Origin of the sequence: Rhizobium zaerense, assembly GCF_051810725.1 — a bacterium.
Classification (GTDB): Bacteria; Pseudomonadota; Alphaproteobacteria; order Rhizobiales; family Rhizobiaceae; genus Rhizobium; species Rhizobium leguminosarum_I.
In genome coordinates this window covers 2,498,526-2,554,420 of sequence record NZ_CM132690.1, presented here as the reverse complement: position 1 = coordinate 2,554,420, position 55,895 = coordinate 2,498,526, and the positions used below count along the sequence as shown (strand labels likewise).

Sequence of the window (55,895 nt, the reverse complement as noted above, 5' to 3'; positions counted from 1 at the left end):
GAGGATCGCCTGGGCGAAAACGAAGGCGAACTCGGCCTCGGCATCCATGGCGAGCCCGGCGTCGAACGCATCACGCTGCAGCCGGTCGTCGATATCGTCTCCACCATGGTGGCACGCCTGTCGCCTGCGCTGCACAAAGGGGCAAATTATGCGCTCCTCATCAACAATCTCGGCGCAGTGCCGCCGCTCGAAATGACCATCATTGCCAAGGCCGTTCTGTCCTCCGCACTTGCCGATCGCATCCGGCTGATCATCGGGCCTTCGCCGATGATGACCGCGCTCAACATGAACGGCTTCTCGCTGTCGCTGATCCGGCTGGACGCCGTGCGCGAGGCCGCTCTGACGGCAGCGGTCGAGCCGCATGCCTGGACGCCGGCCGTCGAACGCCACGAGATCGAGGTCATCGCCGCACCGAGATCATCAGGCGGACTGGACAGCGCCAACGGCACGGCCGGAGAAAATGATCGCAACCGGCGCCTGATCACGGCGCTCTGCGAGCATTTGATCTTGCAGGAAAGCGACCTCAACTGGCTGGACGGCCGCGTCGGCGATGGCGATACCGGCTCGACGGTGGCGACGGGCGCCCGCAGCGTGCTGGCCCGCCTCGACACGCTGCCGCTCGACCGGCCGGCGGCAACGCTTGCCTCGCTCGGCGATATCCTCGGCACCAGCATGGGCGGATCGAGCGGCGTGCTGCTGTCGATCTTCTTCACCGCCGCAGCAAAGGCGATGGCTGACAAGGCCGATATATCAGCCGCTCTTCTTGCCGGGCTCGACAGGATGACGTTCTATGGCGGAGCCGCGGTCGGCGACCGGACGATGGTCGACGCGCTGTCACCTGCCCTGCAGGCGCTTGCATCCGGCGATGTCGTCGCAGCGGCAAAGGCAGCGGCAGCCGGTGCCGAGTCGACGAAGACGATGATGAAGGCGAGAGCCGGCCGCGCCTCCTATGTCGGCGAAAGGGATCTGGCGGGCGTTGCAGATCCCGGTGCCGTCGCGGTTGCCGGCGCGTTCGGCGTGGTGGCAAGCCTCGCCTGACCGGAGTAAAGTTTGAGAGCCTGCGGGGCGCGCGGTGACAGGGAGGATGACAGTGCAGGCGGAACCGGTGCTTGTGGCAGGGTTGATCGAGGTGTGCCGCGCGACGATCGCGGCAAACACCGATCACCTCTGCGCGCTCGATCGCGCCATCGGCGATGGCGATCACGGAACCAATATGCGGCGCGGCTGCGAGGCGGTGAGCGCCGAAGGCGAAACCCTGTCCGGCCTGCCCTTGCCCGACGCCATGGAAAAGATCGGCCTGACCCTAGTAATGAATGTCGGCGGTGCGGCCGGGCCGCTCTACGGCACGTTGCTGATGGAGATCGGCCGCGAGCTTCGCAAAAACGACGAGAAGGCCGATTTCTCGCAGGTGCTGAAACAGGCGATCGATGCCGTCGCAAGACGCGGTCGGTCGCATGCCGGCGACAAAACCCTGCTCGACGTGCTCTATCCCGTGCATGCGGCACTCGCCAGCCGCTCGCCGCTCGGCGCAATCGCCCGCAGGGCCGAGCGTTCCGCCAACCGCACCGCTGACATGAAGGCGATGCGCGGGCGCGCCGCCTATCTCGGCGACCGCTCGATCGGTCATGTCGATCCCGGCGCGTCGAGCTGCGCGCTGCTGACCACGGCGATCTGCCGCTATCTCGGGGAGCATCGTCCGCAATGAATGGAAAGACCGCAAATGTGGGCATCGTGATCGTCTCCCACTCGCCGCTGGTGGCACAGGGGATCGCCGATATGGTGCGGCAAATGGTGGGCGACAGCGTGCCGCTCGCCTGGTCGGGCGGCAATGTCCATGGTGAACTCGGCACCGATGCCGGCGGCATCCTGAGGGCAATCGAAGCCGCTTGGTCCGATGCCGGCGTCGCCGTCTTCGTCGATCTCGGCGGCGCCGAAACCAACAGCGAGATGGCGATCGAAATGCTGGGCTTTCCCCGCGCGGCCCTCGTCTCCATCTGCAACGCGCCGCTGGTCGAAGGCGCCGTCATCGCCGCCGCCGAGGCGTCGGGGGGCGCGTCGCTGGCCAAGGTCGTCGCCACAGCCGAGGAACTGTCCCCCTGATGACCAGCGGATTGCGTAGTGAAAAACAGGAGCCCGAGCCATTGCCCGAGCCATTCAAGGTGAATTGCCAGACGGAGATAGAAGTCAAGCACGGCGTCGGGCTGCATGCCCGCCCCTCCGTTACCTTCACGCGGCTTGCCAAGTCCTTCCCCTGTTCGATCGAGATCGCCGTCAACGGCAGCGACGTCTGGCTGAACGGCAAGAGCATCATCAAGATCATGGGCGCGAAAATCCGAAAAGGATCGATTCTCCGGATCCGCGCCGACGGCATTCTCGCCGAAGAGGCGATCCGCGCGCTGAAGGAACTCATCGAGCGCAACTTCGATGAGGAAAAGAAACATGGCCGCACCGCTTAGGCTGACAGCAAAGAGTGCATCCCCGGGCATCGCATCCGGCCCGGCCTTTCTGGCCGAGCGGCCGGACGCCCCCGCGCCCAGCACGGCCGGCGGATACGGCGCGCTCGAGAAGGCAATCGACATCTCGATCGGCGAACTCGAGCGCCTTGCCGACGGAGCCGATGCCGAAAGCCGGGATATCATCGATTTCCAGATCGAGGTGCTGCGCGATCCGACCATCGCGGAAGCGACCGGCGCGCGCATGGAAGCCGACGAGAACGTCGTCTTTGCCTGGGTCGCCACCCTCGACGCCTATATCGGCGAACTCGAAGCGGCCGACGAAGAGCAGATGCGGGCACGCGCCGTCGATATTCTCGACATCAAGAACCGTGTGCTTGGGGCGCTCGCCGGCACCCCGATCGCCGATTTTCCGCCCGGTTCGATCTTCGTTGGCAAGGATATGGAGCCGAGCCGCTTTCTCGCCCATGACTGGTCGAAAGGCGGCGGCATCGCGCTGTTTTCAGGCAGCACCGCCGGCCATGTCGCCCTGCTCGCCCGGGCCAAATCGGTACCGATGGTGATCGGCACCGGCCGCTTTTCGGCAGCGGACGGAGATCCGGTCAGAGTGGATGGCGATGCCGGCGCGGTCGTCCTCAAGGCCGGCGGCATACTGATCCCATCGCCGATGCCCGCACGAACTTCTGCCGCCGACGCGCAAACCGAATACGGCGAACTGCGCACGGCGGACGGCGTGCCGATCCTGCTCTCCATCAACATCAACGACCCCGCAGAGATCGACGCGCTCGATCCGGCGACGGCAGGCGTCGGCCTGATGCGCTCTGAATTTTCAGTCGCCTCGATCGCCGAGGCCGCCAATGAGGAACGGCAGCTGGCGATCTATCGCCGCGTGCTGGAACAGGCGGGCGACAGGCCGGTGACCATAAGAATGCTGGATATCGGGGGCGACAAGCCGCTCGCCGGGTTCGAAGACCTGCCTAGTCTCTCGGCCTCTGGCCTGCGCGGCATCCGACTGCTGCTTGCCCGGCCGGAAATCGCCCGCGTGCAGGCCCGCGCCCTGCTGCGCGCCGCCATCTTCGGCAAGCTTTCGGTGATGCTGCCGATGGTGACCTTTCCCGACGAGATCGACAGGATGCGCGAATTGTTCCGCGAGGAAGCCGAAAAGCTCGGCCGCCGATCCCTGCTCCACCGGATGCCGCCGATCGGCATGATGGTGGAGGTGCCGGCCGCAGCGTTGATGCTCGATACTTTCGGGTCAGCAGCATTCTTTTCGTTCGGCACCAATGATCTTACCCAGTATCTCGCCGCCTCCTCTCGCGACGATATCGATGCCGATACCGGCAAGGCCGCACCCGCCGTGCTCCGGCTGCTTACCCAGGCGGTGAAGCTGACTTCCGGCAAGCCACTCAGCATCTGCGGCGACATGGCCGGCAATCCGCACCATCTGCCCGGGCTGCTCGCCGCCGGCCTCCGGCATTTTTCCGTGGCGCCGGCCCGGCGTCCCGCGATAAGATCGGCGATCATCGGGCTCAACGCCGATGGCACAAGGGCAGCCGGAGAGTAGAATGGCGCGCGAAGACACCGAAGACGCCATTATCGCCTACAAGTCCATTCTGGCGCAGATTATCGACAACAGGCCATCCGGCACGCGCCAGCGCCTGGCGACGGCGCTTGGAAAACATCGCAGCTTCGTCACCCAGATCACCAGCCCGACCTATGCGACACCGCTGCCGGCGCGCCATCTCGCGACCATCGTCCGGGTCTGCCATTTCAGTGCCACTGAGGAGGAACGTTTCCTCGAAGCCTATCAGGCCGCCCATCCCGGCAAGCTGCCGGACCTCGGCCATTCCGAGAAATTGCGGCACCTTTCGCTAATGGTGCCCGACTTCGGCGACGACAGGAAAAACCGCCTATTGGAAGAGGCGATCTCCGATCTGGTGCAGAAGATCGTCGCGATATCGGGTGCTGAATGACGAGTGCGCTGGTTGACGTAGCGTAATACTTTTGGCCTTGGGAGGGGCTTGATGAAGAAGTTCATGAACACTGCGGAAACCATGGTCGCCGAAAGCGTCGAAGGCTTCGTGCGCGCCCATGAGGCCTTGGTGGTGTTCGGGCCTGAGCGCAGATGCATCCGCCGCCGCCATCTCACCGCTGGCAAGGTGGCGCTTATATCAGGCGGCGGTGCCGGCCATGAGCCGATGCATATCGGCTTCGTCGGCCAAGGCATGCTGGATGCCGCCTGCGTCGGCCATATCTTCACCTCTCCGACACCGAGCCAGATCATCGCCGCGATCGAAGAGGCCGATACCGGCGCCGGCTGCCTGCTCGTCGTCAAGAACTATGACGGCGATCTGATGAATTTCGAAATGGCGATCGAGATGGCCGGCGACCGCCACAACCTCGACATGGTCGTCGTCAGCGACGATATCGAGACATCAAGGTCCGGCGAAGGTAATGGCCGGCGCGGTGTTGCCGGAACGCTGATCGTCGAAAAACTCCTGGGTGCTGCGGCCGAACGCGGCATGTCGCTGGCCGAATTGAAGCAGCTTGGCGAGGGATTGAACACACGCATCCGCTCGATGGGTGTCGCGCTGAACGGCGTGACGGTGCCGCAGACCGAGCGCACGACATTTTCGCTGGGGCCCGGCGAGATGGAAATGGGCGTCGGCATCCATGGGGAACCCGGCCATGCCAGGCAGCTCTTCGCCGCCGCCGACGCGATCATCGGCCATCTCTGCGAGACCATCGCCGGCGACATCGCAGTGACGCCGGGTACCCGCGCACTGCTCTTCGTCAACGGCCTCGGCGGCACGCCGCCGGCCGAACTCTACCTCGCCTATGCCGGCGCCCGCCGCTTCATCGAGGAACGAGGCATCCCGATCGAGCGCTCGCTTGTGGGAACCTATGTCACTTCGCTCGATATGCAGGGACTGTCCGTCACCCTTGCTTTGTTGATCAACGAGGAGATCGCACTCTGGGACGCGCCGGTGGCGACGGCGGCGCTGCGTTGGCCATGACCAGTAAGCCGGGCGGCGCAAGACTCTGCCTCTGCCAGCCGGCAAAAGCGTACCATCGCCCGACGCCGTCACTCGCCCCGCAGAGCCATTGTCTCCTCGCCTCTGTCGGCCGCGCGCCGCGCCCGGATGGCGGCGGCGATGAAGACGCGCGAGAGGCCGTGATAGAGGGGCTCGCGGGACAGCACGCGCGAGGTGATATAGCCGATCATCGAGACGGCCATGATCGGAATGACGGCCTCATGGTCGCCGGTCATCTCCAGAATGATCACGAAGGCGGTCATCGGCGCCTGCACCACGCCGGCGAAATATCCAGCCATCCCCAATATCGCCGCCAGCGCAATGCTCGTTCCCATCAACGTGCCGACGGTGCTGCCGAAACCGGCGCCGACGGCGAGCGAGGGTGCGAAGATCCCGCCCGGAATGCCTGAAATCATCGACAGGAAACTGGCAGCGAGTTTCTCGACAAAGAAAAGCAATGGCAGGGCGTGACCCTCGACGGCGCCCCTCGCCTGCTCGTAACCGGTGCCGAAGGTCGCGCCGCCGGATGCAACGCCAATCACCGCAACGGCAAGACCACAGAGCCCGGCAAGCGCCAGCATGCGCCTCAGCGGCTGCGGCTGCGCCCAGCGCCGGATACGCTGCCCGAAATGCAACGCGAAACCGCTGAAGGCGGCGCCAAGCGCGCCGCCGCCGACGCCGCAGACGAGAACCAGTCCCCAATCGCGCGCGACGGTCGGCGCGGCCGAAGCAAAGCCGAAATAATTGTAGCTGCCGGAGAGCCCGAGAGCCGCGAGCCCGGAAAGGATGACGGCCGTCAGCACCAGCCCGTTGGCGCGCGATTCATAGGTGCGGCTCATCTCCTCGATCGCAAAGACGATACCGGCAAGCGGCGTGTTGAACGCCGCCGCGATGCCGGCGGCCGATCCGGCAAGGATCAGCCCACGCGCCTGCGCCACGCCACCGAAGCGGGCGACGGCGAGCATGATCGATGCACCCACCTGCACGGTCGGCCCCTCGCGGCCGATCGAGGCGCCGGAAAACAGCCCAAGCACTGTGAGCACGATCTTGCCGAAGGCGATCCGCAGCGACAGCAGCCGCGTGCGGTCGGCCTCATCCCTCAGGTGCCTGGCGGCGATCGCCTGCGGAATGCCGCTGCCTTGCGAATTGGGAAAGAGGGTTGCCGCAAGATAGGCCGCCACAACGAAGCCGAGCGGCGTCAGCATCAGCGGCAGAACGAATGCCCATTCCCCCGAGGCAGTCAGGCTGCCGAAGGCCTTCTGCGCGAGATCGGCGAGTTTTGCGAAACCGACGCTGATCACCCCGATCGCCAACGCCCCGCACCAGAACACCAGCCGCGGTCGCCAAAGGGAAAACGAGCCCCAGAAAACACGGGAGCGGCGCAGAAGCTTGGATTTCCTGATGAGAGAGGGCAAGGAACGTCTCTATTCCAGTTGCGGCATTACAAGCAAGCGATGATATATACTAGGTCTCATTGCCCACGGATGGCGGCAAGGCGAGCGCAGGCCCGCTATGTCGCCGAAGAATACCTGATTCCTTAGCGCGCGTAAGGGCACCGATGGACGCAGCACTTGCGGCGAGCAGACCCATCGGCGGCGGCTCCCTTGGCGCCACGCTCACGGATTCCAGCCGCCGCTGCCATAGGGACGCGTGATGATTTCAAGCAGATGGCCGTTCGGATCTTCGAAATAGACACCGCGCCCACCGTCGTGGTCATTGGTCTCATCGGGCTTCCGCTGACCGGGGTCAGCCCAGTAGCTCAGGTTCCGCTCGCGAATTCGGTTGAATATCGCCTCGAATTCAGCGTCGCCGACGAGGAAAGCGTAGTGTTGGCGAGCGATCTGACCTTCCGTTTCCATGTAGTCGAGATTGGCGTCGTTGTCGGTTGTGACCATGTGGAACGGCCCCCAGCGCCGCGGCGCCGGCAACCCTAACATATCGGCCAGGAAATCTGCCGAGGCCTTGCTGTCGTGAGCCGACAGGATGGTATGATTGAAGTGGATGGCCATAGTGGTTTCTCGCAAATGAGGAGCTGCAAACTCGATGGAAGCTTTGCCGGTTAACACCCGCGGCCGCCTCTTGTTCCGAACTTCGACCGCGCCTCTCCGCCTTCAAATCTCTTTCGAAACGAGGTAAACTCCATCGGTGGAGGAGCCGCGACAAATGGCACGAAACACGCTCCCCATGCGCTGGTATTCCGGGGACCACGAGATCGGATGGGTGGCGGCATGAACGAGGCGAACGGCAATTTGCGCGACACTTCAGGCGCCGCGGTGCGGCCGCCGATCGCTTGGGCGCTGACGGTCATCGCCGGGCTCGCGCTTAACTGGCTCTACGCGCTGCCGTTCATGCCGGCGGCCGTGCCGGCTGGCGTGCTCGGCGGCATCGTGTTCCTTGCCGGCCTAGCGCTACTGATCTGGGCGGCAGCAACCTTCCGCCGGGCGGGGACACAGGTCCAGCTCAGCCGGCCGACGACGACGATCGTCGACGAAGGCCCCTATCGCTTCACGCGCAACCCGATCTACATCGGTATGTTCCTCGGCCTCATCGGCCTCGCCGTCGCCTTCGACAGCCTGTGGCTCATCCTCCTGCTGGTGCCGTTCTACCTTGTCATCCGCTATGGCGTGGTTGCTCGCGAGGAGGCCTATCTCGAGCGGAAATTCGGTGACGGCTATCTCGCCTACAGGGCTCGCATCAGGCGGTGGCTGTAGCGAGACGAAGAAGCGTCGACCTGCTGAAACCCGAATGACGGAAACGGGTCGAGATACGACCCTCGCGGCATCATGGCCATCGCCAAGCAAGCCGGCGATCGGCATCGCCGCTTCACCGGCCGCTGAGATCAGTTCGTGTTCTACCCCGCCGCCTCGATGATCAGCCGGGCGATCTCGTCAGGGTGGGAGATCAGCGACAAATGGCTGGCCTTCACCTCGATCGTCTTCGCCCCCATGCGCTTGGCCATGAAGCGTTCGAGATCGGGATTTATCGTCCGATCCTCGGTCGAAACGGCATACCAACTCGGCTTCGAACGCCAGGCCGCCTGTATCGTCTTGCCGGTCAGCAGCGCCTTTTGGAATGGCTGCTGCACGGCATAGAGAATTTTCGCCTTCGCCTCCGGCAAGTCGCCTGCGAAATCGCGCAAGAAGGCTTCCTCGCTCAGCCGACCTTCGTCGCCGTCGAAGACGATGCCGGCCGAAGCCGGCGGCGTCGGAAAGGTCTTGGCGAGAGCAGTATAATCCTCACCTGCATCCGGCGCCCGCGCCGCCACATAGATGAGCGCCGAAACATCAGGGTGCACACCGGCCTCGGTGACCATCATGCCGGAAAACGAATGCCCGACCAGAACCGTCGGCCCATCCTGCCGGTCGAGCACCCGCTTCACGGCAGCGACGGCCTCGGGCAGCGTCGTCAGCGGGTTCTGCACCGCCGTGGCATTGAGCCCAGCCGCCTGCAGGCGCGCGATCACCTCGGCCCAGCAAGAGCCGTCGGCAAACAATCCGTGCGCCAGCACAACGTTGTGCGCCTTAACGGGAGCGGATGTCGCGGCGATGCCGCGGGTAGCAAGCAGAGAAGTAGCGGCGCCAGCAATAAGGGCAGCCGAGAAGGTCCGTCTGTTCATCATCATGATCTGGTTCCTTGTGCGTCCGGTGGCTTGCTGAAACCGTTGCCGACAGGGTGGCGATAAGAAGGCCCGACATCAAATCTCCAAAGCTCGCGATGGCCGAGCTTTGATCGGGAAAGTATCGGAAATTAGCTCCAAACGCGTCATCTCTTTTTGCTGCAACCAAAAACCAGTTCGCCGCCCCGACACTGGCCGCCGCTCCGGAAGCTGGGGGCGACGGCCGGATAGGCTGTCCAAAAACAGCAGTCGAGTCAATTGCGATTTAATCGGATACGATATATATAAGTCCTAGCATTCAGAACCTAGTAGGATAAACCCATGCCCGCATCTAAAACCGCAAGACAGACTGGCAGTCCCGCGCCCGCCTCCCCGCCAGCGGGCAAGGAAGGCCGAAAACTTTCGAATTTCCTGTGCTTCGCGGTCTATTCGGCAAATCTCGCCTTCGGCCGCGCCTATAAGCCGATCCTGGACGAGCTTGGCCTGACCTATACCCAATATATCACCATGGTGGCTCTCTCCGAAGAGGATGACCAGACCGTCGGCGCATTGGGGGAAAAGATGTTCCTCGAATCCAACACGCTGACCCCCATCCTCAAGAAGCTGGAGTCGAATGGTTATATCACCCGTCACCGCGATCCCGCCGACGAGCGGCAGGTGCGGGTCAGCCTGACGCCGGCGGGGCGCCAACTCGTTGAAACCGATCCCGGCGACGCGCTGATTGGCGCCATCGGTCTCGGCGACGACTTTCCCGTCGTGCAGAAATCGGTGACGACGCTGCGCGACAACCTGCTGCGGTCAACGCAGGGCGAACCGGGGAAATCGTGATCGCGGCATCAGTCGCCTGATCCCGCTTGGCTCTATTGCCGCAGCGGCCGGAACGCCGTCCTAAGCTCGGCAGTGAAAGCCATCGGCTGTTCCCAGGCGGCGAAGTGACCGCCCTTCGGCAGCCGGTTATAGTGGATGAGCTTCGGATAGGCCCTCTCCGCCCAGCTCTGCGGCGCCTGGTAGATCTCATCGGGAAAAGCACTGACCGCCACCGGGATCTTGATGCCCCTGGGGTCGAAGAACCCGCCCGACGGATGGTGCGCATTGTCCCAATAGAGGCGTGCAGAGGAGATTGCTGTGTTCGTCAGCCAGTAAAGCGTGACGTTGTCGAGGATATCGTCCTTCGTCAGCCCCTCGGGCTCTCCGTCGAAAACGCGGGCGATCATCCGGTAACTGCGGATGTCGTGATCTAGCATCCACGAAGCAAGCCCGATCGGCGAGTCGACGATCCCGTAGAGTGTCTGCGGTCGGTTGTTCATCTCGATGGCATAACCCAGCCCATTCTTGTAGAAGTCGTCGAGCTGATCGAAGGCGCGCCTTTCGTCCGGCGAAAGGTCGGCTGGCGGCATGCCGCCGGCGGCAAGAACCTTGGCGATGTCAGCCGGAACCGTGGCCGCCATGTTCGTATGGATGCCGAGCAATCCGGGCGGCTCCTGCACCGCCATCAGTTCGGTGACCGCGTTGCCCCAGTCGCCACCCTGCGCCACGAACTTCGTATAGCCGAGACGTTGCATCAGCGTCACCCAGGCGTGCGCGATGCGTGGCGGGTTCCAGTTCCCCGACCCCGTCGGTTTCCCGGAAAAGCCGTAGCCCGGCAAAGACGGGATCACCACGTCAAATGCGTCCGCTTCGCTCCCGCCATGCGCTGTCGGATCGGTGAGCGGTTCGATGATCTTCAACTGCTCGATGATGGAGCCAGGCCATCCATGTGTGACGATCAGCGGCAGCGCATTTTTATGCTGGGAGCGCACGTGAATGAAGTGAATATCCAGCCCGTCGATCTCGGTGATGAACTGCGGCAGCGCATTGAGCCGCGCCTCCATCTTGCGCCAGTCGTAATCCGTCGCCCAATGCTTCGCGAGTTTCTGGATCGTCGCGAGCTGCACGCCCTGCGTATCATCCGCGACGGTCTCCTTGTCAGGCCAACGGGTGGCCGCGACGCGCCGGCGCAGATCGTCAAGCTGATCCTCGGGGAAATTGACGCTGAAGGGGCTAAGCCCGTCGCCGTTTGCCTGAGCGCTACGCGTCCCGGCAAGCATGCTCATGGCTCCGGCGGCGGCCGTGGCGGCAAGCAGCTCGCGCCGTGTGGGCGTTGATAGGGATGTGGGTGGCATGACGCTCTCCTCTCCGTTTGATCTGTTCGGAAACGGACGAAGATCGACTGACCGACCTCGTTCGCATCAGCAGGTCATTCGCGTCTGTCCGGGGACTATGCTCCCAGGCAATGTCGGGGGTCAACCTACCCGGTCAGGCTATGCCTCGACTGTCTCGATGGACGACTGGTCATTGCAAAGAGCCGTGGTTGCGGGCAGCATCGGCGCGAGATCGATGAGGAAAGGAGAATGCATGCCCGACATCGCGATGGGCGTTTTGAGCCGGAACGGAACCGTTCTTCTGGCCAGGCGCAGTTCCGAGCGCAAGGTGCACCCGGATCGCTGGAGCCTCCCGGGCGGCCATATCGAAGAGGGCGAAGACGCTGAGACGGCGATGTGCCGGGAATTGATGGAAGAAATAGGCGTGACGCCGGAGCTCTGGCAGTTTGCAGGACGGTTCACCTCGGAAGACCAGCCCGAAGCATCCGCGACATTCCATGTCTATCACGTCGATAAATGGCAGGGCCAGCCGCGACTTATCGGTGACGAACACACCGAGCTCAGATGGTTCACCGCCATCGCGACAGAAAAAGAAGCCAAATTAGCGCCGCCTCAGCTCACTGAGATTCTCGCAAACCTCGCCGTACGGGAAACAGGCACTCCCGCTTAGGTTTGTTGGCGGTCACCACGTCTCGCCGGTTGAACGGGTCAGCGCGCATGATGCTGGACGTTGGAAAGCGCACCGGCCTCCATAATCTCGGCCGCCTTGGCATAACCGCCGCCCATTCCGTCGAGGAAATGCAGGTGCAGATCCGGGCTACCTGATGGCACGAGACAAGTCATCAGCGCATGCGACTGGCGGTGCAGTCCGAAATTGATCTCGCCGCGCGCCCTTGCCGGAGCGAGGATCGCTTCGACCCTGTCGATCTGTTCGGGCGTGCAGTCCAGCGTCAGGCGCAAACCGTCATCGAATTTGCGGAAATCCGAATTGGCGGTAACCTCCGACCAGCGTTTCGCATCGACACGCTTGCCGCTGCCTTTGGGCATGGCAACATCCCTGGCGATAGCCATATCCACGGGAACCGGATGACACCGGTGCGACTGCGCATCGAAGACGGCAAGCACGCGCTTTGCCAGCGCCGCAAAAACCTCCGGGCTCGTATCGTCATTCGGCTCCACCAGCAGCGACAGGATCTCGCCCCGCTGGCTCGGGAATGGCGTCCAGTCGCAGCTCAGCCCGGTCAGATCCGGCTTCGTCGCGTAGCGTCCCGGCTTGACCAGATACCGGCCGCTCTTGATCTGCTGCTCCGCCCATTTGAGCCCTCCTCCTGCAAACATCGCATAGGTCGCGTTTTCCGAAGCCGCATAGCGCGCAACTCTTACGTCGCGCCCACTATTGCGGATTTCGCGCACGGTGAGCAGCCCGATACGAAGGGTGAGATCGAGATCGCTTCTTGCAAAGCTCGCGACCTGCCGCAACGCCGAGGTCGCGGCCATGATGCCGTGCGGCGGCAAGGCGAATGCCGCCCCGTCTCCACGAAACACGAAGGGGAAATCGAACGAACCCCAGGCATTGCCGAGAGCGGCGATAACAGATGCACCTGCGAAGTTGACATCTTCATAGCGTCCCGACTTGATCGCCGGCGTCGAGTTGACGACGTCGGTGATGCCGATCAGCCAATCCTCGGGCAGCGGCTCATAGGCGGCTGGGTCGAGCACGAGCGAAAACTCGTCATAGGCCTGGTGTGGCTGGGCATGGCTATTGATCATGGCATGTTCTCCAGATCGGCAAGGTTCCGGTGCCTGCTACCTCAGGAAGGGGTCTGCCGGCCGATCGGCAGGCCCTCCCTATCAAATCCTCGGGCGGTGAGGTCCGCCCTTCCCCGCTCAGACAAGCGTGGTTTCGACGTCGATATTGCCGTGTGTCGCCTTGGAATAAGGGCAGATGCCATGGGCCGCCTCGATCAATTGCTGCGCAATGTCGCGATCGATGCCGGAGAGGCTGACATTGAGGCGCGCCCTGAGGAAAAAGGAGCCGTTGTCGGCGTTGAGAGTAATCTCCGCATCGACCTCAGGGCTGGCGGGCAGCGTGATCTTTCTCTGGGCGGCGGCAAGTTCGATGGCGCCGATATAGCAGGCCGACCAGGCGATGCCGAACAGGTTTTCGGCAGCCGGATGCGGTTGCGGCAGCTTGATGTCGATCGTGCCGTCGCTGCTGCGTGCGGAGCCGTTGCGGCCGCCGGAGATGTGGGTTCTGCCGGTAAAGAGAAGCTTCTCGGTCATGGTGATATCCTTTCGGTTCGATTTACTACGCATCCGATTAAATCGGATGCGCTCTAATACGCCGCACCAAAACCGATGTCAACACTATTCCGATTTAATCGGATGCGATTTATTTCTCAGGCCAAACTCATCACATCAAGGTAATCCTCAACGGCAGCTGTGCGAGCAGGCCGACCCGCTGCGCAAAGTCACGTCTTGCCTGGGAACAGAGCCCTCTATAGGCTCTGCCGGCAAGCGCGAGGTGGCTCTCATGAAAAAGCCCGGAGAGATGCCATGTCCTCCATAACGGCAGACAATGCGGGACAGTATGGCGACAGCCGGAAGCTCGCCGCGCGGGCTCGACTGCATAGCCAATACACCATCGCCGAGACGGCCTGGTTTCCATGGGTTGCCGCGCAATTGTCCCTGAAGCCAGGCGATCGTGTCCTCGATGTCGGCTGTGGGCCAGCCTTGGTTCTGGGCGGCAACGGCAGGTCTGCTGCCGGCGGACCTTCACCTGACGCTCGCCGACCTTTCAGCCGGTATGGTCGACGAGGCAATGGCGCGTTGCAGCGCACTGCCATTCGGCTCCGTCCGCGGCTTGCCAGGCCGACGCCGCCGCGCTCCCCTTCGAAGATGACGCTTTCGATGCCGTGGTCGCGATGCATATGCTCTATCATCTGCCCGACCCGGCCGCGGGCATCGCGGATATGTCAAGAGTGCTCAGGCCGGGTGGCCTGCTCGCGGTCACAACCAACGGCGCCGGCAATATGCGCGAGATCTACGCGCTGACGACCGTATTCGGCAGTGCCCCATCCGATCCGGCTGCCGAAGCCTTCGGATATGACGCTGCCGAACGATCGATGCGGTCGCAGTTTGGAAACGTGACCACGTCGCAGCATCCGGCAAGCCTGAAGATCACTGAGCCCGAGGATGTATTCCTGGCGCTCACCTCCTACCCGCCGGGCGATGGCGCCCGCGAGCTCCAGCTTACCAAATTCCGTCAAGCCATTGCCGATGCCTTCAGCCAACGCAACGGCGTGCTTGAGGTCCGCAGGGAGACCGCGCTGTTCCTCAGCAGAAAGGCGGCCTGATCCGTATCGCGGTGTCTGCTGCGCCCTTACGACCGCGGCCGGCCGTCGTCGAACAGCGCGGCAAGCCACTGGTAGTATCGTGGCTGCTTCTCCCGCATCTGGTTGCGCGAATAAGGTGGCCGATCGATGTCGCCGAACAGGTAGACGCTGGCCGTGACCGCGAAGAATTCGTGACCATTGCTCATCATGTAGGAATCGCCCGGCCAGACCCGCTTGCCGATATCGAAGAATTGCGCGACATCGGTATTGCCGAATCCGCCCGGAAGCATCCGGTCGTGATAGGCATGCAGAAGTTCATGCAGGATGATCGGCTTGTCGGGCGCAAGACTTTTGACGCGCAGGTCGATGCCGGTCTTGCTGCTGTAGTGGCCGGGCCCCGCTTTTGCGGCGGCGGGGTTGGCCCAGATCCTGATCGTGCGCATGAAGGTGAGGACATCGGGTTTCAGATTGACATGCTCGACGATATCGAGCTGCCGCTTGACCGTCGCGGCCATCTCCCGATCGGGCTCCGCGCCCTTGGCGTTGGTGAGATCGACCTGCCATCCGTGATAGGTGAAAACCAGCGGATCGGCCCCCGCCGTTCCCGTGGCCGCGATCATGAAGATGATGGCGGCGCAGAGCGCCAGGATTTTCGAAATCGGTCTCATGGCCGCTCCTCAACATGTCCCACGCGGACTGTTGCACAGGCAAACTGAAGGCACAATCACATCATGTCGGCCAACCTGCAGTTAACTAACCGCCACTATCCGTTCACGCCTCCACGCCCGAACGCATGCTCTGGAAGAAATCGACAAGCGGCCGCGGCGCCTGGTCGTTGAAGCACATGTCGAGGCCGGCGGCCAATTGTGCGGCCGCATCTTCGCTGCGGGGAAGCATCGCCGCTTCGTAGGAGGCGAGTGCTGCCTCGATATCATCCCGTCAGCAATGATCGCCTGCGCCGGTTCCGCGCCGTCGAGCATCGCCAGATTGGCGCCTTCGCCGGCAAAGGGCGACATCAGATGCGCGGCATCGCCGATCAGCGTGAGGCCTGGCCGGCGCTGCCAGCGGTGGCCGAAAGGCAAGGCATAAAGCGGCCTTGCGATCAACGGCGCCTCGCTTCTGGCGATGAGGTCGACGAGCGAGGGATGCCAATCGTTGAAACGCGCCAGCACGTCCTCGCGCAGGCCAAGATGGGTTGTGCCGAAGCCGCCGTGCAGCCGCTGCTTCGGATGTATCGGTCAGCAATGGCGGGTCGCCGGGAGATCCCGGTGCAACAGCGCTCAGACCTTCTCTTTCTTCCTGATTTTTTCCTTCGGTTCGACTGGCGCATCGGGCGTCGGGGCCAGAAGCTTGCGCAGCGATCCGATCTTGTCCTTCACCAGTGGCCGGAAACGCGTCGCGCGATAGGGCATGTCGGCCGCCCCATAACCTTCCGGCCCGTCGTCATTGCCGCGATGAATTTCCGCGAGCTTCACCCCGATGAAGGTGCCGTCGATATAATGGGTATATTCGCCCACCCAGCGGATCGTATAGATCTCGCCTTTGCGGATGAGCTGGTCGATGCTCACATGCTTGAAGGTATCGTTGATGCAGACGACCTTCTGGCCGACATGGAAATCATAACTCATGGATCAAACTCTCGAAACGGCAATCCGCTTGGCCGATCTATAGCGTGCCCTGCGGCGGGGATGAACCGTTTTCTCGCAGCCAGGCCCCGATTGCTGCGGCACCAGCCGCAGCCATGCCGCACACTTTAAGGCGGCATGCATCAGTCGCAATAGGCCTTGCCGCTCTTGCGGGAGCGAAGATCGAAGTGGAAGTGGTTCCAGTGCTCCGGGTTGCTGCCCGGCCCGAGCACGGTGTTGAAATAGCGGCAGCTGTCGCTGCGCACCGCCTTCAGCAGCCGCCCCTCGCGCAGCGAGAACAGCCCCTTCTTGCGCACGTCGATTTCGTGGCCGTTCTTCAGCACGAACTTGCCGACGTCGATGGCGTTGCCGCGGGCGTGTTCCGACATCGGATTGTATTTCTGCCGGCTGTTGTTCATGCGCCGGCAGGAATAGCCGCCGAGCGGCTGGATCGTCTTGATGCCGCTCCAGTAGCGATAGCGGGCGGACGGTGCCAGCTCGTTCTTCACCCATTTGGCGAAAGCGAGCGTCACCTGGCAGTTCAGCGTCACGGCCGGGCGCACGCCGATATTGCCGGAAAGCCCCTTCAGCGACACCGGATAAGGCACCTGGCAGGCCGGCCCGTTCGAAATCGGCGGCTTGTCGTCGAAGAGCACGCCCATGCGCTTCAGCTCGCGCCGGCAGGCAAGCTCGGAGGACGGCATGACGCTGGGATCGACGGGCGCTGCCGGCTCACTCATCATCGGATTGTTCGGCCGCAGCATCGCGACCTCTTCGCTCTCGTCCTCTTCGGGAACACGGGTCGGCGCCACCACAGGGCTGCCGTCGTTCCAGGCAGGCGCCCGGCTCATCTGTGCCTCGGCCGCCGGCTGCGGCATTGCCTGCTGCGGGGGCTGGCGCATGGGCTGGTTGAGCTGCGTTGGACTATCGGTGCCGATGCCGTCGACAACCGGCTCGGTGGCGTTGCCCTCGGCGATCTGCTGCTGTTGTTCCTGCGCCAGCCCGACAACCGGCTCGGCCCCGAGATCGTCATCCATGTTGACGCCGCCGGACGGGATCGCAAGCACCTGCGTGCCGCCCCGGTTCTGGTTCTGCTGCGCTAAGGCCTCGTCGCTGTCGATCATCGGCAGCTTGCCCCGCCGCGCCTGTGGTGCGGCTTGGGCGGCATGGCCGGTGCCGGCAAGGTTTGGCGTATCGAGATAATCGACCGAGCCCTGGCTATTGCCGACGGGCGCGCTGGAAACCGGATAGGTGGCCTGGCTCTCCACCGGCGCCATGCGCACGGCAGGTGCCATGCGCGCTGCCCCCCGCGACGGCGAGATCGAGCTGACCCTAGTGCCATTGTCGACATTGGCCGGCGGCACCAGTCCGTCGCTGATCGAACAGGTCGTCAGCGCCGCCGAGAGGATAACGGGCAAAAGGGTTCGCCGAGGAAAGGAAACAAACGCCATACTCTTATCGCTTCCGCAGGCTGGCTGGGCAGTGACCGAAAAAACTCACTCCAAATTTAATAAAAAACGGTGAACGAAAGCTTACCCGCGCAATCTGAAGGCGATGAACGCGAAAAAGGCCGCTCTCGCGGCCTTTTCAAGGTTGAGTCACGAGGCCCAGCGCAGTTTCGCGCTGCGCGAGATCGGCTACCTGTTCGTGAAATTGATCAGATCGGCCATGGTGAAATGACCCGCCACAGCGCTCGGCAATGTCGGCCGCCACTTCGGCCATTGCGCCAGGAACGAGTGGCGATCCTCGCGGATGAGGCCGGCGAGGACCTCGGCAATGATCGTGCCGCCGACCGGTCCGAGATGCTGGCTATTCCCTGCTATCTCCGCCTCGCGCAGGATGTAGAACCACAGCGGCGCGTTGCCATTGAAGATGCCGGGATGATCGATCAGCAATTTGCCACGCGCCTCCTTCCTCTCGGCATCCTCGCTGTCGAACAGTTGTTCGTCCGACAGCGCCTCCATTTCCATGTGGCGGGCGACTGCTTGGCCGGAAGGCAGTCCGAGGCGCCAGCCGCGCAAAAGGTTCAAGGCGGCGAGCGCCCTGTGGGCCTTGATCGGCTCCTTCTGATGATCCGGCAGGCTGGTCAGCGGATCGACCAGCAGCGTATCGAGCTTGTAGGAGGGCTGCGGCAGAATGGCGCCCGGGGGCGGCGCTCCATCCGGAGCGACCCCGTCGAAGAAGAAGGCCCAATCGATCGACCAGAAGTCGGGAAGCTCACGGAACCCGTTCAAATTCGCCAGCGGCTCCTGCGCCACGTCGGTCAAGGAGAATATCGGAATGCGGTTGAACTTTGCCATTTTTCCATTGAATGGCTGCTCGTCGGGCCTGGCCTTCGTCACGATCCTGTTGAGGGAATAGCTCGGCCTCACCATCGTATGGCCATATCGGTAAGCCGCGACCGAGAATTCGACCGGGATAAAGGCATACCGGCCCTGCGGATTGTAGAAGCGAATGACAGGCTTTTCGCCTCGTCCGACGATGACGCGCTCATAAGTCTCCTGACCGATTATCCTGGGCAGGAAATCATGCAGGACGATCCACTGGTAATGCCAGCGGACCGTCTGCTGACAGAGCTCGAAATCGCTGGTGCCGAGCGTATCCACCACCTTGTTGTGAAATCTGAGGAAGGTGGTGTGGAGCTGCGAGACGATCAGGTTTTCGTCATTGCGCTTGTCGCCGAGCAGCGCGCGGCGGATCGGGGCACTGTTCCTCGGCAGATCGGGGCGGTTGTTTCGCGCCTTGTCGAAATCCTTGTCCGTCCCGAGCAGCATGTGAAGCTCGTCGTCCTCATAAAGGAAAGGCTGGTCCGATGGCCCCGAGCCATAGACCGAATCCAGATCGAGACGCGGCGTGCGGAAGTCCTGCAGGGCATCGGGATCGTTGAAGCGATCGAGCGACGAGGCCGGATCGAAGGTGATATCATGATCGAGAAACTGCCCGAAATAGGTGAAACCGGCAGGGATCGCCGGATTTTCGTCTTCAGGCTCCCTCTCGTTGAGCGCAACATCGACGGGCTCGTGATCCTTGATCTTCTCCGCGAACTCCCCCTGGAACATCGTTTTCGCGAGATCGACGAGCGCCGCTTCGGTAAATGCGGCGGACGGCAGGTTGCGGAACATCCTCCCGAACCTCTGATCGCGAACGCTCGATTGCGCGACGTTATCCATACCTCTCACAGGCGAACCATGCTTGCTCTGAGCCATTTCGGGCCTCCCTCGGTTGCAAAGCTGGAATGCGATTACGGAAAACCCTGGAGGTTTCCGGCAGCGGAGTGATTGAGGGCAGCGGCATTCGATGCGGACGACTGCAGGCGGCAAAAGGTCGGTTTCATCGATCCCCGATGCAGGGGAACAGGCAGCGGCCATGCCAAAGCCGCCGGAACTGTGGTCTCGGATATTTAGAGAAATTGGAGAATTGTGTTGGCTTCCGTTACGGTAGCTATCGCTAGCTTCGAAATGCCCCGTCCCTCAAGTACAACCTGAATGAAGCATGTCAGCAGAATAATTGCAACGACATTCGCTTACTGATTGAATATGCTTCTTTTTACCAAGAACTTCCGCAACGTATAGTTCTCTGAAAAGCTTGGAATTGCCGCCAAGGTCGATCGTCAATAGTCGGGAGCGAGTATAGAGGAGAGCTGCAACGACTATGAATGCTGACAAAGTCCGCCTACCTCTTCTCCGTCATCCTCGGCCTTTGTTGTACGGCCTTGATACATAGCTGACAGATGCTCGGGACAAGCCCGAGCATGACGAAAGAGGAGTAACCGGCTCAACGAAAAAGAGCCGTCGCGACGGCTCTTTTCCTATGCGGTTTATTGAAGTGCGGGCCGTTCGACATCGCCGACAGGCCGTCAGTACGTCTCACGCAGCCCGCGTGTAACGCTGGGCCTGAGGTTCGCCGCCGCGCAGGCGGAAATTCGCGAGTAGCGTTTTCAGCTGGGTGCTTTCGTCGGCAAGCGTGCGGCTTGCCGCCGTCGTTTCCTCGACCATCGCGGCGTTCTGCTGTGTCATCTGGTCCATATGGTTGACGGAGCTATTGATCTCGTTCAGCCCGGTCGACTGCTCGCGCGCCGCCGTGGCGATCGACGCGACGTGATCGTTGACCCGATTGACCAGCGCCTCGATCTCCAGCAGCGCATCACCGGTCGAGCGCACCAGCGCCACGCCGCCCTCGACTTCGGCCGCCGAGCGGCTGATAAGCGCCTTGATCTCCTTGGCTGCATTGGCGGAACGCTGGGCAAGTTCGCGCACTTCCTGGGCGACGACGGCAAAGCCGCGGCCCGCCTCGCCGGCACGGGCGGCCTCGACGCCGGCATTCAGCGCCAGCAGGTTGGTCTGGAAGGCGATTTCGTCGATGACCGAGATGATCTGGCTGATGCGGTTGGAGGATCCTTCGATCCGGCCCATCGCGGTGACCGCATTGCGGACGATCTCGCCGGATTTTCCGGCGCTCGCCTTGGTCTCAGTCACCATCTCGCGCGCCTCGTTCGCGCGCTCGGATGCGGTCTTGACGGTCGCGGTGATCTCGTCGAGCGCTGCCGCCGTCTCTTCGAGTGCGGCCGCCTGCTGTTCCGTACGCTTCGACAGATTGCCGGTCGCCTCGCTGATGTCGGAAGCACTTTCGTTGACGACATGACTCGATTCGGCGATCGCATGGATCACGCCGTTCAGCGCGTCGACGGCGGCGTTGAAATCGCCCCTCAGCTTGGCGTAATCCTCGCCGATATCGCCGATCGCAACCGTCAGGTCGCCGCCCGCAAGCTTCTCCAGCCCGACGCCGAGCGCCTGCATCGCTTGGGTTTGCCGCTCGGAGGCCGAACGCAGACTTGCCTCGTTGCCGCGGCGCTCTTCTTCGATCTGGCGCTGCCTTTCGTCTTCCCGCCCTCGCAGCGCCCTGCGCTCGTCGACGGAATCGCGCAGCACCAGCAGCGCCTTGGCCATCTGGCCGATCTCGTCGCGGCGGTCGCTGCCGGCGATCTCCACAGATGCTTCTTCGGCCGCAATCGCGTTCATTGCCGCCTTCAGCCGCGCGATCGGCACTGTCACGCTGCGCACGATGGCATAGGCGATGGCGATTGTCGCGGCGGCGCCAAGCAGGCAGAGCAGTGCGGCCCAGATCGCGTTCTGGCGATAGAGCGCGGCAAGGTCATCCGCATAGACACCGGTGCCGACGATCCAGCCCCAGGGCTCGAAACCGGCGACATAGGAATATTTCAGCACTGGCTGGTCGGCGCCCGGCTTCGGCCAAAGATAATCGACGAAGCCCTTGCCGTCCTTCTTCACCTTGTTGACAAACTCGACGAACAGGAACTTGCCGGTCGGATCCTTCATCTGGGAGATATCGGTACCATCAAGCTGCGGCTTGATCGGGTGCATCACCATCGTGGGACGCATGTCGTTGATCCAGAAATAACCGTCTGCGCCGTAGCGCATCGCGCCGATCACGTCCTTGGCGGCGGCCTGCGCCTGTTCGCGGGTCATCGTACCCGCCTGCTCCATCTTGTAATATTTGTCGAAGATGCCGAGCGCCGTGGCATCCATTTGCGCCAGCCCCGCCTTCCGCTCCGCTTCCAGCTCGGAATAGGAATAGTTCAGAAAGAAGACCATCGTAGCCGCGAGCACGGCAAGCGTGAATCCGACGAGGCAGTAAAGACGGGTGGAAATCTTGACGTTGCGCATGAGGTTCCCAGCGATTCTTGTAAGTGAGATCAATCCCATTCTGAATTGCCGGAATTACTGGAGCGTAAAGCTTAATTAGAAGATTATTAAATAACGTAAGGTCAGACCAAAGCGGCAGAAATCAACCGTTTGAAATCAAACGAAATTTCAATCCACAACGGCTGCAACATTTTTCCCGTCCGCTACCTTCAGCGCTCCGCCTTGCCATCTTTTACAGCCCACGGCCTTTGCATTAGGGTGCTCCTCAGTGAATCGCCGGCCCATGGCCCGCATCAGATGGAGAACCCTTGATGACCGATGCCGCCAAGCCGAGAGGCGAACTGACGCTCAGGACGCTTGCCATGCCCGGCGATGCCAATCCGGCTGGCGATATCTTCGGCGGCTGGGTCATGGCGCAGATGGACCTTGCCTCAGGCATCCGTGCGGCCGAACGCGCTAAGGGTCGTGTCGTCACCGCCGCGGTCAAGGAGATGGCCTTCGAACTGCCGGTCAAGATCGGCGACACGTTGTCGGTCTATACCGATATCGACCGCGTCGGCCGCACCTCGATCACGCTCTGCGTCGAAGCCTGGGCGCACCGCGCACGTTACGCCAAGATGGAAAAGGTCACAGCTGGCACCTTCATCATGGTGGCGCTCGACGAAGAGGGCAAACCGAAGCAAGTCGCCGAGGAGTGACAGGCCAAGGATCGAAAGCATGGAAACTGTCAGCTCGCCGGAGGTCTTCCTTCACATCAAGGTGGTGATGGGCATGGTCATCAGCCTTTCGCTCGCCAGGGTGCTCACCGGCCTTGCCGGCATCGTCCAGCATCCCGCCAAGGCGAAAGTCTATGCCATCCATCTCGGCTGGGCGCTGTCGATGTTCCTCTTCATCATCCATATCTGGTGGTGGGAATATCGCCTGCAGGCCGTGCCTGCGATCGGCTTTGGCATCTATCTCTTCCTGATCTGCTTCTGCAGCCTGTTTTTCCTGCTTTGCGCCCTGCTCTTCCCCGCCTCGCTCGACGAATATGGCGGTTACGAGGAATATTTCATCTCGCGGCGCAAATGGTTCTTCGGCATCCTCGGCCTCACCTACGCCGTCGATATTCTCGACACGGCGATCAAGGGCCATGAGCGCATCCTCGCGCTCGGCTGGGAATATCCCGCGCGCAACATCATCTACATCATCCTCTGCGCCATCGCCGCCTGGACCCCCAACCGCCGCTTCCACGCCACCTTCGTCATCGCCAACCTGATCTACCAGGTCAGCTTCATCTTCAGGCTTTATGATGTTTTGGGGTGAGTTGCGGTCGGGCGCAGCCCGAGCAATCGATCCAGTGAATCGATTGCAGCAACGAACGCCCTGAGCCCAAGCGAAGGGCCGGGCAGCGGCTTGCTCCTCGGCGACGCACAGCCTCTCCTCCGTCGTTCCTGTGCTGTCACAGGAACGACGGAGGAGAGGCTGTGCCTCGCCAAGTACAGGCGGCCGCCCGACGCTCCGTCCCCCTCAGAGCGTTCGGCCCCGCAATCGATTCACCGCTCCGATCACTCACGCTTCGCGGCGTCGAGCCACTCCTCACGCCTTCAAAAACTGCGACCCCTTGTCAAACCCCAGCCCCGGGAAGATCTTCCCCGTCAAATCATCGGCGCTGACATCGAACTGCCGGTAGAGCATTGCCGCGGCGAGTTCGCGCACGTCGGCGGTCGGCATCAGGTCGCGGTCGTCGAGCAGCTGGCCGTCACTGAGCCCCGGCCAACGGCCGAGGATGCGCCCGCCGTTGATGGCGCCGCCGGCAAGCAGCGCGCAGCCGCCGGTGCCGTGGTCGGTGCCGGCTGAGCCGTTCTGGCGCACGGTGCGGCCGAATTCGGTCACGGCAAGCACCACGGTCTTCGACCAGATCTCGGGCCCGAGTGTCGCCTTCAGCGTATTGATCGCCTGGGCGAGGTCCTGCACTGGCCGCTTGAACTGGCCGGCCTGGCCGATATGCGTATCCCAGCCTGATATCGAGAAGCTGGCGATGCGATAATCGCCTTTCAGCATGTTACCGGCGAGCGCTGCCACGTCGGCGATCTTTGCGCCGTGCTGGCCCTCCGGCTCGACCACCATCGAGGCGGTGTCGGCCCGCGTCGCCTCGGCAAGCGCTTCGGCGAACGGCGGATCGCCGGCATAGAGCCGGGCCAGGAACTGCATCTCGTCGCGCGCCGGCGTCAGATTGGAATCCGACGCCCAGACGTCGACATTGTTCGGCCCGGAGAGGATCAGTTCCGTCGAGGTGTTGATGTCGATCGCCTTGCGCCCGTCCGAGCGCGGGATGACGGCGAGCGCCCGGTTCAGCCAGCCGGTCTTTTCCTCGGCGACATGCCCGCCGCCGGATTCCAGCATGTCCTGCCCGTCGAAATGGCTGCGCTGGTCGCGGTAGGGCGTCGACACCGCGTGCACGAAGGCGAGTTCCCGGTTCTTCCACAGCGGCATCAGCTCGGCCGCCGCCGGATTGAGGCCGAAATGCCCGTCGAGATCGAGAAGCCCGGTCTCGGGCGTCAGCGCCAGGGTCGGCCTGAGCGCCGCGAAACCGGCATCGCCATAGGGCTGCACCAGATCCAGCCCGTCCATCGCGCCGCGCAGCACGATGGTGACGAAACGGTTGTCACCCGGCATTGCCGCGAACATGACCGGCGTGAAGACGGGCGCGGCGGCAAGACAGCAGGCCGAGGCCAGAAAGCCGCGGCGGGACAGCGAAATGCGGTTCATGGACAAAGCCTCCTAGCGGCGATTGAATTCGGGCGATGCCAGCACCAGCGTCAGCCCGCTGATCTTGTTCGGCGCCTGCGATACCACGCGGATCGTCTCGTCGCGCGCCGCATCGGCAAGTGTCGATTTCAAGAATTCGCGCGGATCTTCGTCCCGGCCGAACTGTGCTGCGGCCCGCCTCGCCCAGGCCAGCCGCTCGGCGAGCTGGCTGCCGGTGATCCAGGCGGAGAAGCCTTCCTCGAAACCGGCCGGGCTCGGCGGCAGCCAGGTCGGTTGCCCCATGCGCCTGAGTGCGTCCTGCCCCAGCGCACGCGCCGTTCGGAAGGCTTTGAGGCGCTTCTCCCTCGCCTCGCCGGCGGGGTCCGTCGGCACCGGCGATCCTGCCATGCCAGGCGTGTTCGCCGCCATGTCGCCCTCGTCCGTACCCTGCTGGTTGGCCGCCAGGAAACTGCCGACAATGCCGTTGATCGGTCCCGCATTCAAAGCCCTCAGGCCGGTGACGACATAGTCGAAAGGCTGGCGGGCCTTGGCGCCCTCGTCGCGCCAAGCGGCGGGATCGTCGAGCATCGCAGTGTAGACGGCGGTCAGGTCGCCATCCGTCTTCTTCCAGGCTTCGGCCATATCGGACACCATCCCCTCGTCGGGCTGGTCGGCGATGAAATGCACCGCGAGCTTCCGGCTGATATGCGCCGCCGTCTTCGGATGCAGCGCCAGATCGTCGAGCATGTCGAGATAATCGTCGCGCGAGCGCCTGCGCCCGCCATAGCTGACGCCCAGCACCTCATGCGCGCCGGGCTCCGAAATGTTCGGCCGGAAGGCGATGTGCATCTCCTTGCGGTCGATGGTGAGGCCTGTCAGCACCATGGCTGCTGAGGTCACATCCGCCTGGGTATAGCCGCTGCCGGCGCCAAGCGTGTGCAGCTCCAGCAGTTCCCGGCCGAGATTTTCGTTCAGCCCTTTGTTGCGCTTCATGCCGCCGGCCGAATCCGGACCGAGCAGATCCGCCTGGTCCAGATAGATCAGCATGGCCGGATGGGCGGTGGCGCTGCGCAGGAGATCGCCGAACTTGCCTGATATGAATGGCCGGATCGCCTCGGCCTCGTAGAGCGGCACGATGAGGCGCATCGGCAGGCTCTTATTGGCGCTGGTGGAGAAATGATCGGTCCAGAAAGTCGAAAGCCTCTCGTAGAAGCCGTACGGCGACAGCACCGCCTGCATCAGCCGCAGGTTCGCATCGTGCTGGAACTGCTGCTGCACTTGCCGCTGTACCCCCTTGCGCATCTCGCGCTGCGTTGCATCGTCGGTTACCGTCTTGGCGTCCTGGCGGATCTGCTGCAACTGCGCCTGCAGGCTGAGAATCGCCTGGTGACGCGTGTCCGGGCCGCGAAGAGGAAAGTCCGGCGTTGCCGCCGCCCCCTTGCGCAGCTGGCCGATGAGATCGTCCCTACTGCTGGGCGGCGCTTCGCCCGGCCGGAAACCATAGCCGAACCGGATCGCCGCCATCGTCGGGAAAGACAGGCTCATGGCCGTTCACCTCGTCATCATCGCTAAGCAATTCCAGCAAAAATGCGTCGCGGTTTTGCGTCCGGAACTGCGCAAACAAGAAGTCAGAGCATTTCATTGACTCGGAGAAAACAGAAATGCTTGAGGTGACAGGCTGCCAGCCGATTGCGACGCCAATCTGTAGGAAATGTGGCGATATCTAGACATGGACAATTTGTAATCTATTGAAAAGGCTAAAGTTTATGCACGAAAGATGAACGATGCACCAATTGCAATCAGGGCAAAGCCGATCGCATGGTTCCAAGTCAGGTTGTCGCCGAGCCAGAAAATCGAGAAGCCGGATAAGACGTCAGCGTGATCACCTGCTGCATCGTCCTCAGCTGCGCCGTCGTATCGACCGCCGACCCGATGCGGTTCGCCGGCGCCGCCAAGCAATATCGAAGAAGGCGATATCCCAGCTGACGATAATGGCGAGGAAGATGGCGCTGCTCTTATGCTTGAAATGCCCGCACTAGCCAAAGGTCATGAAGATGTTGGAGGCAAACAGCATGACGATAGGCCAGACGGCGGCGGGAGAAAATTGCATAGGAGAACTCGAGGCTGCGAAGGGAAAAACCGATCCGGCAGGGGAGACACCAGCAGCCCCTACCTAGCACGCCGCCACCCGGCGGCAAGCCCCACGGTTGCGACCTTACGCCACCGAGACGATGCGGATATTAGGCAGGTCCGTGGCGGTTCGCCTTCCCAGCGCAGAAATTGCACCGGAACTCGACTTCAGCGTGAGCACGACGCTTCTCTCAAAAACACCGTGCATTTTTCCACTTAATGTTGAAACGAATCAACCTGCCGGAGTAGCTTGCGCGGATACATAGGGGGTGACATGGACACGACACCGCAGATGCCGCAATACGCTACTTTGCCTTCCCGCCACTTCTGGCGACGCGCCGTGGCCTATCTCATCGACATCATCATCTTTCAGGCCGCCATTCTCATAGCCGTCTACTGTATTTCAACAGTTCTTCCCCTAGACTTCCGCTTTCCCGGCTGGAGTTACACACAGTGCGGCGTAGAGTTGCCGGATCAGCTTGCAAAGCGGATTGACGCCGGATGGCCGCTGAGAAGTGGAGAAGTTCGTATCAATCAGATCTGCGAAGTCAGCCAAATCGGCTCGGAAAAACAAAGATACCTGCAGACGGGCGTCTCGCGTCAAACAGACAACGGGACATCAGGCCAATGGCTGACCATCCCTGTCGACGCGGACGACAATCCAGTGATCGGACCCGTGTTCGTATATTCCAGCGTGATCTCCGGCATCGTCAACATTGCCTTTCTCGCGTTTGCCTTCGCCTATTTTTCCGCAAATGGCCGCCGCACGATCGGAAAGAAGCTGCTCGGCCTGAGAGTCCAATCCGTCGATGGTAAAAGCCCCGGCCTTGGCACCGAGTTTAGACGGGAGATCCTGAAATTCAGCCCGTATCTGTTTTTCATCGCCGCCGCTTTTGCGTTTTCGCTGTTTCCAGTCTTTCCCACGGAAGACTTCGACGTGCTGCTCCGCATGTCTCGCGACGGATACACACTTTTGAACAAAGGCGCCGCAACGTTCAACATCATCCTGGGTATAGCCGCCCTTATTTGGTGGTTCTTGCCCTTCATCTTTTGGCGAGGACAGACCTTTTACGATCGCATCTGCGCCTGCAAGGTGGTGAAGAGCTGAAAGACTCTGTCGCCTTGGCGGCAGTACGCAAGAAAAGGCCGGCAGCCATCGCCGCCGGCCTCCATAGCCACAGGCAGCGCTAGATTTGCATCGCGCCATGCGCTTCCCTAGCCTCCTCCGTGCCGAAGCGGACATCCTTCTTCTCGTAGCCGAAGCCGGCGAGGGCCGCGACGACGAGCGCCACCACGGCTGCGACGATCAAAAGCGCATAGGCATAGTCGCCGTCCCAGCGGGCGGCGAGCCCCGCCTGCAGCGTCGCATTGCCCGACGCCAGCAGGTTGCCGAGCTGATAGGCAAAGCCGGGGAAGGTGCCGCGCACTTCATCCGGCGACAACTCGTTCAGATGCACCGGCACGATGCCCCAGGCGCCCTGGACGAAGAACTGCATCAGGAAAGCGCCGATGGCGAGCAGCACCGGCCTGGGCGCATAGGCCCAGAGCGGCGCGACGGGCACGGCGATCATGGCGGCGATGACGATCGCCCGTCTGCGGCCGATCCGCTGCGACAGCGCCCCGAAGAACAGCCCGCCGCAGATCGCCCCGATATTGTAGACGATGGCGATGGCGCCGACCGTATAGCTCGAATAGTTGCGCTGCGTCTCGAGGAAGGTCGGGTAGATATCCTGCGTGCCGTGGCTGAAGAAGTTGAACGCCGTCATCAGCAGCACCGACCAGATGAACAGCGGGATATTTTCGCGCAGCACCGTCAGGAACGGCCGGCGCCCCGTAGCCTGCCGTTTCAGGAAGGCCGGGCTCTCCTCGACATTGCGCCTGATATAGAGCACCAGCAGCGCCGGCAGCGCGCCGACGAAAAACATGCCGCGCCAGCCGATCACAGGAAAGAGCAGGAAGAACACGATCGAGGCGATGAGATAGCCCGAGGGATAGCCCGCCTGCAGAATGCCCGAGACGATGCCGCGGCTCTCCTCCGGCACCGTCTCCATGACAAGCGAAGCGCCCACACCCCACTCGCCGCCCATGGCGATGCCGTAGAGCGCGCGGAAGATGAGGAACATGGTGAGCCCGGTGGAAATGCCGGTCAGGAATTCGAATATCGAATAGAGCAGCACGTCCGCCATCAGCGTGATGCGCCGTCCGTAACGGTCGGCCGCCAGCCCAAAGACCAGCGCGCCGAGCGCCCGCATGGCGAGCGTCAGGAAGATCGCCACCGAGACGGCGGGAACGTCGGTGTGGAATTCCTCGGCGATATATTTGAGTACGAAGACGAGAATGAAGAAATCGAAGGCGTCGAGCGTCCAACCGAGATAGCTGGCGATGACGGCATTGCGCTGCTGCGGCGTCAGTCGGCGCAGGCTTTCCAAAGCGGACATTTGATATTCCTCCGTCCGAAAGCGGCGGCGAGGCGGGCAATTCCGGATGCCGTCGGAAGGGGTGCCCGAACCGGGCGGGTGATGCTGTTGCGGCTGCGTTTGCAGTCGCAGACAGCGGGCAATAACGTCAGCAATGCTGCCCGTGTTCCATCACGATTGCCGTGATCGGGTGGCACCTCCAGCGCCGTATTGGAAGGCGTACACCTTCCAGCACCCTGCCTTTCACGTTGGCGCATGCGGCCCGCTGCCTGCCTTTTCTCCCCAGCGGGGGTCCGAAGGATGGGTCGAGACCCGTGGCTCGACCCCGGTCGGTGCCGGCAGCGATGAGGGGGTGAGCGGCTAAGCCGCGAATGTACTGAGCGCAAGCGAAGGGCAATCAATGGATCGCGAGAAAGCGAAGAGCAATCAATGACGTAGTACCGTGCCGCCCCCTCATCCGACCCTTCGGGCCACCTTCTCCCCGCTGGGGAGAAGAGGGAGCAAGCGCACGATTCTCGTTTTAGAGAAGGTGGCGCTCCCGCTAATCTATCCGGGCACCCTGCCCCGGCACGCCCACGCCACCGATGCGAACGATCGCGGCCCATTCGGCTCGCCAGCCTCGTAAGCGGCCCTGACGGCGGCATCGACGGCATTTCGCCTCGCCGGGTCCAGACCGGCAACATATTTGCCGAGCGGTCCCTCGCCGGCGGCGATCGGATCCCAATAATCCTCGAAGGAAAGATATTCCATCCGGATCAGCAGCGAGGTCTCCTCGACTTCGGCTAGGCCCTGCGCGATGAAGCTCTCCTTCATTTCCCCCGGCCGCATCATCGGCTGGAAGCAATATCTGCGGCGCATTGCCAGCGCGTTCTCGTCGAGCATCGCCACCGTATCCCACATCATCCGCATGCCGGACATGCCGCCATAATGGTCCCAGACGGCGGCCGCGACCACGCCACCCGGGCGCACCACACGACGCATCTCGGATACCGCCTTTCCCGCCTCCGGCACGAAATGCAGCACGAGCAGCGACATCGCCCGGTCGAAGCGGTTGTCCTCGAAGGGAAGCGCACAGGCATCGGCCTGCCGGATCGTTACGCGCAGATCGGTGTTGCGTCGCGTTGCGGCCTCGACGAAAACCGGCGAATAGTCGACGGCGGCGATCTCCTGCAGGCCCGGCGTTTCCGCCAGCGTAAACGCCAGGCTGCCGGTGCCGCAGCCGACATCAAGCACGCGCTCGCCATCCGAGAGACCAGCGAAATCGATGAGCATCGGCGCCAGCCGCCTGCTCCAGCGCCCCATCAGCCGTTCGTAACCATCTGCACTTTCGACATTGAAACTTGATGGCATTAAAGCCTCCCCCTCAAGGACACAGGTCTTCGATCAAACAATAGCGTTCGCCGGCGACTGTACAAGCGGGATCCATGGGGTGGATCCTCGGCTCGAGGCCAATGATCCCGGGAGGTTGGCTATTGCTGCCTCTTTTCCAACGCGGCTATGAGGCGAGCGCCGGCCGATCCGCCTCCATCAAATATCACTGGTCGGAGACATCGATCACGTCGCCGACGCCGGCACCCCGACCGGCGGCCTGCATGGCGTCTATCCCAGCAGCCGGCACTTGCCGCCTTTGGTCAAGGCGTTCATCGAACTGGCCGTTAGACGGCTGAACGCGATAACCGGCAACAGCGACGATTACGTGATCGTCTCGCGGTAGCCCTCGCGCCGTCACACCTCCTTCAGCACTACCTTGCCGTCGAGGCTTCCGATCAAGGTCGCGCTCGCCTTGTTGAGGCCCGCGACCTCCACGGCGATGCCGTGAGCCGCGAACCGCTGCACGACCTTGTCGAGCGCGGCTACGGCGGTGATGTCCCAGAAATGCGCGTCGGACACGTCGATCAATACGGCCTTGCCGAGTGCATCCTGAACGTCGAAGGCTTCGACGAAGACGTCAGCGGAGGCAAAGAACACCTGGCCGGACACGCGATAGATCAGCCGCCCGGCGGCTTGATCGGGCGCCACGTCGACGCGCAGCAGGCTGGCGACCTTGAAGGTGAAGAACACGCCGCTGAGCAGCACGCCGACCGTTACACCAAGCGCCAGGTTGGCGGTGAAGACGGTGACGAGGACGGTTGCCACCATGACGGCGCTCGACATCCGGGGATGGACGACAACCGCTCTCAGTGACGACCAGTCGAACGTATCGATCGACACCATGACCATGATCGCCACCAGCGCAGCGACGGGAACCTCGGAGACCCACGGCTTCAGGAGCACCATCAGGATCAGCAAAAACGCGCCGGCAAACAAAGTGGAGAGCCGGCCGCGCCCGCCATATTTCACGTTGCTCACCGTCTGGCCGATCATGCCGCAGCCGGCGATGCCGCCGAACAGGCTGGCGGCGGCGTTGGCGAGGCCGAGACCGGTGCATTCGCGGTTCTTCGAACTCGGCGTATCCGTGAGATCGTCGACGACGCTCGCGGTCATCATCGATTCCAGCAGTCCGACCATCGCAATGGCAAGCGCAGGTCCTGCAATGATCCGAAGCGTTTCCAGCGTCAGCGGCACGGCCGGCCAGGCGAAGACGGGCAGCGAATCTGGGAGCTTGCCGAGGTCGGCAACGGTGAGAATAGGAAGCCCGAGCGCTATCGAGGCGACGGTCAGGATCAGAATGCAGATCAGCGGCGACGGGATCGCGGTGGTGATCCGCGGCGTCAGGTAAATGATGACGAGCCCGACAATCAGCATGGCATATTCCATCCAGCCGGCACCGACAATATGCGGCATCTGCGCCGCAAAGATCAGGATGGCGAGTGCATTGACGAAGCCGATGCGGACGGATTTCGACACGAAGCGCATCAACACGCCAAGCCGCAGCAGGCCGAACACGATCTGCAGCAGCCCCGCCAGCAGCCCGGCCGCGAAGAGATAGGGCAAGCCGTGAGCATGCACCAGCGGTGCCGCCACCAGCGCCACCGATCCGGCAGCGGCCGAGATCATCGCCGGGCGTCCGCCGGTAAACGCAATGACGATGCTGATGACGAAAGAGGCGAACAGGCCGACCTCGGGGTCAACCCCCGCCGCAAAAGAAAAGGCAATCACCTCGGGGATGAGGGCGAAGGTCGCCACCGCTCCGGCAAGCATTTCGCGCATGGGATTGGCCGACCAATCACGACGGATGGAGGAAAGCAGCATAGGAAGGAGACTCGCAAAGCATGGCCGGACCCACTCTGTCGAGCGGTCGCGTGATGGCATGCGGGTTTTGCGTTGTCTGGCGGATCGGCGGCCAGAAGAGCCACCCGGGATCTCACCGGGTCCGTGGTGAATGCCTGCGGTATAGACGGGATCTTTACTGCAGCGCAATATTCAATTGCGAAGGGACGAAAAAGCGCAAGCAGATACGCAACGCCTTGAGATAATCGGAGCGCACGCACCTTGCGCCCAGGCGGATTGCGGAGCCCCTCACTGCCAGAGGAAGTCCGGCCCCGTGCTCTGGGATGTGAGCTTGAGCGTCCCGTCCGGCTGGACGACATAGGTCTCGAACACACGGTAACCGAAATCGCCAAGGAAGGTATTCTTGACCACCGTTCCCGGACGATAGGGCGAATGCAGGACCTTTCCGCCATAGGTGAGGCTGCCTGGAAGAGGCTGCGGCCCCCTTGCGCTGGCGCAGGCCGAGAGAGCGAAGAGAACGGCAATGAGCGCGTGTTTCATCCGGACTATCTCCTCAGGCAGGCAGCAGCGGCCTGACGACGTCGATTTCCTTCTTATAACACGCAGCGCTGCTGCTGTTCACAAAGCAGTTTTGCTGCTGTCGAAGTTTTTACGTCGCTCCTCCACCCGCGAGAGCGCGCTGGCGATCCGCTCGTCGGTGAAGGGCTTGGAGATCACATCGAGCGCGCCTTCGATACCGTGACCGACATTCTCGGGACTACCGGTCACGAAGATGACGTCAACCCCATGGCGGTCGATCAGCCGACGCGCCAGCAGGGCGCCGCTCAGCCCATCGGAGAGACTGAGATCGACGAGCGCGACATCGCTTCTTTGAGCGTGGGCGAGAGCCTGCTCCACCGTCGATACCGGTCCGATGGTCTGGTGTCCGGCTTCTTGCGCAATGCGCTCGAGTTCCAGAGCGATAAGATTCTCATCTTCGACGATCATGACCTTCATGAATAAGCCTCCTCATAGACGGGCGGTCAGGCGCACTACCGGTAGCGGGTACAACGCAACCGTGCCCTGAATGTTTCCACCCTGAGAAGAATATGTTGGGCAACCGGCGAGGTATTAATTTGACTTTTGGACGTCAGGCCCGGCGCTTCGGCCATGCGGCAGCCACTTGAGGTTCAAGGGCCGTCGTGACCGGCAACATTACTCCGCCCGCGAAAACAACGCCCGGTCGCGGGCGCGAATGGGGTCGGTCCAGTCGCGCTCGAACCAGGGTGTGCCGCCGGGCTGCGGCGGGCGTTTGAGCTCCAGCGGGCGGGCGGCGCCGTCATTTGCTTCGGAGGCGACGCGGAAGATGTAGTGATCGTACATCCTGAGCGCCTCGATCATGTAGCTGGTCGCCACCGTCCGGTCACGGACGAGGACGAGGTTCTCGCCGTTCTCATCATCGGCGGGTTCGGAGAAATTGTAGGAGCCGAGATAGACCCGCGCCGTCGGCTTGTCGAAGTCGAGCACGACGAATTTGTGGTGCATGCGCGTGCCGCGCTGGTTGCCGTCGACACCGGCAAGACCCGAGGGCTCGGTCAGAAACGGCGGCGGCACGTTGCCGGTCAGGGCCGATGCCCGCACCACCCGCCGACGGTTGTCGGGAGTGAGCACGGCCAAGCCCAGATTGCCGGCCCGCACCTCGGCATCGGCAATGCCCATCACATGCATGTCGGGGCGATCCAGGGCGCGCCCCAATGCCGGGCCGATCGCCCCCTTGGTCATCTGGCCGAGAAAGGCGAGCGAGAAGAACACGCTGGACTCTGCGGTATCGATATCGGCTGCGATCTCGTCGAGCCGGCCATTGGCATCGCTGTGCGGGGAGAAAGCGACCTTGGCGTCGACGCCGTCGAGGCCGAGATCAATCCAGCCGGCGGAACTTGGCGAATCGCGGAAATCCTCGGCGCGTTTGGCAGTGAAATAGCTCTCGAAGGCGGTGAAATAATCCTCGATCGCCTTGTCGCTGTGGACGGCGAGGCTGTTGTTCGACTGTACATAGAGCCCGCGCCAGCTGAGATTGGTCGAACCGTAGAGCACGGTCGAGATGCCGCCGCGGACCGCGATCGATTTCTGATGCTGCAGGTTGGCCATATGCTGGCGCTTGACGTTGGCAGCACCCGCCGAGGCGATCAGCCGCTCCGCCGCCCTCGTCTCCGGCGAATTCGGACGCCCGTGGCCCTCGGTGCGGTCGCTGTCGTCGATGATGATCTTGAGCTTGTCCCCCAGCGCCTCCAGCCGGGTGACCACCTCGGGCAGGTTCAGGTCATAGGCGATGGCGCGCACCTCGGCGCCAGACTCGCGCGCTCTATCCAGCAGCGCAAGCGTTTCGGCCCGCGCCTCGAAGCCCATCCAGGCGAGCGCCCGCTGAGCATCGGCATGGGTCGGCACAAAGTCCAGCCCCTGGTCGCCATCCGGCGGCACTAGGGTGATGATCGTCGGCTCATCGGCGGCAAAATTGCGCACGAAGGCCTGCGACGAGACGAAGCCGCGGGTGAAAGCGACGTTGAGCTTGCCGGGAATGGTCTCGCGCATCAGCGCCAGCTCCGCCTCTTGCGCCTCGCCCGAGGTCAGCGCGCCCGCGGCACCCATAAACTTTGGCGTAACGCGATAGGTGAACTTGCCGGGCAGATCGGCATTGAAGGGAAAATGCACCCAGCGGAACTTCTGGATCGGCGCCTCGGTGGTGCGGATGCCGTCTTCGGGAAGCGGCTGGCCGGGAAAGCCGATGCGGTTGTGCACCGTCTTGAAGAAGTCTGTACCCGGCTCACGATACTGGACGGCGAAACCGACGAAATCGATCGGCGGCCGGCCGTTCTTCCAGTCCATGCCGAGCAGCACCATGCCGTCGCCGCGATGGATGGTCAGCGCAAAAAGCGAAGCGGCATTCCTGCCGGTCACACGAAAATCCGTATCCATGCCCGCCTCCCCTGGAAATCGGGCGAAATCTAGCATGGTTCCGTGACAGTAAGGAGATATGTCGGTGAAATTTTGCGCGCAGAAGGTGCGGGAGGCGACGGCACGGAGCAAGCATCAGCGGCGCCACGAACTGCCCTGCTGATGCGTCGTCATGAAGGGAGATTTGCGGTTGAGTAGACTTTAAGACGGACCGCCGTACCCTCCTGCCTGGACGGGACGGAGGATACGGCCGGACCGACCCTACGGTTTCTCGTTTGCACTCTCGGCCCGAAACGCCGCCTCGCCAGCGTCGGAGACCTCGACCCATTTCTTGTCGGGCTCGGCGTCTGGCATATAGCTGTCGTGCCAGTTCCACCACTTATAGGTCGGGGTCTGCGGATAGCCTTTGGGCGAATCCTCCCAGACTTCCTGGCGGCCGAGCGGCGTGATGTCGAGATAGTTCCAGGTGCCGCCCATCTGCTCGTCGCCGCGGTTGTTGATGAAATAGGTGCGGAAGATGCGCTCGCCGTCGCGGTAGAACACATTGGTGCCGTGCCACTCGTCGACGCCGAAGTCCTTGTCGAAGCTGTCGGTGATCGTCACCCACGGCATCGTCCAGCCCATCCGCGCCTTCAGCCGTGCAATGTCGGCCTGCGGCGCGCGCGAGGCGAAGACCAGCGTCGTGTCGCGGGCGTTGAGATGGGCGACATGGGCGACCTGATCGGCCACCATCGAGCAGCCGCGGCAGGCATGCTCGGGCCAGCCGAACACGCCGGGCTCGTAGAAGGCGCGGTAGAGGATGAGCTGGTGTCTGCCTTCGAACAGGTCGAGCAGGCTGACCTTGCCCTGAGGACCTTCGAACGCATAGGCCTTCTCCACCACCATCCACGGCATGCGCCGGCGCTCGGCGGCCAGCGCGTCGCGGGCGCGGGTCTCAGCCTTTTCCTTCACGAGCAGTTTCGCGCGGGCCGCCTCCCAGGCCTGCGGCGACACGACCGGTGGTTTGTGTATGGCTTGTCCGTTTTTGGCATTCTCGGCTGAAGCAGTCATGGCTTTCAATCTCCTCATTGGGGCGATTTTCCAGGCTTGGACGCCCGCTTCATCGCGCATTGGTCTGAGATAGTTTCGCATCGGAAATCGAACAGTGGGAGTAACAAGTGTGACCGTATTCCCTGGAACCGTCGGTCGCAGCCTTGGCGCGCGAATGGTGTTGGCCGGGAGCGCGTTCATTGGCGCGACCTTATTTACGCATTGCACACGTGCTAAAACGCGACAAAACGGCGCATGCCCTTGACAATGATATCGCCGAGATTGATGCCGATCCGGAACTCCAGCCGGTGCTCCGGGAACGCCGCGCCATTCTGCGAGGCTTTCAGCTGCTGAATCTCCACCGCGCAGCGCAAGGCATCGACGACACTCTGAAATTCGGCCAGCAGACCATCGCCCATGGTCTTGGCCAGCCGGCGGTGATGACGTTCGATCGCCGGCTCGAAGACATCGTTCTGGTCCGCCTGAAAACGTGCACGGGTGCCCTCTTCGTCGATCTGCCTCAATCGACTGTAACCGACATCAGCGATCAGGATTGCGGCAAGACGGCGCTCCATCCCCGGTCTTTCCTGGAGAGCTAATGTATTGTTAACAATATCCCACAGGAGGTTCCACGGCGATGCTATCGTCTGGCCGGGCGATATTCAACTTAGTGGCGACGTGTCCGATAAGGATTGGGCCGGGTGAAATACTTCAATCCATCGTCACTCCAGACCATCAGCAGAGTTGCCAAAAGCAAGCGAATGTCGGAAGCTTGTGTTTAGCTATCAAGCGATGGATTGCGAGATATGACGACGGCCTCATCAAGGGAGTCAGCCAGGCACGGCAGCGCCAGGATCTGCCGCGGCTGCTGGGACCAAATGCATATGCCGATTCCGATCGGCGGCCCCCTCGCCTTTCCCTTCCGCGCCTTCGGCATCACCCGCAGCAAGATGAATCCGGATATCTGCACGATCTGCGAACGCTCCTTCCAATATGTCAAGAAGCAGCGCCAGATCACCGTCGACGCCACCATCCTGTTTGCCGATATCCGGGGCTTCACGGATCTGTCGGAGCGCATCGATGCGGTGCAACTGAGCGGGATCGTCAGCCTATTTCAGGATCGCTGCGCGCAGGCAATCTGGGCGCATGACGGCATCGTCAACAAGCAGATGGGCGACGGCCTGATGGCGATCTTCAATTTCCCGATCGTCAGAAAGGATCACGCCGGCGCTGCGATCCTGGCCGCACAGGAGATCCAGCAAAACTGCGCCGCCGCCCTGAACGGCCTGGCGCTCGAGGCATTGCCCGGCCGCACTCTCGGCGTCGGCGTCGGCATCCATTCCGGCAAGGTCCAGATCGGCGAATTCTCGAGCTTCCGCAGCGATTTCACCGCCATCGGCGGCGTCGTCAATCAGGCCGCAAGGCTGGAATCCCACGCCGCAGCCGGGGAGATCCTGATCTCGGCCGAAACAGCCGCGAAGGCCGCCGATCTCGCCGCAGGCGCCGAAGCCCGCATGCTTGTGCTCAAGGGCATCGAGCAGCCGGTGCAGGCCAGCGTTCTGATCAAGCGCTGAACGACTGCCAACGCTGCAGGCCTTTTCTCACGGCATTGCTTCGTCAACTGACCGGGAGGTGTCGGAAAGCCCATGCCATCCACTTTCGTCGCCAAGGGTGCCAAGGCTTATGAGGCCGGCATGGGGCGCTGGAGCCAGCGGCTGGCAGCACCCTTCGTTGATTTCGCAGGCGTGCCATCTTGTGGTCGCGTCCTTGACGCAGGCTGCGGCACCGGCAGCCTGACACTCTCCCTCTCCGCTTACCCCGAATTGGAAGCCATCGAAGCCATCGATTTCGAGGAAGACTTCGCGGCCACCCTGCGCATGCGCACTGACGATCCCCGGATCAATGCCCAACAAGGCGACGTCTGCGCCCTGCCCTATGAAGACCAGACTTTCGACGCCGTCTATTCCCTGCTGGTGCTGCATTTCGTCTCCGATGCCGACCGGGCCGTGCAGGAAATGCGCCGCGTCTCGAAACCGGGCGCCATCGCTGCCGCTGCCGTCTGGTCTTATGATGGCATGCCGAGCTGGCGCCTGTTCTGGGACACGGTCCGCGCCATCGAGCCCGAAGCCTCAGGCAAGGGCATCCCCACGGGAAGGCGGCCGCTGACGGCGGAAGACGAGTTGCGTCAGGTGTTCGAAAACGCGGGCTTCGCCGATGTTGCCGAGACGACGTTGACGATCACGATGCGTTACGCTGGCTTCGATGACTTTTGGCTTCCAAAGGTCTATGGCCAGGGAACCTTCGCGGCCTATTTCGATGCCTTGCCGAGGGCAAGGCGCGATCGTCTGTTGGAAGCGATGCGAGCGGTCTATCTTGGCGGCGGGAGCGAGGATGGCCCTCGCGGATTCGAGAGCGTTGCCTTTGCGGTGCGCGGCACCGCTTAGCACGCCGCCGGAGGCTGTTTCACCGGTGCGTTTCTGAAAACAACATCGCATGGCCGCAGTCCGGTATCTTCTCCCAGGGCCGAAAGGTAACGCTTCCGAAGCCTCGCCTCTTTTGTCAGTACTTCATATTCCGCAATTCGGGAAAATCATAGTAACGCAGCCGTTCCTCGTGGCAGCGATGGTCGTTCTTTTTCAGGTACAATATCATGTCGTCTTGCAAGCCCAGGCCGATATAGGACCAGTTCGGGTTGGCACGTTCCGTCGTGCGCGTGCAATAAGCATAAATCTGCTTTTCCGGATTAAGCAGAACCACGCTTGAAATCTCAGCCTTTACGAAGTTCCCCGGTTTGATGGTTCCACGCAAAGCGTCGACGTATTCGCGTCGAACCGCGTTGGAAGGCGGCCGCTGGGAATCGACAACGGACTGCGGCGCCGGAGTCTGGCAGCCAGACAGTGCCAGCGGGACAGCGCAAACAAGGATTTTGATTTTCATTCAGTTGGATCTCCCTCTATCAAAGTTGTTGGACCGGCTTTCCCGGAGGCTATGGCTGAAAGCAGCAATGTCGCAGCCTGTAGTTCGACGCTCCGCCCTGCGGGCTGCGCACCTCAGCATCAGGAAGGTCGCAGGATGCCGCGCCTCAACGACACCAAATGCCTGTCGCGCACCGCTCAACAAAGCCTTGAGCGGCGGCGCGGTCGGAGCCCTCGCCCCTGCGTCAGGTCTTCATGCCGGTCAGTTCAGGAAACGGGTAATAGCGCAGCCGCTTGTCGCGGCAGCGATCGTCATTCACCGTTGCGCCTAATATTTTGCCATCTGTGAAGGAGACGCCGAGGTAGGCCCAGTCTCCCCAGCCGCGCTTGGGCACCAAACGCACGCAGTAAGCATAGATCTTTTTCTCAGGTTCAAGCACCACCACGCTGGAAATGCGGGCCCATACGACTTCTCCTGCTTCGTGCCGATAACTTCTCTTGAACACGATATTGATGAAGTTCTGCCGGACGTCATTCGAGGGAGGACGCTGGGAATCCGCAATGGATTGCGACACCGGGGCGTTGCAGCCGGCCAGTATCAGCAGAGCGGCACAAGCAAGGACTTTCATTCTCATTCAGTTGAATCCCCAAAGAATCGGAACGCGGCGACGCTCCGTATTTCCTACAAACACAGCGGGAATAATATTTGCAATACATGAAAGGAAACATTGTTGGCGCTGCGGGACGCGCAGATCTAGCAGCGTCACTCCACCTATACCGCAGGGTTCAAGGCGGAGGCTTCTGCGCCGTCTTCATCATCATTGATCGTAACGCCGGCTTCCAACGCGGCCAGGATGAAGGCCTGCCGCACCGTCTCGGCCGGCATGCGCCCGGCAAGCCAGGCGCGGCAGAAATCGATCGCCCTCTGCTGATGGACGCCGCCATTGACCGGCCAGTCCGAGACGAGTGCATAAAGCGCATCCTGCGGTGAGCGGAGAACCAGGCGTTCGCCGGTATCGAGGTCGATCGAGATCGTTTTTTTCCAGAATGCGGAATGGTCGCTAATGGCAGTTGCACCTGAAACTGAAGTCACAGGAAACTAACTGCGGAAGACCGATTTCGGTTCCGATACGAGGGTGCGGACGATCGCCGCGCGACATTTCACGAATGCCGTCGAGCTTCGGGTGAAGAAACAACGGGTGGCGAATGGATATTGAAAGCGGGATCGCCCCGGCCAATGCCCACTTTGGCCGGGCCGATTTTGATGGTTGCCGCCCCGGCCGTCAGCCGGGCAGCTTGCAGCCCTTGCTCATTCCAGCGGATTGCATGGCCGAAACCTTACCTTTGGACGCGGCAATTTCGCCTTCCTTGTCTCCCCCGGCGACGCTGCCGATGGGGACGCCGACGAGGAAGACACCAAAAGCATCACCGTTCGCTGCGCTGATCTGCTGCTTGGACAGGTCGTCGAGCTTGGCCTTCTCTTTCTTCTGTTCCACTGCGAGCGCCTCGCAACTGAGGTTCGTATAGGCCGCCATCGGAATATCGACCTGGACGATGGCGTCAGGACGTTTGGCGCAGCCGGCCACTGCCGCGGCGGCCGCGAATGCAATGATGATCTTGTTCATGAATGGTCCCCAATTCCCGCAGCAGCTGTAACATCACCGCCCGCAATGCGGGAGCCGGCAGAGCCTTCAACCACAGACTTTTTTTATCGGGACACTTCCCGTTTCGGATTGGCATTGCTGACATGCCCCCAATTGATATCCGGAGTTTACATGATAGCCGGCACGCCGACCGCCCCGTTAGTTTCCGTGCTTGACCTCCGCGCACGGCCTCTACCTAAAAGCCCGACTGCTGTGCAAAGGAGGCTCCGGTGTCGGTACCCATTGAGGACTACGCGCTCATCGGCGATTGCGAAACCGCCGCACTCGTCTCGAAGAACGGCTCGATCGACTGGCTCTGTTTTCCGCGCTTCGATTCCCCCGCCTGTTTTGCCGCCCTGCTCGGCGCCGAGGATAACGGCTTCTGGTCGCTGTCACCGTCAAGTGAAAATGTCCGCGTCACGCGCCGCTACCGCAACGATACGCTCATTCTCGAAACCGAGTTTCAGACAGAGACCGGCACCGCCGTTCTCATCGACTTCATGCCGCTTCGCGATAGCACGAGCGATCTGATGCGCATCGTCGAGGGCAAGAGCGGCACTGTCGCCTTCGATATGGAGCTCAACCTTCGCTTCGATTACGGCCGAACCGTTCCCTGGGTCACGCATGGCGAGGATGGCGGCATCACCGCCATTGCCGGCCCGGACAGGCTAACCCTGAATTGCGCCGTCCCGCTCGAAGGCCGCGGCCTGAGCACGGTCGGCTCCTTCCAGCTTGCCGCTGGCGAGAGCCAGATCTTCACTCTGACTTGGTCCCCCTCGCATATGCCGCAGCCGGCTCAGCGGCAGGTGGAATATGCGCTGCCGGACACGGAGGAATTCTGGCAATCCTTTGCCGCGACCTGCCCGAAAGTGGGCCGGTGGACGGAACAGGTCAAACGCTCGCTCATCACGCTCAAGGCACTGACCTACATGCCGACGGGTGGCATCGTCGCCGCGGCGACAACCTCCCTGCCGGAAAAGATCGGCGGGCCGCGCAACTGGGACTACCGCTATTGCTGGCTGCGCGACGCGACGCTGACCCTGCTCGCCCTGATGAAACTCGGCTATTACGAGGAAGCCAGTGCCTGGCGCAAGTGGCTGCTGCGCGCGGTCGCCGGCGCGCCGGCGCAGATACAGATCATGTATGGCGTCGCCGGCGAGCGAAACCTGCTGGAATGGCAGGTTCCCTGGCTGAGTGGCTACGAGGGCTCGACACCCGTGCGCATCGGCAATGCCGCTGCCGAACAGGTGCAGCTCGATGTCTACGGCGAGGTGGCCGACGCCATGCTGCAGGCCCGCAAGGGCGGGCTTCCGCCGCATCACCGCGAACGCGAACTGGCGGCGGCCATTCTGCCCTTTCTCGAAAAAATCTGGGTGGAGCCCGATGAAGGCATCTGGGAGGTGCGCGGCCAGCGCCAGCATTTCACCTATTCGAAGGTCATGGCCTGGGTGGCCTTCGACCGCGCCGTCCAGATTGCCGAGGCGGACGGCGAGCCCGAGGCCGCCGCACGTTGGCGCACGCTCGCAGATCACATCCATGCCGAGGTTTGCGAGAAGGCTTTCGATCCCGAACTCGGCTGTTTCGTGCAGGCCTACGGCTCCAAGGCGCTTGATGCCAGCCTGCTGCATCTCGGCATGGTCGGCTTCATCCCGCCTGATGATCCGCGCTATGTCGCGACAGTCGAGGCGATCGAGCGCAAGCTGCTGCGCGATGGCCTGCTGCTGCGCTACGAAACGCAGGAGGTGGACGACGGCCTGCCGCCAGGCGAAGGCGCGTTCCTCGCCTGCAGCTTCTGGCTCGTCGACGCCCTCGGCATGATCGGCCGCCGCGACGATGCGCTGCGCCTGTTCGAGCGGCTGCTTTCTATCTGCAACGATGTCGGGCTTCTGGCGGAAGAATATGATCCCGCCGCCCGCCGCATGCTCGGCAACTTCCCGCAGGCCTTCAGCCATGTCGGGTTGATCAACAGTGCGTTGAACCTCGCGCGGCTGGAGGGGCCGGCGGACCAGCGTTCGGCTTGATGGGGGATCAGCCCGGTTTGTACCGTCGAAAAAGACCCCTCCCCAACCCCTCCCCACAGGTGGGAGGGGCTAATCCGGCGACACCGCCTTGCCTCTTCCGAAACGTTGAGGAATTGGAAAAGCGGGTGCCGCAAATTAAGCCCCTCCCCCTTGTGGGGAGGGGTTGGGGCTGGGTCTTTGGTATTGTGGGGCGGGCTCTTTGATATCGCACGTTGAGCCACCACCCCACTATTCAAAAATCCGAACGATTCATTCGTTTCCCTTTTGTACTCTTTCCCTCTTCACTTTCGCCCTGACTCCCTCCATATTCCCGCCATGGCCAGATCTCCGAAGAAATCCCCCGCCCCGAATGGCTTCGAGGAAGCTCCCCAATCGTCTTTTGAGGGAGCCCCACTCTCAGGCTCGGTTGCCGATTGGGTGAAGCAGCTGGAGGCCGATGCCGAAGCCTCGGGCGTCGAGACACAGCGCCAGATCGCCTCCAAGGCCGGCAAACATCGCAAGAAGGTCGAAATTGCCGCCAAATCGGCCGAAGGCCGCAAGCCCGAACGGGCGTCCGAGCCGTTGCGAGGCCCTCGCGGAGCGAAGGCGCAAAGCGCCGACAGCGTGAGCGCTTCAAAGAGTGCGCGCGGCACCTCCATGGGCGGCTCGACCGACCCGAAGACGCGCGCGGCCGCCGGCCTTAATCCTGTTTCCGGCATGGACACGACGCTGGAAGAGGCCTCGTCGCTGCAGGCGGGCACCGCCGTCACCGCCACGGTCGAGGCGCTGTCGGCGCTGATCGAGAGCGGCAATCCGCTGCACAAGAACGGCAAGATCTGGACGCCGCACCGCCCTGCCCGGCCGGACAAATCCGAAGGCGGCATCGCCATCCGCATGCAGTCGGATTACGAGCCGGCCGGCGACCAGCCGACCGCCATCCGCGATCTCGTCGAGGGGCTGGAGAATGGCGACCGCAGCCAGGTGCTGCTCGGCGTCACCGGCTCCGGCAAGACCTTCACCATGGCCAAGGTGATCGAGGCGACGCAGCGCCCGGCCGTCATCCTGGCGCCGAACAAGACGCTGGCCGCCCAGCTCTATTCCGAATTCAAGAATTTCTTCCCCGACAATGCAGTGGAATATTTCGTTTCCTACTATGATTATTACCAGCCGGAAGCCTATGTGCCGCGCTCCGATACCTATATCGAGAAGGAAAGCTCGATCAACGAGCAGATCGACCGCATGCGCCACTCGGCGACCCGCTCACTGCTCGAACGCGACGATTGCATCATCGTCGCCTCGGTCTCCTGCATCTATGGTATCGGCTCGGTCGAGACCTATACGGCGATGACCTTCCAGATGTCGGTCGGCGACCGGCTCGACCAGCGCCAGCTGCTGGCCGACCTCGTCGCCCAGCAATACAAGCGCCGCGATATGGATTTCACCCGCGGCTCCTTCCGCGTGCGCGGCGACACGATCGAACTCTTCCCCGCCCACTTGGAGGATGCCGCCTGGCGCATCTCGATGTTCGGCGACGAGATCGACGCCATCACCGAGTTCGACCCGCTCACCGGCCAGAAGGTCGGCGACCTGAAATCGGTGAAGATCTACGCCAATTCGCACTATGTCACTCCGCGCCCGACGCTGAACGGCGCCATCAAGTCGATCAAGGAGGAGCTCAGGCTTCGCCTTGCCGAGCTGGAGAAGGCAGGCCGCCTGCTGGAAGCCCAGCGCCTGGAGCAGCGCACCCGCTACGATATCGAAATGCTCGAAGCCACAGGCTCCTGCCAGGGCATCGAAAACTATTCGCGTTACCTCACCGGCCGCGACCCCGGCGATCCGCCGCCGACGCTGTTCGAATATATCCCCGACAACGCCCTCGTCTTCATCGACGAAAGCCATGTTACCGTGCCGCAGATCGGCGGCATGTACCGGGGCGACTTCAGGCGCAAGGCGACGCTGGCCGAATACGGCTTCCGCCTGCCCTCCTGCATGGACAACCGGCCGCTGCGCTTCGAGGAATGGGACGCCATGCGCCCCGATACCATCGCCGTTTCGGCCACCCCCGGCGCCTGGGAGATGGAACAATCAGGCGGCGTCTTCGCCGAACAGGTGATCCGCCCGACCGGCCTGATCGACCCGCCGGTCGAGGTCCGCTCGGCCCGCAGCCAGGTCGACGACGTGCTCGGCGAGATCCGCGAGACATCGGCCAAGGGCTACCGCACCCTCTGCACCGTGCTGACCAAGCGCATGGCCGAGGACCTGACCGAATATCTGCATGAGCAGGGCGTGCGCGTCCGCTACATGCACTCCGACATCGACACGCTGGAGCGTATCGAGATCCTCCGCGATCTCCGCCTCGGCGCCTTCGACGTGCTCGTCGGCATCAACCTCTTGCGCGAGGGCCTGGACATTCCCGAATGCGGCTTCGTCGCCATCCTCGACGCCGACAAGGAAGGCTTCCTGCGCTCGGAAACCTCGCTGATCCAGACGATCGGCCGCGCCGCCCGCAACGTCGACGGCAAGGTCATCCTCTATGCCGATCAGGTCACCGGCTCGATGAAGCGAGCGATGGAGGAAACCAGCCGCCGCCGCGAAAAGCAGATGATCTATAACCAGGAACACGGCATCACCCCGGAATCGGTCAAGGCCAGGATTTCCGACATCCTCGACAGCGTCTACGAACGCGACCACGTCCGCGCCGATATCTCGGGCGTCTCGGGCAAGGGCTTCGCCGATGGCGGCAATCTCGTCGGCAACAACCTGCAGACCCACCTCAACGCGCTCGAGAAGAGCATGCGCGACGCCGCCGCCGACCTCGACTTCGAAAAAGCCGCCCGCCTTCGCGACGAAATCAAACGCCTCAAGGCTGCCGAGCTGGCGGTTATGGACGACCCGATGGCGCGCGAGGAGTCGAAGGCGATGGAAGGAAAAGCCCGCGGCAAGTCCCCTTCTCCCCCGCGGGGAGAAGGTGCCCAAAGGGCGGATGAGGGGGCCACGCCCTCCTACTTCGCCAAACCCTCAATCGACGACATGGGCCCAGGCACCGACACCGCCACCCCTCTCTTCCGCAAGCCGCACCTCGACGACATGGGCCGCGACATTACCGAACCCGCCAAGAAGACCCTCTTCCGCAAAAACGACCTCGACGAAATGACGGTCGGCCGAACCGAAAAGCCGGTCACCGGCGCACTGCCGGAAAAGCCAGATGCCGCCAAAAGCACGAAGCGGTTTTCACCGCTGCTCGAAGGGCAGCCGGAGCGCGACGACGTGCGGCCGGTCGTGCGCGGGAAGACGGGCGTGGGGAGCTATGAGGACCCGGGCGAGCAGAAGCGCAAGGGGCGGACGAAGGGAAAGACTGGGCGGCCGGGGCGATAAAGCAAGGCGCAGAGCCTGGTCGGGCTCTCGCGCGCCGATCTCGGCGTGCGCTCCATCGCCGAGATCCGCCAGGCCGCGCAGAGGAATAGTCTGCGGGCAATGTCGAAGCTCCAGGACGAACGGGTCAACGATCACATGATCGCCTACCGGATCGACGACAACCCGCCGCTGACGCCGGCCATCGTGCTGACGGATGAATTCCGGGCGGTGGTGGATCAGAATTTCCCTGATGGCGCCTTGCTGATCCTGCGCCAGCGCGACGAGGTCGCCGTGATCGACCGAAAAGCGCCCTCCGCGCTGATCACGGCCCGGCAGCTGATCGACATGGCGAAACACCGCGGCGTCGACCTTCTCTCCGACAGGATTTTCGGGCGGCGCGACGGCCGGCTCGTCACTGTGACGGAATGAGCCCATGACGCCTCCGCCCCTGATCCGGAAGACCTCCATGCCCGCTGAAGGAAGGGAACCGCCCATGCTGGACCTGCGCATCGACCCCTTCCCCTCGCCCGCGGAACTGAACGCGCTCTTTTCCGCCGTTTGGGGCAGTCCGCACAACCGCGATTTCACCCCCATCCTCTCCCGCAGCCTCACCCATATCGGCGCCTACCACGACAACCAGCTCATCGGCTTCGTCAACGTCGCATGGGATGGCGGCATCCATGCCTTCATCCTCGATACATCGGTGCATCCTGATATGCGAAGACAAGGCATCGCGACGCGCATGGTCCGCCAAGCGACGAACCTCGCTCGCGAGCGCGGCGCCGAATGGCTGCATGTCGATTTCGAGCCGCATCTGACCGGCCTCTACCGCGCCTGCGGCTTCAGACCCACGGAAGCAGGCCTCATCAAACTCGAGTGACACCTCCCGCGCGGAAAGCCGGACAAGTCGAAGCCAGCAACAACCTGCGATAGTGACGCGGAAGGTCGCGCGCCGCGCCACCGCCGAAGAACCCGCTGAAACACAATTTTTGCGAGAGCATCTCACTCAAAAATGAAAGGTAATACTATTTGGGAGACCCAAGTATCGCCTTGAGTTCTCTAATTAAAAATCGCTTCCCAGTATTTCATCCTTAGCTTTTCATTAAAAAGCAATGAAAAGACACAATTTTGCATTGAAAACTTAATCGGGGATTGGCATAGATCCCCGAGGGGTTGTCGTCCGCCGAGCAATAAAACAGTTCTTTCGGGGATGTCTCATATTGCCAAGTACAACGCATCTTTTGGGGAAAGATATATATGGCCTTGAATATTCTGGACACGAACGGCGCCACAATTACCAAGACCGGCGCTGAGTTCGAAGCGTACGACGTTATCCGCTACTCCGCCGCTAATCCTCTCTCCGCCGTCGCCCTCACCGTCTCAGATTCCAGCCTGGCAGACCTCGCCGACGAGTTGGGCTCGGTTTCCGCGATCGTCAGGGGCTCGAGCGGCCCCAATACGATCACGACGGGCGCCGGCAACGACACCATAGTGAGTGGTGGTGGCGCAGACACGCTGAGCGGCGGCGCCGGTAACGACTTGCTCAATGGTGAAGCAGGCAATGACACGCTGAATGGCGGCGATGGCAATGACGAGATTTACGGCGGCGTCGGCAATGACGTCATCAAGGGCGGCGCGGGTAATGACACGATTAGCGACGGAGATTATTTTTCCGATGTCGCTGAAACCTTCAATATCGATGCCGGCGATGGCAACGACAAAGTGATTTTGTCCACCGGCCCTTTCGCCAAGATATCGGGAACGATAGACGGCGGGGCCGGCACCGACACGCTGCAAGCCAATGATCTGACAGGCCTGACGATCAAGAACGTCGAGATTCTCCAGCCTGCGACATCCAGCGTGACCGCATCGACGGCACAATTCAGATCCTTCGATAAAATCATCGGTACCGGCTCCGATTCTTCCGTCCAACTGGTCTTGACAGACGGCGCCCATGTCGATCTTTCCGACGAGTTGGCAGGCAAGCTAAACTACATCTTTGGCGGCCCTAACGTTTCCGGCATCGACGTCACGACCGGGAGCGCTCGCGACCTTCTCACCGGGACTGCGGGCAGAGACATCTTAGACGCCGGCGACGGCAACGATTATATCAATGGCAATGGTGGCAATGACCGGTTGATCGGCGGCAAGGGCGACGACACGATCGTCGATGGCCAGCTTTCCAGCTCTTCGCCGGAAGTCTTCGACATCGATGCGGGCGACGGGAACGATGTCGTAACCCTCCAGACACCGTCTCAGGCGCTTTCCGGGACGATCGACGGCGGTGCCGGGATTGATACACTGCGAGTGTCCAGGTTTGCCCAGCTGACGATCAAGAATTTCGAAATTCTTGAAACGAATGAGTATGGCTTTACCGGTTCATCCGCGCAGTTAGAAAGCTTTGACAAAATCTCGGGAACGAAGGACGCTTTCGGCTCCTCCATCGCCATCTTGAGATTGACGGACAAGGTCCATGTCGATCTTTCCGACGAGCTTGGAAACAGTCGGGCTAGTATATTTGGCACGGTCTCCGGTATTGACGTCAAGACTGGCGGCGGTGACGACATATTTACGGGAACCGACGGCAACGATATTTTCGATGGCAGCGGCGGCAACGACACGATCAACGGCAATGCCGGCAACGACAAATTGACCGGCGGCGATGGCAACGATCAGATCTTCGGCGGCGTCGGAAATGACGTCATTAAAGGCGGCGCGGGCGACGATAAAATCACCGATGGCGATAATATGTCCACCGCCCCTGAGGCCTTCGATATTGATGCCGGCGATGGCAATGATGCCATCAACTTGCAGTCGCACTCTTCCGCGCTTTCCGGAGTAATCGATGGCGGCGCGGGCACGGACACGCTGCAGGCCATCAAACCTACTTTAGGCCCTGGGCAGGAATCCATCGGGCTTGCCGGTTTCACGATCAAGAACGTCGAAATCCTCGAAACGGCAGGAGCCGAGGTTCTCGCTTCGGCTGCCCAGTTCGAAAGCTTCGACAAGATCGTCATTTACGACAAGCCAGGCTACGAGAACAATGTCCTCGCACTGACATTGACGGACAGCGCCCATGCCGATCTCTCCGACGAGCTGGCCAACCGCCACGTCGACATTTTCGGCACCGCCTTCGGCATCGACGTCAAGACCGGCGGCGGCGACGACTATTTCTTCGGCACCGGCGGCAATGACAGATCTGAAGGCGGCGCCGGCAATGACGTGCTTTTGGGCGGTGCGGGCATTGATACGGCGATCTTCTCAGGCAATTTCGCCAACTACTCCTTCGCGTTGAACAATGGCAGCCATATCCTGACGAGCGTCCTGGAGGGCAAGGATACGCTGACCGATGTTGAATTCGCCCGTTTTGCCGACGGCGTCTACGATTTTGCCAAGGGAAAGTTCACGCCCGACGGCAGCAACAGCGCGCCCACCGATATCCAGCTTTCGAAAACCTCCCTGTTGGAAAGTACCCCGATCTGGACCACGGTCGGCCTGCTCAGCGCCAAGGACGCCGACGGCGACACGCTGACCTATACGCTGATCAACGGAGCGGACGATCATTTCCGGCTCAATGGCAATCGCATCGTCACCTCGAAGGCGCTGGACTACGAGACGGACAAGTCGTACACAATCAAGATCGCTGTTTCGGACGGCAAGGTCACGGTCGAAAAGGACATCACGATCAACGTCCTCGACGTCAACGAGACGCCGGTCAACAAGGCGCCTGTTAATCTCGCCTTCTCGCGCAGCTCAGTCTCCGAGAACGTCGCGATCGGCACCTCGGTCGGCCTTCTCACTGCCGTCGATCCTGAAGGCGACACGGTGAAATGGCGGCTGACGGACGACGCCGACGGCATCTTTAAGCTCGTCGGCAACAAGATCCAGACCAAGGCGGCGATCGATTTCGAAAGCACCCATAGCCTGACCTTCACCGCCGAAGCCTACGACGCGGCCGGAAACGTCACCAGCCACGATTTCACGCTGGCTGTGAAGGACGTCTTCGAGCCGTTGGTTTCGAGCTTGCCGCATGAGGCGTTGATTTAGCCGCGACCGGATTGCATGCGATGCAGAGTTGGATCGTGATGGACTTAAACACAGAGGTGGGGCTTGCGGTTATGCAAGCCCCCTATACAAAGTTGATTGGCGTTCTGATCGTCTATGGATACGTTGCCGAGGGTAGATCGGTCCACCTTTCCTCCCCCATTCCTGTGCCTGTCACAAGAATCCAGCCACGGCGCTTCCGCGCCATGAATGACTCTGTGGCAAGATAGAAACTCTCCTGCGCCCAGAGACCTGGGCGCACTGGTTATGACGAGCACAGGAATTGGCGAGGTGGGTAGGCTGGCGTACGCGCCCAAACCCCAACAAGCGCGGGGCCTTTCATCAACAGCGATGGCCGCGCCAATCCCTGGTAACCACCGCCAAAAATGCCGCTCCACCTCGCCCCCCGATTCCGCTATGATTCCTCGCTCATCGGAGGAGAGTTCGCATGCGCCTGCCCACATTCATCCTCGCCCTCGCCCTGTCGGCGCTCGCAGCCTTGCCCGCATCAGCGGCGACCTACAAGACGCCGAAGGCGCTGCTCAAGGCGCTCTATAGCTACGACACCGACAACAGCGACGCCGAGGCGCCATCGCCCTATTCGACTTTCTTCTCCGACCACCTGAACAAGCTCCTTCAGACCGATCTCGACAACACGCCGGAGGGCGATGTCGGCGCAATCGACTTCGATCCCGTCATCGCGGGTCAGGATGGCGCGGCGAGCGACGTCAGGATCGGCCAACCGATCCTGCTGGATGACAAGGCCGAGGTGGAGGTGGAGTTCGAGAACGGCGACGAGGTGACGCTCTTCTATACCTTGGTGCGCGAACACGGCGGCTGGAAGGTCGATGACATCGCCAACCAGAAAGGTGATAATCCCTGGAGCCTGAGCGGGTTGCTGGGGGATGCGCGGTAGGTGGGCGGCCGTTGGGGCCTAGCCTACGACGAGGATGGAGTGGACAATTGCACTGGCTGTAGAATAAAAGCCGCAGGCGCCAAAGAGAGCCCTCATTGTGAGGAGGCCCAGGGGCCGTCTCGAACCACGAGGGCGGGCGTGGAAGCTCCTCCCACCCGCATTCCACAAAGCCCCTATGCAGAATCGAAGGCAACGGCGCCGGTGGCCGCCCCCGTCCTTCGAGGCTTCGCCCTGTGGGCTACGCGCAAGGATGAGGGCGGAGCAAAGACGGCGCGAGGAACACTGGAGAGCAGACTCTGCGATCCGCCTCACCATGAACACTGATCGGTGTGCCCGCCGCCCCGACCGCCCCACGAAATCCCTGCCCGGCTATCAGATCCGTCCGTCATCCCGTTTCGGCACGGAATCCCGCTATGGCACAGGCGTGCAAGAATCCGCTAACCCATCGTCAAGTATCTGAATCTTCGGCATTTCCCGACATCGATGCGGGCATGCCACAATAATCCCGCTTGCTTTTTGCCCGAAATGCTGGCACGAATTGACTTACTCGGGCATTTGCATGCCGGTGACTGGACTGATGTGGTAATCCCTTCCGTTTGGAAGGCGGCGCGGGACTACCCGCCTACGTAGACGTTCTTTCCCCGTACGTGACTTCTCCGACTGACCCTTCGTCCCCATCGATCGGGGCGAAAGCTAAAGCCGTCCGCTTCCTCTCGGGGGCGCGGATACTACACAGACTAAGGGAAAAGGACGATCCCAATGGCCACCAAGGGCACCGTAAAATTCTTCAACCAGGACAAGGGTTTTGGTTTCATCACGCCGGACGGCGGCGCAAAGGACGTTTTCGTCCATATCTCTGCGCTGCAGGCTTCTGGCATCCAGTCGCTGCGCGAAGGCCAGCAGGTTACCTTCGACACCGAGCCGGATCGCATGGGCAAGGGCCCGAAGGCTGTCAACATCTCGGCTTCGTAAGTCAGACTTCCGCTCACGCGGCATGAACGGCGCTCCGCAAGGGGCGCCGTTTCTGTTTGTGGTGATCGGCGGTCATTTGTCGATCGCACCGACAAGTGTTATATGCGCGCTTTATGGATGCCCGCCCCATACGGCGGTGACCGCGCCGCGCTGCGGCAGAGGGCATCGCAGTGCGGCGCCCGGGAATAAGGACCTATGGAACGTCGATGACGCAGAAGAGGCCGATTATTGCGGTCGCCCCGATGATCGACTGGACGGATCGGCATTGCCGCTATTTCCACCGCCAGATCAGCCGCGAGGCGCTGCTCTATACCGAGATGGTGGTAGCCGATGCAATCATCCACGGCCCGCGCGACCGGCTGCTCGGTCATGACGCCGCCGAGCATCCGCTGGCGCTGCAGCTCGGCGGATCGGACCCGGCAAAGCTTGCCGAGGCGGTTAAGATCGCCGAACCCTACTTCTATGACGAGATCAACCTCAATGTCGGCTGCCCCTCCGACCGCGTGCAGTCCGGCACCTTCGGCGCCTGCCTGATGCTGACGCCGGAAACGGTGGCCGAATGCATCGCTGCGATGAAGAGGGTTGCGACCGTGCCGGTGACGGTGAAATGCCGGATCGGCGTCGACGAGCAGGAACCGGAACAGGCGCTGCCCGAGCTGATCACCCGCGTTCTCGATGCCGGCGCCGACGCGATCTGGATCCATGCTCGCAAGGCCTGGCTGAGGGGCCTGAGTCCCAAGGAGAACCGCGAGATCCCGCCGCTCGACTACGAGATCGTCTATCGGATGAAACAGCGCTGGCCCGATGTCTTCATCGGCATCAATGGCGGTATCCGCACGCTCGACGAGGCGGCAAGCCACCTCGCCCATGTCGATGGCGTCATGCTCGGCCGCGCCGCCTATCAGAATGCCGCGATCCTTGCCGACATCGACCAGCGCTTCTTTGGTGCGCCTGCGGCCGAACCGGATTGGGAAGGGCTCTGTAACCGGATGATGGCCTATGCCGAACGCCACATCGCCAGCGGCGGCCGGCTGCAGCACGTGGCCCGCCACATGGTCGGCCTCTTCACCGGCCTGCCCGGCGCAAGACGCTACCGTCAGATCCTGTCGATCGACGCGGCAAAAACCGGCGCCGGGCCGGAGGTGCTGGCGGCGGCCTTTGCGGCGGTGGATTTTTCGGGAACGGAGCAGGAGGCGGTCAGCGCCTGACGTAGGTGACGTCACGTCATGGCGCCGAAGTGCGGCGTCAGGACCGCGCCATCGGCAGCAAGATCTTCTTCTCGATGCGGCCCGCCACCGAAAACACCAAAATCTCCGTATCCCTGCCGATCCTGCTGCCATCCATCAATCGCACGATATCGTCGACGCCGCCGACCGGGCTGCCGTCGATGGCGAGGATATAATCGCCCTCCTGCAGGCCGCCCTTTGCCGCCGGCCCGTCCGGCTCGACGCGGCGGATGCGAACGGAGGTCGTTTGTACCGTGCCCGCCGCAAGGGCCACCCGGCGCGGCAGCACGATCGTATCGCCTGCTATGCCGATGAAGGCACGTCTGACCTGGCCATAGCGGAGAATCTCCGAAACCACGAAATTGGCCGTGTTCGATGCCACGGCAAAGGCGATGCTCTGCGCGCCCTGGATGACGGCAGTGTTGACGCCGATGACCTCCCCGCCCGAAGACACCAGCGGCCCGCCCGAGTTGCCGGGATTGAGCGCCGCATCGGTCTGGATCACGTCCTCCATCAGCCGGCCGCTGGCCGCCCGCATCGACCGGCCGAGCGCCGAGACGATGCCGGCGGTAACCGTCCATTCGAAGCCGAGCGGGTTTCCGATCGCGATCGCGATATGGCCCCTGCGCAGGCGCTGGGAATCTCCGAGCTTCGCCCAGGCGCCGGTGCTTGTATTGGCGCGAATGAGGGCGATGTCGGTATCCACATCCCGGCCGAGCACGCGGCCCTCGGTAACGAAGCCATCGGGCGTGGTGATGCGAACGACCTTGGCGTCATCGACGACATGGTTGTTGGTGATGATCAGGCCGTCAGGCGAGACGGCGAAACCCGACCCGTGCCCCTGCCGGCCGCCCACCCTCTCGATACGGCTGACCGCCGGCCCGACGATGTCGATTGCTGCTGCGATCGATTGCGAATAGGCATCGATCAGCGCCCCGTCGTTCTGAGGCGCTATGTCCTTATCCATGTAACCCATTATTTGATCCTCAGGCGGCAATAACGGCCGTCCCGCCGCCGGCAAAGCCGTCGCGGTTGCGACGGTCCGCCATGGCGCTGTTGTATGAGGATTAGATGGTTGGGCGATGAACCGCGTTCAAGTGAGCGCCGGCAGCTGCATGCACGGGCGGCAGAACGGGAGCCCACCTACCCCGGACAGATATATTGAACTAGCCGGACGGATATATTGAACGAATATCAAAAAAATGGCTCATTACAGACGTTCGCCGTTAAATCAGTCCCTTCGCTACGCCCCTGACGAACTAGCCTGAGACGGCCAACAGCCAAGATACTGTGGATCAAAAGAATGTTTGCAGCGCAAAGCAGCCATGCGAAATGGGCGGGTTCACACCCATCCTCGTGGAAACATACAAACGTTTGTCATATCAATAGAATAGAAAGAGGCATTCGATAAGCACATCAACATATTCGGGTTGATCAGACGCGACCTTCTCGCCCCTAGCCCCCGGCCCAGCGGCGCTCGCGGTTTTGTCAATTCTGCAGGCAACAGCGCAAACTTCTGAGCGCATTAATCCAACCAACCCCACCAACGGAGCCAAAAGATGAGCACGGTTACCACCAAGGACGGCGTCGAGATCTTCTACAAAGATTGGGGGCCGAAGACTGCCCAGCCGATCATGTTCCATCACGGCTGGCCGCTATGCTCCGACGACTGGGACGCCCAGATGCTGTTCTTCCTTGAGAAGGGCTACCGGGTCGTCGCCCATGACCGGCGCGGCCACGGCCGCTCGACCCAGGTGGGCGACGGTCATGATATGGACCATTACGCCGCCGATGCCGCAGCCGTCGTCGAGCATCTCGATCTCAGGAACACCGTCCATGTCGGCCACTCCACCGGCGGTGGCGAAGCGACCCATTATGTCGCCCGCCATGGGCAGCCGCAGGGCCGTGTCGCCAAACTCGTCATCATCGGCGCCGTGCCGCCGATCATGGTGAAGACGGAAGCCAATCCCGGCGGACTGCCGATCGAAGTCTTCGATGGGCTGCGCAAGCAGCTCGCCGACAATCGCGCACAGTTCTATCACGACCTGCCGGCCGGCCCGTTCTACAGCTTCAACCGGCCGGGTGCGAAGGTCCTGGAACCGGTCATCAACAATTGGTGGCGCCAGGGCATGATCGGCGGCGCCAAGGCGCATTACGACGGCATCAAGGCCTTTTCGGAAACCGACTTCACCGAAGACCTGAAGATCATCACCGTGCCGACTTTCGTCATGCACGGCGATGACGACCAGATCGTGCCGATCGCCGACTCCGCCCTGCTCTCGTCCAAGCTCCTGCAGAACGCCACGCTGAAGGTCTACGAGAAATTCCCGCACGGCATGTGCACCACCCATGCCGACATCATAAATCCCGACATCCTCGCCTTCATCAAAGGCTGATCCGCAATGTTGCCGGGCGCCGACGAGGCGCCCGGTTGCTATTATGGCTGTGACTCCAGACGTAGGCACGCCGGCTATGTCGATCGATTGACAGCCAGTGACGCATTTTCCCATGAAACCGTTTTCGCTGATTTGCGTTTAGCGGCCATGAAA

The 55,895-nt window shown here is 62.1% G+C and carries 51 protein-coding genes, 4 pseudogenes and 1 other annotated feature (2 of these 56 cut by a window edge); of the genes and pseudogenes, 27 read left to right on the top strand and 28 right to left on the bottom strand.

All coding sequences use genetic code 11. The annotated features are described in order from the left end of the window. The 7 genes in view from ACS4RR_RS12335 to ACS4RR_RS12305 are tightly spaced (at most 51 nt apart) and all read left to right on the top strand, a layout consistent with a single transcriptional unit that may run on beyond the window. A protein-coding gene (locus ACS4RR_RS12335) for a dihydroxyacetone kinase subunit DhaK (RefSeq protein WP_456188850.1) crosses the window boundary here: on the top strand, positions 1-1,038 show its 3' portion. The gene continues 606 nt to the left of window position 1, outside the view; only the last 1,038 of its 1,644 coding nucleotides appear in the window; its start codon lies beyond the left edge, outside the window; the stop codon is at positions 1,036-1,038. A gap of 46 nt (positions 1,039-1,084) precedes the next feature. Beyond that, positions 1,085-1,705: a dihydroxyacetone kinase subunit DhaL gene (dhaL, locus tag ACS4RR_RS12330; RefSeq protein WP_017964735.1), complete on the top strand. Its 621-nt coding sequence runs from the start codon at positions 1,085-1,087 to the stop codon at positions 1,703-1,705. Then, a complete protein-coding gene (gene dhaM / locus ACS4RR_RS12325) occupies positions 1,702-2,100 on the top strand; it encodes a dihydroxyacetone kinase phosphoryl donor subunit DhaM (protein ID WP_017964736.1) in 399 nt (132 codons plus the stop codon). Before dhaL ends, dhaM begins: the two co-directional genes overlap by 4 nt. Beyond that, the gene (locus ACS4RR_RS12320) at positions 2,100-2,456 is read left to right on the top strand and encodes an HPr family phosphocarrier protein (protein WP_017964737.1); all 357 of its coding nucleotides are present in this window, start codon (positions 2,100-2,102) and stop codon (positions 2,454-2,456) included. Before dhaM ends, ACS4RR_RS12320 begins: the two co-directional genes overlap by 1 nt. Continuing rightward, on the top strand, positions 2,440-4,017 hold the full coding sequence (locus tag ACS4RR_RS12315; protein WP_017964738.1) for a putative PEP-binding protein: 1,578 nt from the start codon (positions 2,440-2,442) through the stop codon (positions 4,015-4,017). Before ACS4RR_RS12320 ends, ACS4RR_RS12315 begins: the two co-directional genes overlap by 17 nt. 1 nt (position 4,018) lies before the next feature. Continuing rightward, positions 4,019-4,426, top strand: a complete 408-nt coding sequence (locus ACS4RR_RS12310) for a hypothetical protein (protein ID WP_010001912.1) — start codon at positions 4,019-4,021, stop codon at positions 4,424-4,426. Positions 4,427-4,477: 51 nt separating this feature from the next. Further along, entirely contained in the window at positions 4,478-5,470 is a 993-nt protein-coding gene (locus ACS4RR_RS12305) for a dihydroxyacetone kinase subunit DhaK (RefSeq protein ID WP_456188849.1), read from the top strand. 68 nt (positions 5,471-5,538) lie between these two features. Here ACS4RR_RS12305 and ACS4RR_RS12300 read toward each other — a convergent pair whose 3' ends face one another. Both ACS4RR_RS12300 and ACS4RR_RS12295 read right to left on the bottom strand, forming a co-directional pair. Further along, positions 5,539-6,903, bottom strand: a complete 1,365-nt coding sequence (locus tag ACS4RR_RS12300) for a chloride channel protein (protein ID WP_017964740.1) — start codon at positions 6,901-6,903, stop codon at positions 5,539-5,541. Between the two features lie 201 nt (positions 6,904-7,104). Next, positions 7,105-7,497 carry a VOC family protein gene (locus ACS4RR_RS12295; RefSeq protein WP_017964741.1) on the bottom strand — a complete coding sequence of 131 codons (393 nt, stop codon included), beginning with the start codon at positions 7,495-7,497 and terminating at the stop codon, positions 7,105-7,107. 219 nt (positions 7,498-7,716) lie between these two features. On the opposite strand from ACS4RR_RS12295, the gene ACS4RR_RS12290 reads away from it, so the two are divergent. Continuing rightward, positions 7,717-8,199, top strand: coding sequence for a methyltransferase family protein (locus ACS4RR_RS12290; protein ID WP_026154192.1), 483 nt, complete (start codon positions 7,717-7,719; stop codon positions 8,197-8,199). Between the two features lie 140 nt (positions 8,200-8,339). Here ACS4RR_RS12290 and ACS4RR_RS12285 read toward each other — a convergent pair whose 3' ends face one another. After that, positions 8,340-9,110, bottom strand: a complete 771-nt coding sequence (locus tag ACS4RR_RS12285) for an alpha/beta fold hydrolase (protein ID WP_456188848.1) — start codon at positions 9,108-9,110, stop codon at positions 8,340-8,342. Between the two features lie 315 nt (positions 9,111-9,425). Here ACS4RR_RS12285 and ACS4RR_RS12280 point away from each other — a divergent pair, with 315 nt between their 5' ends. Beyond that, complete coding sequence (locus ACS4RR_RS12280) at positions 9,426-9,932, top strand: MarR family winged helix-turn-helix transcriptional regulator (RefSeq protein ID WP_170262006.1); 507 nt, start codon at positions 9,426-9,428, stop codon at positions 9,930-9,932. Between the two features lie 32 nt (positions 9,933-9,964). On the opposite strand, the gene ACS4RR_RS12275 is transcribed toward ACS4RR_RS12280, so the two are convergent. Next, on the bottom strand, positions 9,965-11,266 hold the full coding sequence (locus ACS4RR_RS12275) for an epoxide hydrolase family protein (protein ID WP_222279219.1): 1,302 nt from the start codon (positions 11,264-11,266) through the stop codon (positions 9,965-9,967). A 232-nt stretch (positions 11,267-11,498) separates the two neighbouring features. On the opposite strand from ACS4RR_RS12275, the gene ACS4RR_RS12270 reads away from it, so the two are divergent. Next, positions 11,499-11,915, top strand: coding sequence for an NUDIX hydrolase (locus ACS4RR_RS12270; RefSeq protein ID WP_456188847.1), 417 nt, complete (start codon positions 11,499-11,501; stop codon positions 11,913-11,915). Positions 11,916-11,953: 38 nt separating this feature from the next. Here the strand turns inward: ACS4RR_RS12270 and ACS4RR_RS12265 are convergent, their stop codons facing one another. Then, positions 11,954-13,015, bottom strand: a complete 1,062-nt coding sequence (locus ACS4RR_RS12265; protein WP_456188846.1) for a DUF3095 family protein — start codon at positions 13,013-13,015, stop codon at positions 11,954-11,956. Positions 13,016-13,132: 117 nt separating this feature from the next. Next, the gene (locus ACS4RR_RS12260; RefSeq protein ID WP_222279214.1) at positions 13,133-13,528 is read right to left on the bottom strand and encodes an Ohr family peroxiredoxin; all 396 of its coding nucleotides are present in this window, start codon (positions 13,526-13,528) and stop codon (positions 13,133-13,135) included. A 273-nt stretch (positions 13,529-13,801) separates the two neighbouring features. On the opposite strand from ACS4RR_RS12260, the pseudogene ACS4RR_RS12255 reads away from it, so the two are divergent. Further along, a pseudogene (locus ACS4RR_RS12255) lies at positions 13,802-14,601 on the top strand (class I SAM-dependent methyltransferase). Positions 14,602-14,627: 26 nt separating this feature from the next. On the opposite strand, the gene ACS4RR_RS12250 reads toward ACS4RR_RS12255, so the two are convergent. From ACS4RR_RS12250 to ACS4RR_RS12225, 6 genes are all read right to left on the bottom strand, one after another. Then, positions 14,628-15,248 (bottom strand): hypothetical protein, encoded by a 621-nt coding sequence (locus ACS4RR_RS12250; protein WP_260108883.1) that lies wholly within the window; start codon positions 15,246-15,248, stop codon positions 14,628-14,630. A 103-nt stretch (positions 15,249-15,351) separates the two neighbouring features. After that, positions 15,352-15,477 carry a hypothetical protein gene (locus ACS4RR_RS12245; protein ID WP_260108884.1) on the bottom strand — a complete coding sequence of 42 codons (126 nt, stop codon included), beginning with the start codon at positions 15,475-15,477 and terminating at the stop codon, positions 15,352-15,354. Between the two features lie 383 nt (positions 15,478-15,860). Next, on the bottom strand, positions 15,861-16,208 hold the full coding sequence (locus ACS4RR_RS12240) for a CAP-Gly domain-containing protein (RefSeq protein WP_222336138.1): 348 nt from the start codon (positions 16,206-16,208) through the stop codon (positions 15,861-15,863). Between the two features lie 140 nt (positions 16,209-16,348). Continuing rightward, on the bottom strand, positions 16,349-17,656 hold the full coding sequence (locus ACS4RR_RS12235) for an extensin-like domain-containing protein (protein ID WP_456188845.1): 1,308 nt from the start codon (positions 17,654-17,656) through the stop codon (positions 16,349-16,351). 186 nt (positions 17,657-17,842) lie between these two features. Further along, a complete protein-coding gene (locus ACS4RR_RS12230; protein WP_260108886.1) occupies positions 17,843-19,411 on the bottom strand; it encodes a peroxidase family protein in 1,569 nt (522 codons plus the stop codon). 660 nt (positions 19,412-20,071) lie between these two features. Beyond that, positions 20,072-21,889, bottom strand: a complete 1,818-nt coding sequence (locus ACS4RR_RS12225) for a methyl-accepting chemotaxis protein (RefSeq protein ID WP_456188844.1) — start codon at positions 21,887-21,889, stop codon at positions 20,072-20,074. 290 nt (positions 21,890-22,179) lie between these two features. On the opposite strand from ACS4RR_RS12225, the gene ACS4RR_RS12220 reads away from it, so the two are divergent. Together ACS4RR_RS12220 and ACS4RR_RS12215 are read left to right on the top strand one after the other, a co-directional pair. Then, entirely contained in the window at positions 22,180-22,566 is a 387-nt protein-coding gene (locus tag ACS4RR_RS12220; protein ID WP_170262013.1) for an acyl-CoA thioesterase, read from the top strand. Between the two features lie 19 nt (positions 22,567-22,585). Continuing rightward, positions 22,586-23,173: a hypothetical protein gene (locus ACS4RR_RS12215; RefSeq protein WP_017964756.1), complete on the top strand. Its 588-nt coding sequence runs from the start codon at positions 22,586-22,588 to the stop codon at positions 23,171-23,173. Positions 23,174-23,446: 273 nt separating this feature from the next. Here ACS4RR_RS12215 and ACS4RR_RS12210 read toward each other — a convergent pair whose 3' ends face one another. From ACS4RR_RS12210 to ACS4RR_RS12200, 3 genes and pseudogenes are all read right to left on the bottom strand, one after another. After that, a complete protein-coding gene (locus tag ACS4RR_RS12210; protein WP_456188843.1) occupies positions 23,447-24,619 on the bottom strand; it encodes a DUF1501 domain-containing protein in 1,173 nt (390 codons plus the stop codon). A gap of 12 nt (positions 24,620-24,631) precedes the next feature. After that, a complete protein-coding gene (locus tag ACS4RR_RS12205; RefSeq protein WP_456188842.1) occupies positions 24,632-26,143 on the bottom strand; it encodes a DUF1800 domain-containing protein in 1,512 nt (503 codons plus the stop codon). Positions 26,144-26,362: 219 nt separating this feature from the next. Next, positions 26,363-26,708: pseudogene (locus tag ACS4RR_RS12200) on the bottom strand (DMT family protein). Positions 26,709-27,002: 294 nt separating this feature from the next. Here ACS4RR_RS12200 and ACS4RR_RS12195 point away from each other — a divergent pair. Next, positions 27,003-27,836, top strand: coding sequence for an RDD family protein (locus ACS4RR_RS12195; RefSeq protein ID WP_222384146.1), 834 nt, complete (start codon positions 27,003-27,005; stop codon positions 27,834-27,836). 79 nt (positions 27,837-27,915) lie between these two features. Here ACS4RR_RS12195 and ACS4RR_RS12190 read toward each other — a convergent pair whose 3' ends face one another. Both ACS4RR_RS12190 and ACS4RR_RS12185 read right to left on the bottom strand, forming a co-directional pair. Next, complete coding sequence (locus tag ACS4RR_RS12190) at positions 27,916-29,166, bottom strand: MFS transporter (protein ID WP_456188841.1); 1,251 nt, start codon at positions 29,164-29,166, stop codon at positions 27,916-27,918. A 525-nt stretch (positions 29,167-29,691) separates the two neighbouring features. Further along, the gene (locus tag ACS4RR_RS12185; protein WP_456188840.1) at positions 29,692-30,495 is read right to left on the bottom strand and encodes a class I SAM-dependent methyltransferase; all 804 of its coding nucleotides are present in this window, start codon (positions 30,493-30,495) and stop codon (positions 29,692-29,694) included. 223 nt (positions 30,496-30,718) lie between these two features. On the opposite strand from ACS4RR_RS12185, the pseudogene ACS4RR_RS12180 reads away from it, so the two are divergent. Then, positions 30,719-30,859, top strand: a pseudogene (locus ACS4RR_RS12180) (LysR family transcriptional regulator); the annotation flags it as partial. 11 nt (positions 30,860-30,870) lie between these two features. On the opposite strand, the gene ACS4RR_RS12175 reads toward ACS4RR_RS12180, so the two are convergent. From ACS4RR_RS12175 to ACS4RR_RS12150, 6 genes and pseudogenes are all read right to left on the bottom strand, one after another. Further along, positions 30,871-32,337, bottom strand: coding sequence for a SulP family inorganic anion transporter (locus tag ACS4RR_RS12175; RefSeq protein ID WP_456188839.1), 1,467 nt, complete (start codon positions 32,335-32,337; stop codon positions 30,871-30,873). A 70-nt stretch (positions 32,338-32,407) separates the two neighbouring features. Further along, positions 32,408-32,463: a sequence feature (sul1 is cis-regulatory element that is thought to sense ions involved in sulfur or methionine metabolism; They are found in Alphaproteobacteria), on the bottom strand. Positions 32,464-32,604: 141 nt separating this feature from the next. Beyond that, positions 32,605-32,856 (bottom strand): hypothetical protein, encoded by a 252-nt coding sequence (locus ACS4RR_RS12170; protein ID WP_456188838.1) that lies wholly within the window; start codon positions 32,854-32,856, stop codon positions 32,605-32,607. A 78-nt stretch (positions 32,857-32,934) separates the two neighbouring features. After that, complete coding sequence (locus ACS4RR_RS12165; protein ID WP_456188837.1) at positions 32,935-33,312, bottom strand: response regulator; 378 nt, start codon at positions 33,310-33,312, stop codon at positions 32,935-32,937. A gap of 198 nt (positions 33,313-33,510) precedes the next feature. After that, complete coding sequence (locus ACS4RR_RS12160) at positions 33,511-35,268, bottom strand: phospholipase D-like domain-containing protein (RefSeq protein ID WP_456188836.1); 1,758 nt, start codon at positions 35,266-35,268, stop codon at positions 33,511-33,513. Between the two features lie 240 nt (positions 35,269-35,508). Continuing rightward, positions 35,509-36,297 (bottom strand): DUF899 domain-containing protein, encoded by a 789-nt coding sequence (locus tag ACS4RR_RS12155; protein WP_456188835.1) that lies wholly within the window; start codon positions 36,295-36,297, stop codon positions 35,509-35,511. Between the two features lie 236 nt (positions 36,298-36,533). Continuing rightward, positions 36,534-36,851: pseudogene (locus tag ACS4RR_RS12150) on the bottom strand (nucleotidyl cyclase domain-containing protein); the annotation flags it as partial. Positions 36,852-37,082: 231 nt separating this feature from the next. Between ACS4RR_RS12150 and ACS4RR_RS12145 the strand changes: the two are divergent. Beyond that, positions 37,083-37,850 carry an adenylate/guanylate cyclase domain-containing protein gene (locus ACS4RR_RS12145; protein ID WP_456188834.1) on the top strand — a complete coding sequence of 256 codons (768 nt, stop codon included), beginning with the start codon at positions 37,083-37,085 and terminating at the stop codon, positions 37,848-37,850. Between the two features lie 72 nt (positions 37,851-37,922). Further along, on the top strand, positions 37,923-38,720 hold the full coding sequence (locus ACS4RR_RS12140; RefSeq protein ID WP_456188833.1) for a class I SAM-dependent methyltransferase: 798 nt from the start codon (positions 37,923-37,925) through the stop codon (positions 38,718-38,720). A gap of 115 nt (positions 38,721-38,835) precedes the next feature. Here the strand turns inward: ACS4RR_RS12140 and ACS4RR_RS12135 are convergent, their stop codons facing one another. From ACS4RR_RS12135 to ACS4RR_RS12120, 4 genes are all read right to left on the bottom strand, one after another. After that, complete coding sequence (locus ACS4RR_RS12135) at positions 38,836-39,213, bottom strand: rhodanese-like domain-containing protein (protein WP_222384140.1); 378 nt, start codon at positions 39,211-39,213, stop codon at positions 38,836-38,838. Positions 39,214-39,436: 223 nt separating this feature from the next. Continuing rightward, on the bottom strand, positions 39,437-39,826 hold the full coding sequence (locus ACS4RR_RS12130; RefSeq protein WP_026154197.1) for a hypothetical protein: 390 nt from the start codon (positions 39,824-39,826) through the stop codon (positions 39,437-39,439). A 137-nt stretch (positions 39,827-39,963) separates the two neighbouring features. Next, positions 39,964-40,284, bottom strand: a complete 321-nt coding sequence (locus ACS4RR_RS12125) for a DUF982 domain-containing protein (protein ID WP_222384139.1) — start codon at positions 40,282-40,284, stop codon at positions 39,964-39,966. Between the two features lie 190 nt (positions 40,285-40,474). After that, on the bottom strand, positions 40,475-40,816 hold the full coding sequence (locus tag ACS4RR_RS12120; RefSeq protein WP_170255184.1) for a hypothetical protein: 342 nt from the start codon (positions 40,814-40,816) through the stop codon (positions 40,475-40,477). Between the two features lie 248 nt (positions 40,817-41,064). Between ACS4RR_RS12120 and ACS4RR_RS12115 the strand changes: the two genes are divergently transcribed. From ACS4RR_RS12115 to dusA, 8 genes are all read left to right on the top strand, one after another. Further along, on the top strand, positions 41,065-42,855 hold the full coding sequence (locus ACS4RR_RS12115) for a glycoside hydrolase family 15 protein (protein ID WP_456188832.1): 1,791 nt from the start codon (positions 41,065-41,067) through the stop codon (positions 42,853-42,855). Positions 42,856-43,170: 315 nt separating this feature from the next. Continuing rightward, positions 43,171-46,209: an excinuclease ABC subunit UvrB gene (gene uvrB / locus ACS4RR_RS12110; protein ID WP_456188831.1), complete on the top strand. Its 3,039-nt coding sequence runs from the start codon at positions 43,171-43,173 to the stop codon at positions 46,207-46,209. A 99-nt stretch (positions 46,210-46,308) separates the two neighbouring features. Next, entirely contained in the window at positions 46,309-46,617 is a 309-nt protein-coding gene (locus ACS4RR_RS12105) for a hypothetical protein (RefSeq protein ID WP_456188830.1), read from the top strand. 64 nt (positions 46,618-46,681) lie between these two features. Then, positions 46,682-47,068: a GNAT family N-acetyltransferase gene (locus ACS4RR_RS12100; protein WP_222384135.1), complete on the top strand. Its 387-nt coding sequence runs from the start codon at positions 46,682-46,684 to the stop codon at positions 47,066-47,068. Between the two features lie 377 nt (positions 47,069-47,445). Continuing rightward, positions 47,446-50,235 carry a cadherin domain-containing protein gene (locus tag ACS4RR_RS12095; RefSeq protein ID WP_456188829.1) on the top strand — a complete coding sequence of 930 codons (2,790 nt, stop codon included), beginning with the start codon at positions 47,446-47,448 and terminating at the stop codon, positions 50,233-50,235. A 445-nt stretch (positions 50,236-50,680) separates the two neighbouring features. After that, a complete protein-coding gene (locus ACS4RR_RS12090) occupies positions 50,681-51,148 on the top strand; it encodes a DUF3828 domain-containing protein (protein ID WP_456188828.1) in 468 nt (155 codons plus the stop codon). 759 nt (positions 51,149-51,907) lie between these two features. Continuing rightward, complete coding sequence (locus tag ACS4RR_RS12085; protein ID WP_003540801.1) at positions 51,908-52,120, top strand: cold-shock protein; 213 nt, start codon at positions 51,908-51,910, stop codon at positions 52,118-52,120. Positions 52,121-52,326: 206 nt separating this feature from the next. Continuing rightward, complete coding sequence (gene dusA, locus ACS4RR_RS12080) at positions 52,327-53,328, top strand: tRNA dihydrouridine(20/20a) synthase DusA (RefSeq protein WP_456188827.1); 1,002 nt, start codon at positions 52,327-52,329, stop codon at positions 53,326-53,328. 37 nt (positions 53,329-53,365) lie between these two features. Here the strand turns inward: dusA and ACS4RR_RS12075 are convergent, their stop codons facing one another. Continuing rightward, positions 53,366-54,322 (bottom strand): S1C family serine protease, encoded by a 957-nt coding sequence (locus tag ACS4RR_RS12075; protein WP_017964780.1) that lies wholly within the window; start codon positions 54,320-54,322, stop codon positions 53,366-53,368. A 583-nt stretch (positions 54,323-54,905) separates the two neighbouring features. Here ACS4RR_RS12075 and ACS4RR_RS12070 point away from each other — a divergent pair. Beyond that, positions 54,906-55,742 (top strand): alpha/beta fold hydrolase, encoded by an 837-nt coding sequence (locus ACS4RR_RS12070; RefSeq protein ID WP_027689170.1) that lies wholly within the window; start codon positions 54,906-54,908, stop codon positions 55,740-55,742. Between the two features lie 87 nt (positions 55,743-55,829). Continuing rightward, positions 55,830-55,895, top strand: the 5' end (the start) of a protein-coding gene (locus ACS4RR_RS12065; RefSeq protein ID WP_260111049.1) for a hypothetical protein. 171 nt of this gene lie beyond the right edge of the window; the window shows 66 of its 237 coding nt (coding positions 1-66); it begins with the start codon at positions 55,830-55,832; the stop codon falls past the right edge of the window.

Bases quoted from the DNA above. Each gene is read 5' to 3' on its own strand.
- ACS4RR_RS12320 (WP_017964737.1), top strand. From the start codon at position 2,100: ATGACCAGCGGATTGCGTAGTGAAAAACAGGAGCCCGAGCCATTGCCC.
- ACS4RR_RS12290 (WP_026154192.1), top strand. From the start codon at position 7,717: ATGAACGAGGCGAACGGCAATTTGCGCGACACTTCAGGCGCCGCGGTG.
- ACS4RR_RS12105 (WP_456188830.1), top strand. From the start codon at position 46,309: ATGTCGAAGCTCCAGGACGAACGGGTCAACGATCACATGATCGCCTAC.
- ACS4RR_RS12220 (WP_170262013.1), top strand. From the start codon at position 22,180: ATGACCGATGCCGCCAAGCCGAGAGGCGAACTGACGCTCAGGACGCTT.
- ACS4RR_RS12275 (WP_222279219.1), bottom strand. From the start codon at position 11,266: ATGCCACCCACATCCCTATCAACGCCCACACGGCGCGAGCTGCTTGCC.
- ACS4RR_RS12095 (WP_456188829.1), top strand. From the start codon at position 47,446: ATGGCCTTGAATATTCTGGACACGAACGGCGCCACAATTACCAAGACC.
- ACS4RR_RS12235 (WP_456188845.1), bottom strand. From the start codon at position 17,656: ATGGCGTTTGTTTCCTTTCCTCGGCGAACCCTTTTGCCCGTTATCCTC.
- ACS4RR_RS12250 (WP_260108883.1), bottom strand. From the start codon at position 15,248: ATGAGACCGATTTCGAAAATCCTGGCGCTCTGCGCCGCCATCATCTTC.
- ACS4RR_RS12165 (WP_456188837.1), bottom strand. From the start codon at position 33,312: ATGAAGGTCATGATCGTCGAAGATGAGAATCTTATCGCTCTGGAACTC.
- ACS4RR_RS12120 (WP_170255184.1), bottom strand. From the start codon at position 40,816: ATGAACAAGATCATCATTGCATTCGCGGCCGCCGCGGCAGTGGCCGGC.
- ACS4RR_RS12280 (WP_170262006.1), top strand. From the start codon at position 9,426: ATGCCCGCATCTAAAACCGCAAGACAGACTGGCAGTCCCGCGCCCGCC.
- ACS4RR_RS12225 (WP_456188844.1), bottom strand. From the start codon at position 21,889: ATGCGCAACGTCAAGATTTCCACCCGTCTTTACTGCCTCGTCGGATTC.
- ACS4RR_RS12190 (WP_456188841.1), bottom strand. From the start codon at position 29,166: ATGTCCGCTTTGGAAAGCCTGCGCCGACTGACGCCGCAGCAGCGCAAT.
- dhaM (WP_017964736.1), top strand. From the start codon at position 1,702: ATGAATGGAAAGACCGCAAATGTGGGCATCGTGATCGTCTCCCACTCG.
- ACS4RR_RS12130 (WP_026154197.1), bottom strand. From the start codon at position 39,826: ATGAGAATGAAAGTCCTTGCTTGTGCCGCTCTGCTGATACTGGCCGGC.
- uvrB (WP_456188831.1), top strand. From the start codon at position 43,171: ATGGCCAGATCTCCGAAGAAATCCCCCGCCCCGAATGGCTTCGAGGAA.
- ACS4RR_RS12075 (WP_017964780.1), bottom strand. From the start codon at position 54,322: ATGGGTTACATGGATAAGGACATAGCGCCTCAGAACGACGGGGCGCTG.
- ACS4RR_RS12215 (WP_017964756.1), top strand. From the start codon at position 22,586: ATGGAAACTGTCAGCTCGCCGGAGGTCTTCCTTCACATCAAGGTGGTG.
- ACS4RR_RS12155 (WP_456188835.1), bottom strand. From the start codon at position 36,297: ATGACTGCTTCAGCCGAGAATGCCAAAAACGGACAAGCCATACACAAA.
- ACS4RR_RS12265 (WP_456188846.1), bottom strand. From the start codon at position 13,015: ATGATCAATAGCCATGCCCAGCCACACCAGGCCTATGACGAGTTTTCG.
- ACS4RR_RS12230 (WP_260108886.1), bottom strand. From the start codon at position 19,411: ATGGCTCAGAGCAAGCATGGTTCGCCTGTGAGAGGTATGGATAACGTC.
- ACS4RR_RS12140 (WP_456188833.1), top strand. From the start codon at position 37,923: ATGCCATCCACTTTCGTCGCCAAGGGTGCCAAGGCTTATGAGGCCGGC.
- ACS4RR_RS12260 (WP_222279214.1), bottom strand. From the start codon at position 13,528: ATGACCGAGAAGCTTCTCTTTACCGGCAGAACCCACATCTCCGGCGGC.
- ACS4RR_RS12185 (WP_456188840.1), bottom strand. From the start codon at position 30,495: ATGCCATCAAGTTTCAATGTCGAAAGTGCAGATGGTTACGAACGGCTG.
- ACS4RR_RS12270 (WP_456188847.1), top strand. From the start codon at position 11,499: ATGCCCGACATCGCGATGGGCGTTTTGAGCCGGAACGGAACCGTTCTT.
- ACS4RR_RS12315 (WP_017964738.1), top strand. From the start codon at position 2,440: ATGGCCGCACCGCTTAGGCTGACAGCAAAGAGTGCATCCCCGGGCATC.
- ACS4RR_RS12100 (WP_222384135.1), top strand. From the start codon at position 46,682: ATGCTGGACCTGCGCATCGACCCCTTCCCCTCGCCCGCGGAACTGAAC.
- ACS4RR_RS12170 (WP_456188838.1), bottom strand. From the start codon at position 32,856: ATGAAACACGCGCTCATTGCCGTTCTCTTCGCTCTCTCGGCCTGCGCC.
- dusA (WP_456188827.1), top strand. From the start codon at position 52,327: ATGACGCAGAAGAGGCCGATTATTGCGGTCGCCCCGATGATCGACTGG.
- ACS4RR_RS12145 (WP_456188834.1), top strand. From the start codon at position 37,083: ATGACGACGGCCTCATCAAGGGAGTCAGCCAGGCACGGCAGCGCCAGG.
- ACS4RR_RS12135 (WP_222384140.1), bottom strand. From the start codon at position 39,213: ATGAAAATCAAAATCCTTGTTTGCGCTGTCCCGCTGGCACTGTCTGGC.
- ACS4RR_RS12245 (WP_260108884.1), bottom strand. From the start codon at position 15,477: ATGCTTCCCCGCAGCGAAGATGCGGCCGCACAATTGGCCGCCGGCCTC.
- ACS4RR_RS12175 (WP_456188839.1), bottom strand. From the start codon at position 32,337: ATGCTGCTTTCCTCCATCCGTCGTGATTGGTCGGCCAATCCCATGCGC.
- ACS4RR_RS12240 (WP_222336138.1), bottom strand. From the start codon at position 16,208: ATGAGTTATGATTTCCATGTCGGCCAGAAGGTCGTCTGCATCAACGAT.
- dhaL (WP_017964735.1), top strand. From the start codon at position 1,085: ATGACAGTGCAGGCGGAACCGGTGCTTGTGGCAGGGTTGATCGAGGTG.
- ACS4RR_RS12090 (WP_456188828.1), top strand. From the start codon at position 50,681: ATGCGCCTGCCCACATTCATCCTCGCCCTCGCCCTGTCGGCGCTCGCA.
- ACS4RR_RS12160 (WP_456188836.1), bottom strand. From the start codon at position 35,268: ATGGATACGGATTTTCGTGTGACCGGCAGGAATGCCGCTTCGCTTTTT.
- ACS4RR_RS12305 (WP_456188849.1), top strand. From the start codon at position 4,478: ATGAAGAAGTTCATGAACACTGCGGAAACCATGGTCGCCGAAAGCGTC.
- ACS4RR_RS12085 (WP_003540801.1), top strand. From the start codon at position 51,908: ATGGCCACCAAGGGCACCGTAAAATTCTTCAACCAGGACAAGGGTTTT.
- ACS4RR_RS12195 (WP_222384146.1), top strand. From the start codon at position 27,003: ATGGACACGACACCGCAGATGCCGCAATACGCTACTTTGCCTTCCCGC.
- ACS4RR_RS12285 (WP_456188848.1), bottom strand. From the start codon at position 9,110: ATGATGATGAACAGACGGACCTTCTCGGCTGCCCTTATTGCTGGCGCC.
- ACS4RR_RS12310 (WP_010001912.1), top strand. From the start codon at position 4,019: ATGGCGCGCGAAGACACCGAAGACGCCATTATCGCCTACAAGTCCATT.
- ACS4RR_RS12295 (WP_017964741.1), bottom strand. From the start codon at position 7,497: ATGGCCATCCACTTCAATCATACCATCCTGTCGGCTCACGACAGCAAG.
- ACS4RR_RS12210 (WP_456188843.1), bottom strand. From the start codon at position 24,619: ATGAACCGCATTTCGCTGTCCCGCCGCGGCTTTCTGGCCTCGGCCTGC.
- ACS4RR_RS12070 (WP_027689170.1), top strand. From the start codon at position 54,906: ATGAGCACGGTTACCACCAAGGACGGCGTCGAGATCTTCTACAAAGAT.
- ACS4RR_RS12205 (WP_456188842.1), bottom strand. From the start codon at position 26,143: ATGAGCCTGTCTTTCCCGACGATGGCGGCGATCCGGTTCGGCTATGGT.